Below are 55,149 nucleotides of genomic sequence, written 5' to 3' on the forward strand. Positions count from 1 at the left end.
GCGCTGCCCGCTCGACCTGCGGGTGCCTGTGCGCTGCCCGCTCGACCTGCGGGTGCCTGTGCGCTGCCCGCTCGACCTGCGGGTGCCTGTGCGCTGCCCGCTCGACCACCCGCGTCTGACTCCGACGGGCTTAACCGCTGGGTTTCGACGGGCTCAAGCAATTGGGGTTGGACGGCTGCGACGCGACCACCAGGGCTTCGGGCTCAATCGCCGGAACCCCCCTTGGCCTTCCGCCAGCCTCCGGCTCGGTTGACCGCGATGATCTCCCGGAAGAGCTCAAGCAGGGGCTCCTCCTGGACGTGATCGCCCTCGTAGTAGGAAATCATCCGGCCGGTCTTGTTGCCGTGTCCGCCGGTGATGATGTGGTGCGGGTCCGGGGTGAGGCCGCCGTCGTACAGGAAGACATTGACGTGGTCCTTTGCCGCGAGCAGGGCACAGATGTTGCCCTGCAAGATGAAGTAGGGCTGGACGGTGCGCTTGATGGTTTCCTCGACGGCGGGATCGGCCGCGTGGGCCAGGTCCCGCACCTGCCGGCAAATGGCCTGCTGCCAGGGAGGAAGGGGATCGATGTATTGGTCAACGCGGGGGTCCTTCCCATAGCTCATTGATGCAGTCCTTCGAACGTCGGCGCACTCACGGCCTATCGTTCCCCGTTCTCACGGGGAGGGGAAGAGGTGACCGACGCTGGAAGCTACGTCCCGCCGTCGTGCTTCATCGCAGGGCTAAGATGACCGCATGGGTGCCGTTGACGATTCCCTCGCCGCAATGTCGGAGCCTGACCGCCAATGCCTGGAACACGTTGTCGGAATTGCACGCGGCCTCGCTCCTGGGGCCGTCGAAGGAATGAGCTACGGCATGCCCGCGCTGAAACTGGATGGCAAACCATTGATCGGGGTCGTAGCGGCGGCCAAGCACCTCTCCATCTTTCCGTTCTCGCCCGCTGTGGTGGACGCCGTTGCCCCCAAACTCGTCGGCTACTCGCTGTCCAAAGGCACTGTCCGGTTCACCCCGGACCACCCCGTTCCTGATGACGTGGTGGAGGAAATGGTCCGGCTGCGGATGGCGGAGATCCGGAAGTAATCTTGCAACTGGGAGGACAACCATGATCATCGGACCTGAAAGCCAGCACACCACTTCCGGCGGTGAAGCGGCTGGCAGTGGCCCGCTCGCCCGACTGGTGGAAGACCCGGTCAAGGTGATGCGGATCGGAACCAGCCTCCTCCACCTTTTGGACGAAGTACACAACGGCCCGCTCGATGAGCAGGCCAGGGCACGCTTGGCGGAAATCCACCAACGGTCTGTCGAAGAACTCCAGGACAGCCTCGCGCCCGGTCCGGCGGAGGAACTCGAGCGGCTGTGGCAGCCGTTGACCAGAGAATCGCCGGGCTCGGAGGAGGAACTGCGGATTGGCCAGGCACAGCTGTCCGGGTGGATCGGCGGGCTGGTGCAGGACATCCAGACGGCTATTGCCGCGAAACAGAAGGCAACTCAGCAGATGCTTGGACCACTGCCGCCTGGTCCTTTTCCGCCTGGCGTCATTCCGGCAGCCGGGATGGATGCCGGCCCCCTGGGACACGGCGCACGGCCGGAACGAAAACCAGGCCACGACGTCGAACCTCCCGGCCAGTACCTCTGACGAGCATGACCCGGCGGCTCGCCCGGGCTGGTCCTTCTGGAACCCCCTCACCGCCTGTGAGACCATCCGGTATGGGTGAAAACAGCGAAGAGTTGGACAGCGCCATCCCCGCCAACGGCGAGAATGACCAGGCACGTGAGCCGGGAAATCCGCCGCCCGGAACCGAACAAGGGCGGTCCGTCGGCGACCGCCGGCGGGATGCGGAAGCCAAACTGGAGCAACACCTGCGGGAGGCCCGCGACAAGCCGGAACCGGAAAACGAAGAGCCGAAATGAAATCCAACGAACTGCTGCTGGATGCGTTCGGCAGGATCCGGGAAGCGGTGGAAGCAACGCTGGAAGGGCTCGACGAGGGGTTCCTCACCGTGCGGCCGGCCGGCACGGGCAACTCCATCGCGTGGCTGGTCTGGCACCTGGCGCGGGTGGAGGATGTCCAGGTTGCAGATGCGGCGGGGCTGGAACAGGTCTGGTTCAGCCAGGACTTCGTAGGCCGTTTCGGCCTGCCGCTCCGGCCCCGGGAAACCGGCTACGGGCACACCAGTGACCAAGTGGATGCCGTGCGGGCCCCGGCGGAGCTGCTGCTGGAGTATTACAGCGCGGTTCACCGGCAGACGGTTGAATATGTGCAGACGCTCGACGATGAGGACCTGGACCGCGTGGTTGATACGCGGTGGGACCCGCCGGTCACCCTGGGCGTGCGGCTGGTCAGCACAATCGCGGACTGCCTCCAGCATGTAGGGCAGGCCGCGTATGCGAAGGGCCTGCAGCAGAAGCGGGGAGATTAGGTTTGCCCTATTTCCGCAGCGGCAATTCAGTTCCATAATGGCCACATAGGCTTCGGGGACCCTCGCGCCGGGTATGGCTGGCGGGGCGTTGCAGAGTCCCAGGTAGCCGCCCACAGCAGGCGGAGTGGACGGCCACGCAGTCGTGGACAGAGACGTTCCGGGACTGCATTCGGGGGAGAGCATCGCCATCACCGCGAAAAGAATGCACAAAGGAATTCATCATGCTCAAGGATTCAGCAATCATGGCTGTCCTTCCGGCCAAGGACATCAATAGGGCACGGGACTTTTACCGGGACAAGCTGGGCATCGAACCCGACGGTTCCATGGAAGAGGACAGCCTGATGTACACCTGCGGCAAGGGGACGAGTTTCCTCGTTTACCAGACAGACAACGCGGGCTCGGCCAAGAACACCCAGATGGGTTGGGAAGTGGACGACCTCGACCGCGAAATGGAAGAACTGCGCGGCCGCGGCGTCACGTTCGAAGACTACGATTTTCCCGGCCTGAAGACGGAAAACGGCGTTGCCACCAGTGACTGGGGAAAGGCCGCCTGGTTCCTGGACAGCGAAGGCAACATCCTCAACATCACCCAGCGCACCTAGCCCTTTCTGAAGCTCGTGCGGGCATTCTGCCCGCGCGAGCTTTGCTTTGTTGGCGTGCAATTGTTAAGCCCGGGCATTGTTGTGCGACCGGCAGCATCAAGGTTGGATCAAGAGAACGTCAAAGTTGCCTCAGGTTTGTCCGAACTTCGGCTTTTACCCTCTCCCCGGCACATAGGCTCCCAGCTGTAACCAACGCGGCTTAAGCAAAAGGCCCGGCTCATTGCCGGGCCTTTTTTATGGGGGAAAACATTGTCGAAGTTTGGGAAGGTGCCGGGGTCGGCACGGAAGCCAGGGGCGATCGCCCTTGGGGTTTCGTTCGCCCTTTTTATCGCCGGTGCCCTCGCCCTGCCGCGTGTCCTTTCCGCGGACTTGGAAGTTCCCGCTTCGGCGAGCACGGCTATCGCCGCCCCAGCCCAGGCGAGTTCACCTGCAGAAGCTGCGGCCGCGCCGTCGTCCGTTCCCGTCGCCGCGGAGACTGCGGAACCGCTGGACCGCGAGACTCCCAACTCGGTGGCGCAGGCCGCCGTCGCACCGGACGCGCAGCCCGACTTCGCCGCCAAGGCAATCGACCTGCTGGCCACGCTTGCCGTGAAGGGCCGGGCGCCCAAGACGGGCTACGACCGTGTGCTGTTCGGGCAGGCGTGGGCGGACGTTGACCGGAACGGCTGCGACACCCGGAACGACATCCTCCAGCGCGACCTGACGGGCATCACCTTCACCAACAGCGTTCCCTGCAAGGTGCAGGCCGGAACGCTGGCGGACCCCTACACGGGCGCCAGCATCAGCTTCCAGCGGGGGAGCGGGACAAGCACCGCTGTCCAGATCGACCACGTGGTTGCCCTCAGCGATGCCTGGCAGAAGGGCGCACAGCAGCTGACCACTGAGCAGCGGACGGCCTTCGCCAACGACCCGCTGAACCTGCAGGCGACGGACGGCCCCATCAACCAGAAAAAGGGCGACGGCGACGCCGCCACCTGGCTGCCACCGAATAAGGCGTTCCGGTGCGAGTACGTCGCGCGGCAGATTTCGGTGAAGGCGGCGTACGGCCTGTGGGTTACCCAGGCCGAGCACGATGCAATGGCAAACATCCTTGCCGGCTGCACGGGCCAACTGGCACCCACGAACCAGGGTGGCGCCCCTGGGCCGGCACCGGCAGCCTCCTCTGTACCTGCGCCTGCGCCGGCCCTTGCCGCATCGGCTCCGGCTGCTGTGGCGCCAGCTCCGGCCCTGCCTGCCCCGGCTGCTCCCGCCCCTGCGGCGGTCTTCTACGCGAATTGCGCGGCGGCCAAAGCCGCTGGTGCCGCACCCATCCTCGAGGGCCAGGCCGGCTACCGGGCAGGGCTGGACCGCGACCTGGACGGCGTTGCCTGCGAAAGCTGACCCAAAGTCTTGGGGCCTCCACGCCTCATCTGTATCACCATCACAAACATTCCCAGGGGGAAATAGTGACAAACAATCCGTATGTTCCGGGCCGCCAACAGGGCCGCTGGAAGCCGACCGTGCTTTTCTGGATCGTGGCGGCAGTCCTGCTGCTGGTACTGATCCCCTTCGCCATAGTGGGCGGCGTGGGAATGGTGCTGTTCTTCCTTGGCCTGATTGCCTTGCTGACTGGACTTTATGCGTTGCTGTTCAAACGCCGGTCCTGGGTTGGGCTGCCTCACCGGAAATCAGGAGGACTGGTAGCTGTGGCCGGCTTCGTGGTGTTTGCCCTCGGCAGCGGCATAGTTGGCGCGACGGCAGCTCCTCGCGAGGACACCGACAAGGCAACCCTCGTCAGCCCGGTGCAGAAGTCGGCCACTGCTACGCCAACGCCCACACCCACCGCGACGAACCCCGCGAACTCGAAGTGCACCACGGCTGCAGCAACGCAGAAGTACAACAGCCAGACCTATGTCTGCACCATGGGCAGCGATCAGCGGCTGCTCTGGATGACCGAATCCGATTCAAAGCGCGTCCTCGCCGAGAAGGCTGCCGTGGAAAAGGCAGCGGCGGAGAAGGCTGCTGCTGAGCAGGCAGCAGCGGAGAAGGCTGCGGCAGAGCAGGCTGCCGCGGAAAAGGCTGCCGCGGACAAGGCGGCAGCTGACGCTGCCGCCGCACAGCAAGCTGCTGCCCAGCAGGCGGCCGCCCAGCAAGCAGCAGCACAACAAGCGGCACAGCAGGCAGCAGCACAACAAGCGGCACAGCAGGCAGCAGCTGAGCAGGCCGCAAAGCAACAAGCGCAGCAGCCGGTGCAGCAGGCTCCCGTCGCGCCGGCGGCACCGAACTACGTCACACCCGGTGCGTTCTGCAGCGGCGGCACTGGAATTAGTAAGACGGGCAAGCCGATGATTTGCGCTCCTGCCACTGACGGACGTAACCGCTGGCAGGGAGCGTAACGTACTCGTAAAGAAATGCCTGCACTGCGGTGACAAGCGCCCCGCTGAATACCTTCCGCGGGGCGCTTGCTTTTCAGCTTGAATTCTTGACTCAACCCCTCAGTGTGAAGTCATTTCACGCATCAGTCCGAGCTGCGACAGGAACTCCACCTGGTCGAAGTAGAAGTGGTGTGAGGTGATCTCGCCGTTCTCCACTGTGGCCACGTCGCAACTGCGGATCCTGAGTTCCTTGCCGGTGGGCTGCATGGTTTCGCCGGAGGGCATCCGCAGCGGCCCGGTGTTCGTTCCAATCACGATGCCCTCATCGATCGCCACGTTGCCGGACTCGTACCGTCCCGTCTGGTTGTACCGGACGTCCGGCATTGCTTCCCAAAGGTCGAAGAGATAGCTGGTGATCGCGTCACGCCCGCGGATCTCCCCCTGGTCGGGGGTGTAGGCCACGGCGTCGGCGGCGTAGCTGCTGGCGAGTGTTTCTTTGTCTTTTGATTCCATGGCCCGGTTTAAGCGATCCATGACTTCGCGTGCCTGTCCCATTGCGGACCTCCAATTTTTGGGCGGCCTCACGGAAGCGGAGGCCGCTTCGAGGGTTTGGCTTCGGCTGCTTGCTGGAGCCAATTACATTCCACGCCCGGCCCGGATGGCTGTCAACGACCCGTGCTGCCGGTTCAGAACGGCAGCGCAACCAGTGCGATCAGCGCCGGCACAGTGGCGCCCAAGGTCCCGGGGATGCTGTCGCCCCTCTTGGGATAGTGGCCCTGCATGTCCGCCAGGAACATCGCCGGAGCGGTCAGCACCATGTTCAAGCAGCAGTAGATCACCAGGGTGTAGCCAACCACCACGTAGCCCAGGTTCACGGCCACCACCCCGGCCAGGACGCCCAGACCGATCACCAGATTCCGGAACCCCGTGGGAATGGCCCACATCATCACGGCCGGAACGTTCTGCGGCGGGGTGCTGAGGAACTTCTGCGCCCCCGGCCGGTGCAACAGGAAACTCTCCAGCGGGAACACCACGATGTAGATCACGGCGGCGAGTACCGCGAAAATCTGGGATACGGCGTTCATGCAGGAAGAGTACGACGGCGGTGCTCGCCGCCTACATCCCCCGCACCGGGGTTCCGGGCTGCTCGCCGTATCCCCACTCTGGGGGATTGCGTCACCGCCCCGTGGGCAGATACTGGAGCTATGTGGGAGGAGCGCGCTGAACGCGCGCGGCGGGAGATCGCCGCCCTGGCCACCGGTGGAATGGGCCTGGCCGAGCTTTATGCCGCTGCGCTCGCCGTGGTGCAGCGGGAGGTGCCGTTCGAGCAGGGCTGCTGGGCCGGCGTCGACCCCGAGTCGCTGGTGATGACCTCTGTCACCAACTGGCGGGACTGGGGCGTCACGGAGGAGTATGCGGCACGGTTCGCCGAAACGGAGTACGCCGGTCAGGAACCCAACCGGTTCGCAGAACTGTCCCTGCGCCCTCGGCCCATCGCCCGGATTTCGGACGCGCCGCACCGGGACGTGACGGGCAGCGTCCGCATCAACGAGATCCTTAAGCCGCTGGGCCTGGAGCACGAACTCCGCGCCGCGTTCCGGGTGGACCAGGCGTGCTGGGGAGTGGGCAGCATCTTCCGGGCGTCGGGTCCTGATTTTTCCGACCGGGAGGTGGAATTCCTCGCCGCTGTCACAGCCACCCTGGCCGCCGCCAGCCGGATCGCCGTCCGTTCAGAACATGCCGGCCGCCAGGCGACGGCCGGGCCGGTGATCGTCATCGCCGGGCTGCACGGCGAGCTGAGAGCAGCCACCGCCGCAGCGGCAATCTGGCTTGCCGAGGTGGAGGAGGCCGCCCCCGGACGCTTCACCATGACCCTGCACTCGGTGGCGGCACACGCGCATGCATCGAGGTCGGGCACGGCCAGGGCAAGGATGCGCGACGCCGGAAACAACTGGGTGGTGCTCCAAGCCAGCCGCCTGATCACGGGCGATGACCCCGAACAGATGGTGGTCACGGTGGAGCCCGCCACCACCTATGACCTGGCCACCCTGCTGTTGACCGCCTACGGCGTCACTGCCCGGGAGCGGGAGGTCTGCCTCGAGGTGCTGTCCGGGAGTACGACGGCGGACATCGCCCGAAACCTGTTCATCTCCCCGCACACTGTCCACGACCACCTGAAATCGCTCTTCGGGAAGGTGGGCGTGGGCAGCCGCGGGGAGCTGGTGGCCAGGCTCGTCGCGTAGAGAAGGCGGATATCCCCGAGTTAGGGACTGACTACCTTCCCGTTCTGGACCAGGACGTCCAGGTGGTCGGCAATATCAGCCAGCACCGAGATGTCCTCGAGCGGGTCTGCGGACAGCACCAGCATGTCGGCGTCCGCCCCCGGTGCCACAACGCCGAGCTGGCCTTCGCGCTCCAGCAGCCGGGCCGCCGTCGTAGTGGCCGAACGGATGGCATCGATTGCCGGCTGGACCTTTCCGAGCAGCCGGAATTGTTCGTTCTGGTGGCGGTGCATGCCGCCGAGCAGGTCGGTTCCGAATGCCATCGTGACCCCCGCTTCATGCGCCCGGCCGATCGCTTCGAGGCCGCTGTTGAGGACGGAGTCCACCTTGGCCCACATCTCTTCGGTGAGGCCGAAGTCCCTGCCTTCTTCCTTGAGCGCCCAGTACGTCACCAGGGTGGGCACCAGGAAGGCGTCCTTTTCGAGGAACAGGCGGAGGCTTTCGTCGTCGAGCAGGTTGCCGTGCTCGATGGAACGGACGCCGGCCTCCAGCGCCCGGTTGATGGCACGGGCCGTGTAAGCGTGCGCGGCGACGTAGCGGTTCGCTGCCTCGGCCTCCTCCACGGCTGCCCGCATCTCCTCCATCGAATACTGGGTGGAGTCGATGCGGTCCGTGGGGGAGGAAACTCCACCGGAGGCCATGATCTTGATGTGGTGGGCGCCCTTGCGGATTTCATCGCGTGCGGCCGCCCGCACGGCGTCAACACCGTCGGCCACGCGGCCGATGCCGCAGCATCCCCGCCCGTTTGGATCGTGGTCTTCACCGGGCAGGCGCATGTCGCCATGGCCGCCGGTCTGGCTGAGCGCGTGCCCGCAGAAGTGGAGCTTCGGGCCTTCCAGCAGGCCTTCCTGCTGGGCCATGGCCAGGCCGAAGTCAGCGCCGGAGAGGTCGCGGACGGTGGTAAAGCCGCGGCGCAGCATCTCACCCATGATCCGGGCGGTCTGCGCGTACACGTACGACGCCGGTGTGTAGGTCAGCGACCGGAAGTCGGCGCTGGAGGCCACCACGTGGACGTGGCAGTCGATCAGCCCCGGAAGGACGAACTTTCCGGAGCCGTCAATGACGCGGGCGCCGGAGGGTGCCTCGGCGTCCGGACCGACATGGCTTACTTTCCCGTCCATGCTGACGACGTCGGCAACGGAGTAGGTGCCTGCGTCCACGTCCAGCACGCTGGCGTTGCGGATCACCAGGGCGGCGCTGCCGCCCGCTTCTTCAGCCGGGGCCTGGGTATTCGGGGTGGTGCTCATTTAGGGGGTGTCCTTCCCTGGGACTTCGTGGGGATGGGCTGCAAAGGCTTCGATGAGGTCGGTCAGGTTCGTCTTGACGACGGCGACGGCGGCTTCCACGCTTTGCTCCGTGTAGCTGCCTTCCGCGTCCAGCAGGGCGAGGACCCCCGCCACGTTGCCGCCGTCGTCGAGGACGGGAACGTTGATGACGGCACCGCAGCCGAGCCGCTGGATGAGTTCGGAATCGGCGAAGACCTCGCGGAGCGCGTCCAGGTCCGGGGCAAGGAACGGCTTTTTGTCTTCGATGACCGTTCCCCGCCAGCCGGGCGAGATTTCCACGGTCTTTTCACCGCCCACGGGGTACTCAACCGGATGGCTGGTGAAGAGCCGCCGCAGGCTGGAGCGTTCCGGGATCCATTGCAGGACGGTGAAAAGGATGACGCCTGGGTCTTGCCGCATGGCGTCGAAGACCTGCTGGAAGACTTCCGGTTTCATTGATGTTCCTGTCATTTTTGCCCCGTTCCCGCCGGCGCCGGGTCATGCTCGGCGCGGGCGTTGATGTCTTCGAGGGATTTGCCGGCGGTGGAGGCGCCGAAGATGACCACGCCCAGGACGCCGATGGTCAGGACCACCGTTGTCATGACGAACACCCCGCCGAAGCCGAGGGCCACCGAGAAGATGCCGATGATGGACGGGGCCAGGATGCTGCCGATGCGTCCCACCGCGCTGGCCAGGCCCACGCCGGTGGCCCGCATCCAGGTGGGGAACAGCTCGGGTGTGTAGGCATAGACGCCGGCGTAGGTGCCGTTCAGGAAGAAGGACAGGGTTGCCGCGGCCACCAGGATCATGCCCGAATCGTTGGACTGGCTGAGCCAGAAGGCGCTGAGCGCCGATCCCGTCAGGTACAGGGCGATGGTGTTCTTCCGGTCGATCCGGTCATTGAGCCAGGCGGCGGAGAAGTAACCGGGAATCTGTGCAAGGTAAATGATGATCGAGTATTCGAAGCTCTTGGTGACGGTGATGCCGCGGCCCACCAGCAGGGTGGGGATCCAGGAGAAGAAGCCGTAGTAGGAGAACGTGATCACAAACCAGATCAGCCAGATCACGGCGGTCCGGCGGCGCATGGCCCTGGACCACATGAACTTCAGGGCGTTCCAGATACTGATCTTCTGCTCGTGCTTGGTGATCTCCTCGGTGGCCGGCGGGAGCGTGGCGAGGTCCTTGCCGGTTGCCTTCACTACACTCTGCTCAAAACGATCCACCACCTCGGTTGCTTCCGCGATGCGGCCGCGGCTGATGAGGAATCGGGGGGATTCCGGCAGGCTGCGGCGCCACCAGAGCAGGAGGAGGATGGGGACAGCAGTGATCACCTGGGCCCAGCGCCAGCCGTCCTCGCCCATGGGGACGACGAAGCGGCCAATCAGTGCTGCACCCACGAAGCCGAAGGAGAAGAATCCGGCCAACGTTCCAATGAACCAGCCGCGGCGCTTGGGCGGGATGAATTCGGACAGGAACGGCGCGATGATCACGCTCTCAGCGCCTGCACCCAATCCTGCAAAGATCCGTGCAATCAGGAAGACCTCAAAGTTCGGAGCCATGGCGGCCACTACGGACATGACGCAGTAGAAGGCCAGTGCCCAGAGCATGACCTTCTTGCGGCCGAAGCGGTCGCCCATCCAACCGGAGAGGATGGCTCCGAAAAAGAAGCCCAGCGGGGCGGCTGACCCCACCAGGCCCAGGCTGGCGTTGCTCAGGCCCCAGAGTTCCTGGATGCGCGGGAGCAGGAATGCGACCACTGCCCCGTCCATGCCGTCGAACGAGTAACCGAGGCCTCCGATAAGGAGAAGCTTGTAGTGTGGGCGACTGAGAGCCAGGCGATCCAAGCGTGCTGTAAGTGACATGAGGGTTCCTGCCGAAGTGGGCCAAGTTGTTCATTTTGAGGAGTATGCACAAGTCTGTGCAGATGTGATGTAATCGAAATTACGCCGAAGTGTGAGGTAGGTCAATAGGTGGTGCAACAGGAATCCAACTCGTCGTCTGTCACCGAATGGCTGGACAGCCGGGTGCAGGGGAGGAAACTTGCTGCCCGGCAGATGCAGGTCATCGGCGTCCTCCGCTCGCAGCCGCGGCTTGCCTCCTACGGTTCAGTCAGCGACATCGCGGCAGCGGCGTCGTCGAACGCTTCCACGGTGACCAGGACGGCGCAGGCGCTGGATTTCAAAGGCTGGGCCGATTTCCAGTTCGAGCTCCGCTCGCGGTTTTTGGCATCCCTGAGCGCCCTCGAAGTCGCGGCCGAGCACAACGGGCACGTCAGCAGTCCGGCCCAGGCCGCCGTCTCCACCGACCGGGCCAACCTCGCCCATCTGGAGCGCACGCTTGATCCGGCCACCGTCCGTTCCATTGCGGAAGCGATGGCGGGGGCGCGGCAGACCCTGATCGTGGCCGCGGGCAGCTACGCCATCCCGGGCAAGGCCCTGGAACACAACGCTGTCATTGCCGGTTACAACGTCCGGCTGCTCGACGCCGACGTCGCCGCACTCACGAACACCCTCGCCCGGGTGACCTCGGAGGATCTGGTGATCGCGATCAGCCTGTGGCGGGTTTACGACAGCACTGTGCGGGCCATGGACATCGCCCACAATGCGGGCGCCGCCATCGCGTCGATCACGGACAGCGCGGGGTCTCCCGTGGCCGAACATGCGAAGCAGCGCATCGTTGTCCCCACCGAAGGCGCGGGCTTTTTCCCGTCACTGACCGGGGCCGTCGCCGCGGTGCAGGCAATCGCCGTCGAACTCGCTTCACTGGACCGGGAGCGGTCCAACAAGAACATCGCCGCGTCCGAACGGACCTGGGACCAGATGCGGATCATGCATCCGCGCTCAAGCTCCTAGGACGGGCCTTATTGCCCGTCCACAGGGGTGACCCGGATGCGGGCGATGCGCAGCCGGTCCATCGCGGTCACGGTCAGCACGTGGCCGTCCACCTCCACCTGGTCACCTGTCCGGGGGAGCCGGCCCAGCCGGTCGAGGACGTAACCGGCCACTGTCTCGTAATGCCCCTCGGGCAGCCGGAAGCCGGATGCCGAAGCGAACTCCTGAAGGATCAGCCCGCCGTCGACGTCCACTGAACCGTTGGCTTTGGTGACCCGGTCCTCGTGGTCTGCGCCGGCGTCGTACTCGTCGTAGATCTCGCCCACCAGCTCCTCGACGAGGTCCTCCAGCGTGACGATGCCGTCCGTGCCGCCGTATTCGTCCACCACCAGCGCGATGTGCTGGCCCTGCCTCCGCATCCGGGACAGCGACGGGACCACCTTGTTGGTTCCCGGCAACGGGAGGATCCCGCGGACGATGTCCCGCACCAGGCAGTCGTCGTACTCTCCGTCGCGGGGCATAAGGTCACGGATGTGAATAAAGCCAAGGACGTCATCGGGCGTCCGGTCCATGACGGGATAACGCGAGTACGGGCCGTCCCGGAGCATGCTGCGCGCGGCGGCGATGGTGAGGTTCCCGTTGATGAAGGTCACCTCCGTGCGGGGCCGCATCACCTCCTGCAATAAGCGGTCCCCGGCTCCGAAAACGTCGTTCAGGATGCTCCGGCTGTGTTCCTCCAGCGACTCGCTCTCGGCCACCATGTCCCACAGTTCCTCAGAGGTGACGCTTTCCTGCTTGGCGTTCGGGTCGCCGCCGAAGAGCCTCACGACGGCGTCCGTGGACACGGAGAGCAGCCAGACGGCGGGCCGCATGATCTCGGAGAGCACGTGCAGGGGCGGGCCAAGGATTTTGGTGAAGCCCACGGCGCTTTGCATGGCGAGCCGCTTGGGCACCAGTTCGCCCAGCACCAGGGAGAGGTACGCCACCAGGAGCGTCATGCCGATGAAGGAGGCGGGCTCAGCCGCGGCGCCGAATCCGATGCCCCGCAGGAGGGGTTCGACGTCGGGCGCGATGGTTGAGGCGCCATAGGCCGCTGAAAAGAAGCCGGACAGGGTCACGCCGATCTGCACTGTTGAGAGGAAACGGTTGGGGTTCCCGGCCAGCGCTGCGATCCGGGCGTCCCGTTTTCCTGATTTCTCCATCCGGCGCACCTGGCTCTCCCGGAGGGAGACCAGTGCCATTTCGGTGCCGGAGAAGACGCCGCCCAGCAGCACAAAGAAGAGGACCAACAGGAAGTTGACCAGGGTGTCGCTGTCCATGATCAGACACTACCCAATGGCCGCGGTCCCCGTGCGGTTGCTACAGCATTGGTCACGCTCCAGGTGAGGGCCGCGAAGCCGTGACGAAGCCGCCGCGGGCAGGGTGGGGTGGTGGTGGCTGCTGTCCTGACTCGATGGTGTAAGCGCGGTCAGCGCGGTCAGCGGGGCCGAGGGACAGGGTACGGCCGTACGTTTCGCAGAGTTCCTGGACCGTGTGTTGGGTGCAGCGCCAACCCGCCGCCGACAGCAGTTCGGCAGGGTCCGGCGGATCGGCTCGGGCCAGGAGCCCGCTCATGGGCAGCCCGGTCTGCAGGCTGAAGTCGCGCAGCTTGGCTTCGAAGTCGTCGGTCTTGGGCAGGGGGACTGCACGCTCAATCACAGCGCCTGAGCCTGGGGCGGACAGCTCCACTACCTCCGTCAGCACCGCCTGCTGGGCCGCGGAATCGAGGTAGGGGAGCAGGCCTTCGAGGACCCAGGTGGTGGGCTGGCGGGGGTCGAACCCGGACGCGAGGAGCAGGGCGCGCCACGGCTCGGACAGGTTGGCGGCCAGGGTGATGAGCTCGCACGACGGCGGTGCCGAAAGGCGCTCAAGCACGCCGGCTTTGAAGTCCAGGACGTTGGCATGGTCGATTTCAAAGACCCGGCTTCCCGAGGGCCAGTCCAGCCGGTGGCTGCGGGTGTCCAGCCCTGCCCCGAGCACTACTGTCTGCGCCGTGGCAGGAGCCGACTGGAGGAAGTCGTCGATGAACCTGGTCCGCACGCCGATGTAGATGGAGGCCAGGAGGAGGGGCTGCTGCAAAGGCGGCACGGCCTCGGGACCAGCAGGCCACGCCGTCGGGAATTCCACGTGCGAGTGGGCGGCTTCAACGAGGGCGGCAGCGAACGGGTCCTTCACGAGAGCATCGGGCCGGGACGTTTCGACGGCGCGGCCCGCGGCCACGGCGAGGGCGGTCAGCGACACGCCCTGGTCCTCGAACTCCGTCATCTCAAAACCCTTCCCGCGTGGTTTCCTGACTGGGAGCCTACCCCCGGGGCGCCGGCAGAAGCAGGGCCTTGGGGGTGTGGCTGCTGCCATCGCCGCGGCGTAGGCTCTGAGGGACCATGACAGAACAGCAACCCTTCGAACTCGTCCGGCGCTACCCGCACTTTGAGCTGCGCCGCTATCCCGCCTACGTCGTGGCTGAAGTCCAGGTGAGCGCCCCCTTTGACCGGGCCGGGAACACCGCGTTCCGGTACCTGTTCAACTACATCAGCGGCAACAACACGTCCCGGCAGAAGCTGGCGATGACCGCCCCTGTCCTTCGGGAACCGGGGCCGTCGCAGAAACTGGCCATGACTGCTCCCGTACTCCAGAGCGGCCCGTTGCCCGGGAGCCGCGCACCCAGCGAGTACGTGGTGGCATTTGTGCTTCCCGCCGGCATCACCATGGAGACCGCGCCTGTCCCGGCGGATCCCCTGGTAAAGATCCGCGCCGTGCCCGGTTCCCTGACTGCAGTGGTGAAGTTCTCGGGCAGCGGCTCGGAAGCTGCGTTCGCCCGGCACAACGATGGATTGCAGGCGGCGCTGAAACTTGCGAGCCTGACACCCTTGGGGGCGCCGCGGTTCGCCGGGTACGATCCGCCGTTCAAGCCGTGGTTCCTGCGGCGCAATGAGGTGCTTCAGGATGTCGCCGAGGGCTGACGGATGCCGGGGAACGTCCTCTCCTGCCGCCGTCGGACGTGCCTTGCCTATTTGGTTGCGATACGCCGTAGTACGGTGGTTGCCAGCCAGGTGACGACGCTGCACGCTGCCGCTCCCCACAGGATGTCCGTCACGGCCACCAGCAGGGTGAAGTCCTTCAGCACGGCAAACCCGGTCAGGGCCCAGGTGGCGTAGGTGAAGAAGCCGAACAACGCGGCACCGGTGACGCGTTGGCGCACTGAGGCGCTGGCGTCCAGGGGACGGACACCGAAGTGCACCATCCCCGCCACGAAGACCAGGTAGAAGGCAACGGCGCCGGCAGGGTTGGGCCGGGACGCGATGAGGTGGCCTATCTGGCTCTGGTACAGGTTGCTTGCCACGAAACTGATCCACGCGAGGTCCAGGACGGCGAAGATCACGGCGGTGACGGCGTAGGAGACGATCCATTTCTTCGTGCTGGTGTTCATGCCCGGGTCCTTTGATCGGCGGTGCTGACTCCACCCATACAACACGCTTCCCGCACCGAAGACTAAGTAACGAGGCCATGGGTCCTCGCCTGCAAAGTGCCCGGAAGGGTGCGGGGAACACGCCGTGCAGCACGTGGCGCCGCTGAAAGGACCAAACGCATGAACGGGAAGAGCCGGAAGGCACTCATCAGCATCCCCATCGCCGTGGTGGCGGGGGTGCTTATTGCCCTTGCCGGAAGCCAGGGCGGCTCCGCGATCGGCGGCGTGCCGCTGTTCGCGCTGGCTGTGGCTGCCGCCTTCGTGATCCAGTGGCTGGTGTTCGTCCCGTCCTACAAGGCGCAGACGGAAAAGTTCTACGACCTCACCGGCGCCCTGACATACATCGCCATCACGGTGTTCCTGGTGCTGGTGAGCCCGGGGGTAGATGCGCGCGGACTGCTGCTGGCGGCCATGGTGGTGGTGTGGGCAGTCCGGCTGGGCAGTTACCTGTTCCGGCGGGTGATGAAGCACGGCAGGGACGACCGCTTCGACGAGCTGAAAACGGACTTCGCCCGTTTCCTGAACACCTGGACCCTGCAGGGCCTGTGGGTGGTGCTCACCGCAGCCCTGGCGTGGGTGGCCATCACCTCGGACAAGAAGGTGGGCCTGGATGGGTTCTTCTGGGTGGGCCTGCTGGTGTGGGCGCTGGGGATCACGGTGGAGACAGTGGCGGACGTCCAGAAGACCCGGTTCAAGGCCGACCCCGCCAACAAGGGCCGCTTCATCAACACCGGCCTGTGGTCCAGGTCCCGGCACCCCAACTACTTCGGCGAGATCACGCTTTGGGTGGGCGTGGCCATCATCGCCCTGCCGGTGCTGCAGGGCTGGCAGTGGGTTGCCCTGGTGTCGCCGGTGTTCGTGGCCCTGCTGCTGATCCGGGGCAGCGGCGTACCGCCCCTCGAGGAGAAGGCGGACAGGAAGTGGGGCGGCCAGCCCGATTATGAGGCCTACAAGAAGGAGACCCCGGTTTTGGTCCCGAAGCTCACGTAGCGGGCCGGGATCAGGGCGCACGACGGCGGCACCCGGCTGGGTGCCGCCGTCGGTGTTCTGTTGTGGGCCGGGGAAAATTGGCGGCTTTACCGCGAGCCGCGCGTGCCCCACGGGTACGGTGTCCTCATGCAGAAGATATCGATTGATGCCCTGGCCCGTCAGCAACTCGAATCGGCCGTAGCTGAATCCAGCGGCCGTGCTTCAGACACAGTGTTCGGTGGCCACGAGAAGCGGCTGCGGCAGACCGTCATGGCCTTCCGTGCGGGCACCCAGCTCAGCGAACACCTGAACCCCGGCGAAGCCACGGTCTTTGTGATCAAGGGATCCGTCTGGCTCAAGTCCGGCGGCGAGGCGTGGCAGGGCAAGGCAGGAGACCTCCTGATCGTCCCGGACGGGATGCACAGCCTGGAGGCCGAGGAGGACTCGGCGGTGCTGTTCACAGCGGTGAAGCTGGACCGGTAGGCCGTCGCCTCACTCCGCCGTGATCAGCTCAACCAACACGGCTGCTTCGCTGATTCTGCACGGACGTGGGGGAATTCCGCGCTCATTTTGACGCTGGCTTTTCAGGTTCGCCAGGGCTGGTGCCGATGGTTGTCCTGCCATGGAACAGCTGGCCGGTAGGGACCCCTTGCCGGAGGAAGCACGATCTCCGATAGTTAGGGGAGATGTTTCGACCGTGAAGTGCTGTGGAAGAAGCCGGGATGGCCATCGGGGATGTCGAGAATAATGCCGGCTCCGCTGGTCCCGGAGCCGTCACCCTGATTCAGGGGACTTCATTCTGCATATCGTCCTCCAACGGGGATATGGCAGCGGGCCTCCCGCAGGGAGTGTTCTTCCAGGACACCCGCTTCATCAGTGATTGGGCCCTGAAAGTTCAGGGCCTGCCGGTTGAAGCATTATCGGCGAGTACTCCGAACCCCTTTCACGGAGTCTTCGTCGGAAGGGCCCGCAGGCCGGACCACGCCGACACTTCCCTCCTCATTGACCGGGAACGAAAGCTCGGGACAAACCTGACCGAGGTAGTTACAGTGCATAACTATTCCCGCATTCCACAGCAATGCCGCATGGAGCTGTTTGTTGACGCCGACTTTGCGAGCCTGTTCGAGGTGAAGGAAGGTAAGCGGGTTCCCCGGCGCCGCTCGCGTCGGTTTAAGCAGGACGGCGTAACGCTGGAGTCGGTGCGGGATGGCCACACCCGGCGCATCGCCGTCGCCTGCCCCGGTGCCACGGTCGAAGGGGACAGGCTGGTGATGGCCGCCACCATCGAAGCCCACGGGCACTGGTCATTCACGGTCTCGGCCACACCCCTGCTGGAAGGGGCAAGCGGGGAACCGGACGCCGGCCCCGGCGCTCCCGCGGCGGATGCTGTGCGCCGCGTTATGGAATGGCGCAAGTCCATGCCCACGGCCAACCTGCGCAACCGCTCGGTGGAGAAGATCATCAAACGCAGCCAGGAAGACCTGGGATCCCTGCGCATTTTCAACCCCGAGCATCCTGACCGCGCTGTGGTGGCCGCAGGTGCGCCGTGGTTCATGGCGCTGTTTGGCAGGGACAGCCTCCTGGCCTCCTTTATGTCCCTGCTCCTGGATCCTTCCCTGGCCAAGGGGACCCTCCTGACCCTGGCCGACTACCAAGGCACAAAAATGGATGCCGCCTCGGAGGAAGAGCCCGGGAAAATCCTCCATGAAGTACGCCTTGGCGCCACGGCCGGGCTCGCACTGGGCGGCAGCGGTGTGTACTACGGGAGCGTCGACGCTACCCCTCTGTTCGTCGTTGTCCTGGCAGAGCTCAGCAGGTGGGGGCTTGACGATGAAGCCACCCGCCGGCTGCTTCCGGCGGCAGACAGGGCCATCCGGTGGATGGAGGACTACGGTGACAGCGACGGCGACGGCTTCATTGAATACCAGCGAAAAACGGAGAAAGGGCTCCGCAACCAGGGCTGGAAGGACTCCGCTGACGGCGTGAATTTTGCGGACGGGTCCCTCGCGGAGCCACCCATCGCGCTCTGCGAGGTCCAGGGGTACGCCTATGCCGCCTACCTCGGCCGGGCACTGATGGCGATCGCCGCGGGGGACGGAGCCACGGCCGATGCGTGCCTGGCCAAAGCATCCTTGCTCAAACGAAAGTTCAACGACCAGTTCTGGCTGCCGGACCGCGGGTACTACGCGATTGCCCTGGACCGGGACAAGGAACCCGTTGACGCCCTCGCCTCGAACATGGCCCATTGCCTGTGGACCGGGATTGTTGATGACTCCAAGGCGCCGAAGGTGGTGGAACACCTGATGTCCCCCGAAATGTTTACCGGGTGGGGGATCCGGACCCTGGCAGCGAACATGGGAGCCTACAACCCTGCCAGCTACCACAACGGGTCAGTGTGGCCGCACGACAATGCGATCGCCGCGGCCGGGCTCATGCGGCACGGCTTCGTAAAGGAGGCCCGGAAGGTGGCGTACTCCCTCTTGGAAGCGGCCGACCGTTTCGGCGGGCGGCTGCCCGAACTCTTCTGCGGGCTGGACCGGGCAGCCTACCCCGAGCCCGTCCCGTACCCTGCCTCGTGTTCCCCGCAGGCCTGGGCGTCAGCCGCCCCTGTCCAGCTCATCCGGACGCTGCTGCGATTCGATCCCGGGCTGCCCTGGGACGAGGTATGGCTTGCCCCCACGCTGCCTCCGCACAACACCTACTTCCACTTCGACAATGTCCCCTTCTCCGGGGACGACAACCGGCTCTCGATCCACATCGAGGGTGAATCGGTCGATGTCCGGGGCCTGCCGGAAAACATCAGGCTGCGCCGCGAGCCGCGCCCGCCGTTGAACGAACTGGTCAAGATGCGCACGGTCCTGGCCGCCGATTGAGATGAGTGGAAGAGGAGCGGTCATGATCCTTGTTGTGGGTGCCACGGGTGACCTTGGCAGCCGGGTTACCCGCCGGCTGCGCGCGGAGGGGCAGCCGGTCCGCTGCCTGGTACGGGCCGGCAGCAACGACGCAGCGCTGCGCGGGATCGGTGCCGAGGTGGTACGCGGCGACCTCACGGCACCGGCCAGTCTCGGCGCCGCCTGTGAGGGCATCGATACCGTGGTCGCCACCGCGACGGCGATCGGCCGGCGCCTGGGCGGGGCCAGCTCCGCGTCCATCCGGGAGGTGGACGAGAGAGGCATGCTTGCACTGGTCGCGGCCGCGGAGGCCGCCGGGGTGCAGCGCTTCGTCTATCTTTCCTTCACCGGTGTTGACGCTCCCACCGGTTCTCCGCTGGAACACGCCAAGCTCGCCGTCGAAAAACGCCTGGGGAACTCCGCCATGCAAGCCGTGATCGCCCGTGCCGACGCCTTCCAGGAAGTCCACCTGAGCCCGATGGCACGCTTTGACATGGCCGGCGGAAAAGCCGCCATCGTCGGCAAAGGCAACACCAAAAGGCGCTGGGTGGCCACGGAGGACGTCGCCGCCCTGCTGTGCGCGGTGGCACTCGAAGCTGCCCCGCCGGCACTGATAGAGTTCGGCGGCCCGGAGCCGCTGACGAAGAACGACATTGTGGCGATAGCCCAGGACCTCACCCACCGCAGGATGAAGGTGCAGCGGATGCCCCGTCCCGTAGCCCGGCTTATGGTGCGCCTGCTCAAGCGCCGCAACGACGCGCTGGCCTCAGTTTTCGGTGCAGGACTGCACCAGGACCTGAACGAGGCCACCTGGGACGATCAGCCCCTGCGCCAGCGGGGCATCGACCCCAGGAAGGCGACGGACTTCCTCAGGGAGCAGGCGGCCCACCTTACGTAACGCCTAGGGAGGCGAACACAAGGTTGTTAAGGCAACCGCCGTATACTCCCAGCATGCTGATTACGCGTCTCGACCGAGCACTCCACGCCCAGCCGTCCGCCCTTAAACAGCCCGAGGGCGCGCGATGAGCGGCGGCCTCGTTGCCCTGCTGGACGACATTGCAGCGCTGGCCCGGATAGCGGCTGCCTCTGTGGATGACGTCGCTGCCGGAGCGGCCAAGGCGAGTGCCAAAGCCGCCGGTGTGGTCATTGACGACGCGGCCGTCACCCCGCAGTACGTGTCCGGGGCGGACCCGTCCCGCGAGCTGCCGATGATCAAAAAAATCTTCTGGGGCTCGCTCCGCAACAAACTGCTGATCATCCTGCCGGCGCTCCTGCTGGTGAGCACCTTCATCCCCTGGATCATCCCGTTCATCCTGATGCTGGGCGGCACCTACCTGTGCTTCGAAGGCGCCGAGAAGGTCTGGCACAAGCTCCGTGGAGACCACTCGGACGAGAAGGCCCCGGCCGTTGAACGTGGTGCTGACGCCGAGGACAAGGTGGTCAAGGGCGCCATCACCACCGACTTCATCCTGTCCTGCGAGATCATGGTCATCTCGATGAACGAGGTGGGCGGCGAGTCCTTGTGGGTCCGGGCGCTGATCCTGGTGGCCGTAGCCATCGTGATCACCGTGGCCGTTTACGGTGCCGTGGGACTCATCGTCAAGATGGACGACGTCGGCCTGCACCTGACCACGAAGGACTCCGCCGGTTCCAAGCGCTTCGGCGAACTGCTCGTGAAGGGGATGCCCGCCGTACTGGCGGCGATCACCCTGATCGGCACCATCGCCATGCTGTGGGTGGGCGGCCACATCATGCTCCAGGGTGCACACGACCTCGGCTGGCACGCCCCCTATGACCTGGTCCATGCCCTCGAGCACCCCTTCGCCGGGATCCCGGTGCTGGGCGGCTTCCTGGCCTGGCTCGTGAACACCCTGTGCTCGGCCGTGATCGGCATCATCTGGGGCCTCGCCGTCATGGCCGTGCTGCACCCCCTGCTGAAGGCACTGCCGTTCGGTAAAGAAAAGGGCGGACACGAGGAGGGCGACGTCCGCGCCGCACTGGGCGGCCACCATGAGGCAAAGCACGACGGCGGCCCCGCCTCTTAGCCCCTCCCTGCGGCGGGTCTCAAACGAGTGGGCCTGCCGCGGGGCCGGGTCCGTCGAACACGGCAGCGGTGCTGCTTTGGGGCACCACAACGTGGATGGCGTTGCGCTGGACGGTGAAGTCGGTGGGCGTGTGCGTGGCGATCTCGCCGTCGAGGTTCATTGGCAGGGGAGGCTCGGTGACCAGCCGCACACTCCGGCTGGTCAGGTGGTGCACCCGCTCGTGTTCAACGAAGCTGCCGTCCTTCAGTAACCGGGCGATATTCACGTGCTCCCGCAGCGGCCCCGCCGGTATGGCGTAGATGTCAAGGATGTGGTCATCGATCCCTGCGGTGGGGGAGACCGTGTTGCCTCCGCCGTAGTGCCGGCCGTTGCCTACGGCCACCTGCAGCAGTTCCTCGAGCTCAAGGGTCTCGTGGTCGCCGTCCGGAAACTCGAGGCGGGCCCGGAACGACTTGTGCCGGGCATAAGCCCGGAGTGTTGCGACACTGTACGCCAGGGGCCCGATGTACCGCTTCAGGCGGGGGCTGAGCGCTTTTGTCACCGCTACCGACAGGCCCACCGACGCCACATTGAGGAACGGCTCACCGTTGGCCCGGCCGAGGTCGATGTCCACCACCTTGCCGTCTGCCACCACAGCGCACGCCGCAGCAAGATCGCCTGGGATCTCCAGCGTGCGGGCAAAGTCGTTGGCCGTGCCCATTGGGAGAACGGCGAGCATCACATTCGTGCCGGCCAGGCGGCCGGCGGCGGCGGTCACCGTCCCGTCGCCGCCACCGACCACCACCAGGTCGTGTCCATCGGCAATCACCCGGTCAAGCGTCACTGCCAGGTCTGCCCCGGCCAGCACGCGGTGCACAGCCGAGACAGGGACGCCTGCCTTCCGCATGGTGTCCACCGCCAGTTCGTGTGACGCACCCCGGCGTGATCCGGCATTGATCACAACGGCTGCGGAACGGGCCTCCCGGGCAAGCTTCATGGGGGCCATGTTAGGTGGTTGACCTGTGAATTCCGCGAGCCGGGCCCGAGCCGAAGCCAGCCCGGCCCGGTGGACTAGTGCGTGCCCTCGGATTCGTTGACGGGCCGCGGGCTCTTCCACGTGGACTCGCGCGGGCCCGGCGGGTAGGCCGCCGTCTTCCCGGCCCAGGCAATGACCAGGGCTGCGATCACCGGAACGGCAGCCGCCACCGGAACCAGCAGGGGGCCGGCCGCCACCAGGGCGGCGGAGCCGTAGAGGGCGCCGATGGTGATGCCCAGCTGGATGGTGAGGACGGTCAGCCCGTTCGCGGCGTCCTTGTTCTCGCGGCCGGCGCGGAGGATGGCGGACTGGTTGTAGATGCCAATGGCCCCCAGCCCGGCGCCCCACACCGTCATCAAAGCCAGCGCGAAGACCAGGCTGCCGCCCACAAAAGGCAACGCGAGCATCGAAACCGCAATTGCCGCCGTCGTCATCAACAGCGAACGGCGCGGGTGGGTATCAACGGTCATGCCGGCGATCCAGATTCCCAGCAGGCCGGAGACGCCCAGGACGGTGAGGGAGAGGCTGATGGCGTAGTCGGGCAGGCCGGCCTCGCGGATGTACGGGGCGATGTAGGTGAACAGCGCGAAGTGGGCCAGGACCAGCAGCGGCCAGGCGATGGCCACGGACTTCACGCCCGGCTGGGCGATGGCCGCGCGCATGGAGGGGCGGGCCTCGCCGGCGCCGCGCCGGACGGGCGGGAGGAAGAAGAAGCCCAGGACGGCCAGGAGCACGCCGAACCCGGCGAGGGCCAGGAACGCCGAGCGCCAGCCCAGAAGCGTGCCCAGCGCTGTGCCCACCGGGGCACCGACGGCCAGGCCCAGGCTGTTGCCGCTGAAGACGATCGCGAGCGCCTTGCCCACCTTGTCCGCCGGGACCACGCGGGCGACGTAGGGTGCCATGGTGGTCCAGAGCAGGCCGTGCGCCAGGCCGCCCACCAGCCGTGCCACCATCGCAAACGTGAAGTCCGGGGCCAGGCCCACCAGGGCGTTGCTGAGCGCGAAGGTCAGGACCAGCGCCACGAGCAAAGGCCGCTTCGGTATGTTGGCCAGCAGCCGGGCCGCGGGCACCACGGTGACCACAATGACGGCGGCGTAGGCGGCGGCGAGATAGCCGGCCACCGGTTCGGACACGTTCAGGCCGCTGCTGATTTGGGGGAGCAGGCCGGACGGGAGCAGTTCGGTGGTGATGGCCGTGAAGGCGATGGTGGCCAGGACCATCATGGCGGCCAGCGGGAAACGCTGGGGCGCCGGCGCGGAAATCGCGGAGGACATTAAAGGGTGTTCCATTCAAGGGGGAGGGAGAGCGGAACCGGGCGCTTCTGGCCTAACAGTTCCTTCACCAAGTTTACCCGGTGAACTAACGGCTTCCGTGCAGGTCTTGGTCCAACGTCACAGTCCCCGCGTCGCCATCCACGGTGACCTGCCGGCCGGTGGAAAGCCGCTGCGTGGCCACCCCGGTACCGAGCACGGCGGGGATGCCGTACTCGCGGGCCACGATGGAGCTGTGGCTGAGCGGTCCGCCCACATCGGTGACCACGGCGGAGGCCATTGCGAACAGCGACGTCCAGGCCGGGGTGGTGATCCGGGCCACCAGAACGTCGCCCGGCTGCATGCTGCCGAAGTCCTGGGGACCGGTCAGGACGCGGGCGGGAGCGGTGACCCGGCCTGCGCTGGCTCCCACGCCCTTGATCACACCGCCGGGCTTTTGCTGGGGGCCGGCCGGCATCATCGATCCGAAGGCCTTGTCCATCCAGCGGCTCTCCGGAAGCATTTGTGGGGCGGCGGCCTTCACCTGGCCCCGCCACAGCATCCTGCGTTCCTCCACGGCGGCGGCGCGGACGGGCCGCCCGGCGCCGGCAATAACGACGGCGGCCCGCTCCCCGGCGGCAAGGCCGGCCCCGGGCGCGGCAAGGCCGAACTCCACCGCGCTCCGCAGCTCCTGGTACCGGAGCCAGAACACGTCGTCCGGCGCCGCGATGACGCCGGAGCCCACCAGCCTTTGCCCGAGTTCCAGCAGCATCTGCCGCAGGAGCGGCCAGGCCAGGCCGACGTCGGCCAGTGCGTCCTCGCGGATCGGCGCAGTGTCCTGCGCCCACCGCAGCAGCCGGAGGAACGCGGCGCGGCGGCGCGGACCCAGCCGCCCGGCCATCTGCTCGGTCAGCTCCTCGCGGCGCTCGGTGGAGAGCCGCTGCCGCTCATGCGGGTCGGTGCCCTGCCCGCGCAGGTAGAACTTCACCGTGTCCAGCAGGGCGGACGGATCGTCGGCAGGGACCGGGCTGGCGAAATCCAGGTTGTAGACAGCGTGGCCGTAGAGGGCCAGATGCTCCCTGAAGGCGAAGCGCCATTCCTGCCACAGGGCGTCGTTCACACCTGCGGGCGGGGTGCCGGTGCGCTGGAACCCGGCGAGCGCCGCCGTCGGCTCATTCAAGAGGGCAGAGGTCAGTCCGGGATCGCTGCGGGCCCAGCCGGCGAGGTCGTACAGGGACTTTTCTGCGCGGATGGGTTGGCTGTCGTAGCCCAGGAGGAACGTCTGGGCCGGGGGATCGCCGTCGCGCCTGACCAGCTTGTCGTAGAACGCCCGGAAGGACATTTCGCTGGTGGCGGCGAGCGGAATGATGGACTGCACTGCGGTGTAGTAGACGGTGCCGGCGTCCAGGAGGGCCTGCACTCCCGCTATCAGTTCCTCCCCGGTGAGCTCAGCGGGGGCCTTGGCGGACCAGTCCTTGATCACCTGTTTGTACCGGGGGTGCGAGAACCCGCGCCAGCCGGCCACTCCCATATGCGCCTTGCCGCGGGCCAGGGCCAGCAGCGCGGCCGGAGTTTTGGCCAGCATCCGCCGCATGCCTGAGTTGCGGTAATGGTAGTAGGCGTAGCCGTTGATGGTGGGCAGCCCCACGTCGCCGTCGCGGATGACGTTCCTGCCCAGGGCTTCGGCCATCAGGGCAGTCAGCGACCGCGCCACGGAACCATCAATCATGTCGGCGAACAGCGGAGAGAGCGGGTCCGGCAGCTGTTCCACGATGCTCGCCCGGAAGTAGAGGCCGTCCGGATAGGGCAGGGGCCAGGTGTCCGGGGTATCAGCCGCCGGTTCCGGCAGTGCCGTGATGGGACGGGACTGCAGCAGGTAGAACCGGCCCCCGGCCCGCGCCCACTCGATGTCCTGCGGTGCCCCGAAATGGGCTGCGATCTGCTGCCCGTAGCGGGCCAGCCGGGCGGCTGCCGGGTCATCAAGTACCGGCGTACGACGGCGGGCTTCCGCCACCGGCTGCTCCTGCGTCCCGTTCTCCGCGTACACCGTCATGGCGTCCTTGTCGGCTGTCTGCCGCGACAGTACCGTGCCGCTTCCGGCGTCGACCACCAGGTCATCGGTGGTGACCGTCCCGCCCACCACCGATTCGCCCAGGCCCCACGCGGCACTGATCACCGTCTGGTCCCGCCGCCCGTTCGTGGGGTTGGCCGTGAACATCACCCCGGCCGCGTCCGCCTCCACCATCAGCTGGATGACGACGGCGAGCCGTACCTCTTCCGGTGCCACGCCTTCGCGGGCACGGTAGGCCATGGCGCGCGCGGTCCAGAGAGAGGCCCAGCAATCAATGACGGCCCGCATCAGCGCATCCAGGCCGAGGACGTTCAGGTAGGTTTCCTGCTGCCCGGCAAAACTGGCCGAGGCCAGATCCTCGGCGGTGGCCGAGGAACGGACCGCCACTGAAGCCTCACCGCCGCCGAGGCGCCCGTAGGCTTCGGCCAGTTCGGCTTCGATGGAAACCGGCAGGGTGCCGCTCCTGAACAGCTCCGTGATCCGCTGCGAAGCGTCCTCATAGTCCTGGGGCGACGCATCCTGGGGCAGCGCGGCCAGTTCCTGGATAGCCGCCTCGAGCTGGTTCTCCTCGACGAAGTGCGAGTAGGCAGCGGTGGTGAGGACGAACCCCGGCGGGACTGGCAGGCCGGCCCAGATGAGGCCCCCGAGACCCACGGCCTTGCCGCCGGCTCCGGCGACATCGCCCCGCCCAACATTTGCCAGATCACTGATAAAGCTCATGAACGCTTCCTTGCTGCCCGCATGAGGGCGCCTGCAGTGCAGATCATTCTCCACATACTGGCACTGCCGCGGGCGGGTGGCCATCACTTCCGGCATGGCCGGTTCCGCGGGGTCCGCCGGTACGACGGCACGGCCGGTCCCAGGCCTCGGCTGGACTTAACCGCAGCAGCGCCTGAAGGATGGGCACCATGGCTGATGACCTGGCGCCTGCCGCCCCCTTCGACCGCTTAGTCCTGATCTTCAATCCAGGCAGGCCGGGAATGACCCAGCGCATAGAAACGCTGCAGCGGGATTTGGCCCTGGATCTGCAGGATTTGCCCGTTGAGCTGCTGCCGACAGAATTTGCGGGGCACGCCCGCGATTTGGCAAGGTCCGAGGCCGGGCGAGGGGCCCCGCTCATCGTGTCCATCAGCGGCGATGGCGGATACAACGAGGTGGTCAACGGGGTGATGGACGTCCCCGCCAGCAGGGCGGTTTGCACCGTGCTCCCAGCGGGTAACGCCAACGACCATCATCGGAGTTTGCCCGCAAGGCCGCTGACGGACGCCATTCGTGAGCGCCGGATCCGGCACATCGACCTGCTGCGCATCACGTTCCGCCGGGCAGGCGGAGAACAGGTCCAGTACGCCCACTCCTACGTGGGGTTCGGGCTCACGCCGTTGATGGCGATCGGCATCGAAAAAGGCGGAAAAGGAAAGGTCCTTGAACTCATCTCCGTTGCCCGGACCCTCTCCAACCTGCGGCCGTTCGAGCTTGTGCGGGACGACGGGGCCACGGCGCAGTTCGACAGCCTGATCCTCGCCAACATCTCGCGGATGGCGAAGTACGGGACAGTCAGCGAGGCGCACCACCCGGACGATGGCCGGTTCGAAGTAGTCACGCTGCCCCATGCCGGGCGGTGGAAGATGGCACTGATGACCCTGCGCGCCGTCACGCTGGGTTTGGGCCACCAACCCGCCGTCAGCGGTTACGCCTTCACCACCCGCAACGCCGTTCCCTGCCAGATCGACGGCGAAGTGGTGCATATCCAGGCGGGCACGCACGTGCTGGTGGAAAGCGCCCAGGGCGCCCTCACCACTATCTGACGGATCTCCGCCGGGCCGCCTTCCTGGCGCTATCTACGGAACGCGCCTACGGTTGCACGGAGTCGAAGAACGTGAACCCATCCGGCCCCGCAGTCTCGGCTTCACGCGACTTCATGCGGATGAAATCCACGTCCTCCTGGCAGAGCGTGGTCTCGCCGTGCGGGTCCTGGTTGAGCGAGTGGCCGGTGGCTGCACTGATTTCTGCAGACAAGGTCCGCGGAAGGATCATGCAGCCGGGGTTATCCGTCAGCCACTGCGTAACCGTTGCGGGAAGCCGGTGCCACTGGTCTTGGATAAGGGTGTCGGTCATTGCGTGCCAACGATCTTGTGGGTGCACTGTCCGTCCGCAGGAAAGGAACGGCTGTGGCTGGGGGTCAGCGACCCGGGGCCGGGCCGCTGCAGGGAGGGCAGCGGTTGATGCCCGTTCCGGCCTGCGGTTCCGTCATGGCCGTCCTCAATAATCGTAAAACCGGATGTCCAGTCACGGCGTCCCGACGTACAAGCGAGTCTACGCTCCAACAGCGCACATTCAGCGGGTGAAGCCGGGGCAATCTACGCCAATCTGGAGGACCGCCGGGGCCAGCCTCATCGACGGGGCGGAAGTGCCGAAGGAGGGACGCCGGCCGGAGCGGTAAGCCGACTCGATGACCGGTTCCAGCTCGTCCAGAACGGTGTGGTTCCCGGGGAGGACCACATGGGCCAGAAACTCGGATTCAAGGGTGGCCACGCCTGCCGCCACGGCTGCGAGTTTGGCGTCTATTGACAGGGCCAGGGCATGCCAAAACCTGCGGTTGGCGCGTTCGAGCGCCTTTGCCTTCGCTTCGCGGATGGGCCCCTGTGCTGTGTCCCCCTGGATCATCACGCTCCCGTCAGAGTCAGGCAAGGAAACGACGATGCGGAATTGCCTTCCGCCGCCCCTGAAGGCGATGGCGCTCTGATTACCGCGCTGGCTGAAAACAACGTCCGTGGCGCCGTATTCCACGAGCGCTTGTCTGATGTGTTCCCGGGAAGCACTGCCGCTCAAGGAGTCACCCCGGGTGTAAGGACTGGTCATCGTCCAACTATGCGCCCTTCGTCCACTCCTTCGTGCCCCGGGCCACCGCGGGTCGGGTAGCCGGCGGCATCCAGCGGCAGGCCATAGACTCGGAGCCATGTCAGCTTCTGGGGGAGTGCCGGCACGGCGCGCAAGAGTTTTGTTCGGTGTGGCCTTTCTGGCCATGGTCCTTGCAGGGTGTGAGTACAGCGGCCCGGATGAACAGGCGGCTCCGGCTTCCCCGCCGGCAGCAACACCGCAGCCCCTGTCCTTCGAGGAGAACGCGGACGAGGTGGCCCGCCGGCTCGAGGCGTCCCCAACGGACCCCGGCATGCCGTCCGAGGCGGAGCCCGCCGGGAAGCTGTCGCTGGTTCTGTCACCCGGCGACTATCTGGTGTCCGGCGCCTGCGCCGGGACATACGGGGCCAAACTGACCATCGTGAAGGGTGACGGGCAACCGGAGGCGACCGGCTTTGAGTGCGGTTCCGCGCTGGACCGCTTTGTCAGGCACCCCGGCGGGCCCATCACCATCAGCGCGGTCCCGCCGTCGGGCAAGCCTGCCGCAACAGGGGTCAAAGTCCAGACCAATCCGGACCGCAGGGCTTCGGAGCTGGAGGACTTGTCGGAGTGGTCGGCAAAGCAGCTGCAGCCCCGGCTGCCCGGCGAGCTTCGCGGCAGCAGCAGCGGGAACACCACCAGCACAGCAACATTGATGGCAGAACCGGGCCGGTACGAGCTGCAGTTCGTCTGCGAATGGGTTCCCGGGGCCGAACTGTCCGTGTCCACGGCGGCAGGTGTCGAAGTCCTGGCTCCCGTGCAAGTGCCCTGTACGGGGACGATGTTCAAGGTACCCGTGCTGCTGCCCACCGAGGGAGCGGATCTCACAATGATCCCGGACGGTGGGCTGGAGGGCCGCTTCGCCTTCCGGCTTGTTCCCACCGGCCAGCCCTGAGGAGTACTACCTAAGCCTGTTTCGTAGGGGCAGTCCCTGGATCCCGCTGTATCCTTTCCTAAGCATGCTTACCATCGGCATTTCGCGGATGCCGGGCACGGACGGGCATTATTAAGCTCTGCGTTTGCCCTGATGGGTACATTGCCGCATGCACGCAGGACGGACGAACAGGGGCTTGAATTGGCAGGGAATGCAACCTTCCGGCACAGCAACACCGCGCTGCTCTCGGTGAGCAGTGTCGAAGCTCCGAGGATCGTGAGCTCTACGGATTTTGACCGCCGGTTGGCTTCCACCCTGCAGCGGCTGAAGTTCCCGCCCCGGCTGCTGGAGCGCGTTGCCGGCGTCACGCACCGCCGCTGGTGGGCGGCCGGTACCTCGTTTGATGATGCTGCCGCGGAAGCGGGCGCGAAGGCGCTGGCGGAAGCCGGCGTCGAAGCGTCGGACGTGGGCCTGCTGATCAACACCTCCGTCACGCGACGCAACCTGGAGCCGTCCGTCGCGGTGAAGATCCATCACGGACTCGGCCTGCCGTCGTCGGCCATGAACTTCGACCTGGCCAACGCCTGCCTGGGGTTCGTGAACGGCCTGACCCTGGCGGCCAGCATGATCGACTCCGGCCAGATCAAGTACGCGGTGATCGTCAACGCCGAGGATGCCCAGGCCACGCAGGAGGCCACGCTGGCCCGTCTCCAGCGGCCTGAGACCACCCGCGAGGACTTCAACCGCGAATTCGCCACGCTCACCTTGGGCTCCGGGGCTGCTGCCGCCGTCCTGGGCCCGGCAGACGAGAACCCCAGTGCGCACCGGATCGTGGGCGGTGTGATGCGCGCCGGCACCGAACACCACGAGTTGTGCGTGGGCGGCATTGACGGCATGAACACCGACACCAAGGGCCTGCTCGACGGCGGCCTGCAGCTCGTCGTCGACGCCTGGCATGAGGCGCGGCCGGAGTGGGACTGGAGCACCATGGACCGGTACGTCACCCACCAGGTGAGCAACGCCTACACGCAGGCCATCATTGACGCCATTGACCTGGACCCGGCCAAGGTGCCCATCACGTTCCCGCACTGGGGCAACGTGGGACCGGCATCTCTCCCCATGACCCTCGCGGCTGAGGCGCAGTCCTTGGAAGCGGGGGACCGGGTCCTTTGCATGGGCGTCGGATCCGGCCTGAACACCGCCATGATGGAAATCGTTTGGTAGCCGCCGCCTGGCCCGGCGTGGACCCGGAATGGCCGCGCGAGGTCTCTGTGGCGTCCACTTCCGCCGCCGATGCCCCGGGTACAACGCGCCGCTGGCATCTCCTGGACAACGGCCCGCAGTTCTCCCGCCTCGGACTGACTCCCGTGGGCACCCTGTTGTGCGTGCACGGCAACCCCACGTGGTCCTACCTGTGGCGGACGCTGCTGGCTGCCGGCTCCGATCCGGCGCACCCGTGGCGCGTGGTCGCCGTGGACCAGCTGGACATGGGCTACTCGGAGCGGACCGGGACCTTCCGGCGGCTGGCGGACCGGATCAACGACCTCGGTGACCTCACGGACGCCCTCGGCCTGGACGGGCCGGTGGTCACCGTGGGCCACGACTGGGGCGGCGTGATCAGCCTGGGCTGGGCCCTCGCGCATCCGCAGCAGCTGGCCGGGGTGGTCCTGACGAACACCGCCGTCCACCAGCCCTCCGGGTCGGACATCCCGCCGGCACTGCGGCTTGCCCTGCACCCCGCCGTGCACAAGTGGGGAACCACGACGTCGGACGCTTTCCTGCGGGTGACGCACTCGCTGGCGCACCCGCCGCTTCCCGCCGGTATCCGCGGCGCCTACATGGCGCCGTACCGGGGGGCCGACCGCCGGGCAGGGGTAGGGAACTTTGTCGCGGACATTCCGGTGGATGCCTCCCACCCGAGCTTCCCGGCGCTCACCGGCGTGGCTGAGGGGCTGCACGGCTTGAAGGTCCCGGCGCTGATGCTCTGGGGCCCGAGGGATCCCATCTTTTCGGACCGGTACCTCAAAGACCTCATCAACCGGCTGCCGCATTCCGAGGTGCACCGCTTCGAAGGCGCCGGCCATCTGGTGGCGGAAGACCGGAACATTGCTGCCCCGATCTTCCAATGGCTCGCCGGGAACGTCAGCGAAAGCGGATCGGGTAACGCCGCAGCAACAGCTGCCGAAGAACAGGACTCTGCCCCGCCCGCTCCAGCGGAATTCCGGCCTTTGTGGGACCTGCTCGGGCAGCACGCAGCAGGACCTGCCGGAGGGGATACAGCCGTCGTCGAAATGGCCCCGGACGGCACCGCCTCCCGCTCGCTCAGCTGGCGGCAGCTGGACCGGCGCATCCTTGACCTCGCCGCAGGGTTGCAGGAAACGGGGGTGGAGAGGGGCAGCCGGGTGAGCTTGATGGTTCCGCCCGGGGTGGACCTGACCGTAGCCCTTTACGCCTGCCTGCGGCTGGGCGCCGTGGTGGTGGTGGCCGACGCCGGACTGGGAACCAGGGGCTTGAGCCGCGCCGTCAAAGGCGCCACCCCTGACTTCATCATCGGCATCGACAAAGCGCTCGCGGCTGCCTCGGTGCTCGGCTGGCCGGGGCGACGGATCAGCGTGCATGGCCTCCCGGCCGCCCGCCGTCGGCTGTTGGGAGCCGAAACGTCCCTCGAGGTGCTGGCCCGTTCCGGGGCCGGCCGCGGATCGGGGCATCCCACAGACATGGTGGATCCGGATGCCCCGGCCGCCGTGCTGTTCACGTCCGGCTCCACCGGCCCCGCCAAAGGCGTCCTCTACACGCACCGGCAACTGGCCGCGATGCGGGACACGGTGGCCGAAACCTTCGGGATCCGGCCCGGCGCCCGGCTGGTGGCCGGCTTCGCCCCGTTCGCCCTTCTGGGGCCCGCGCTCGGGACGGTATCGGTCACACCGGCGATGGACGTCACTGCGCCCCGCACCCTGACCGCCAGTGCGCTCGCCGACGCCGCCGCTGCCATCGACGCCACAGTGGTCTTCGCCTCGCCGGCCGCGCTGCGCAATGTCCTCGCCACCCGGGACGGCGTGAGCGCCGCCGGGCATAAGGCGTTGGACGGTATCGGGCTGCTGCTCTCCGCCGGGGCCCCTGTCCCGGAACCGCTCCTGGCCGAGGTCCAGCGGCTGCTGCCCCATGCCTCGCTGCACACCCCGTACGGGATGACTGAGGCGCTGCCCGTCACCGACACCAGCCTTGAACAAATCCAGGCGGCCGACGCCGATGCTGCCGCCGGCACTGTGCCTGGAGCTGGCAACGGTGTGTGCGTGGGGTGGCCGGTGCACGGTGCTCGGGTGGCCGTGGTTCCGTTGGCGGCGGACGGAACGGCGCCCGGGTCCCAAGCCGTGACGGACCCCGGCGTGACCGGCGAGATCCTGGTCAGCGCCCCGCACGTCAAGGAAGCCTACGACAGGCTCTGGCTGATCCAGCGGGAGAGCGCCAGCCTGCCCGGCTGGCACCGCACGGGCGATGTGGGCCACTTCGACGCCGCCGGCAGGCTGTGGGTGGAAGGCCGCCTTGCCCATGTGGTTAAGGCGCCCGATGGCGTGGTGACGCCCGTGGGTGCCGAGCAGGCCATTGAACGCCTGGACGATGTCCGGCTGGCGGCGATCACCGGCGTCGGACCGGCCGGCACGCAGGCCGTGGCCGCCGTCGTCGAGACCGTCCCGCCCGCCCGGAAGGCTGGCCCTGCGGGGACCGGACTGGCAGGGAGGGTACGCACAGCAGCACTGGAGGCAGGCGTTGAAGTGTCCGCGGTGCTCGTGGTCCCCGCCCAGCCCACCGACATCCGGCACAACGCCAAGATCGACCGGACCCGCCTGTCCCGCTGGGCTTCACGGGTGCTCGCCGGCGGCCGGCCGGGCAAGCCGTGAGGGTCCTGGTCACCGGGGCCAGCGGGCTGCTCGGGGGAGAAGTGGCCCGGCTGCTGGTGCGCCAGGGCCACGAGGTGGCGACGTTCCAGCGCCGTCCGTCAGGGGTCGACGGCGCCACGGACTTCTGCGGATCCGTCACGGACGGCGAGGCATTGCGGGGGGCAGTGGCAGGCGTCGAAGGCATCATCCACCTGGCCGCGAAAGTGTCTTTCACGGGGCGGGCCGCGGAGTTTGATGAGGTGAACGTCGAAGGGACCCGCCGCCTGCTCCGCTGCGCCCGGGAGGCCGGGGTACGGGACGTGGTGTTTGTGTCCTCCCCGTCGGTGGCCAATTCCGGCGCCGCCATTGCCGGGCTGGGCGCAGAGCCGGCTGACCCGGAACATGCGCACGGAGACTACTCCCGCACGAAAGCCGAGGCCGAATTGCTGGCGCTCGCAGCCAATGCCCCGGACTTCCGGGTGGCGGCGGTGCGCCCGCACATCGTCTGGGGCCCGGGCGACACCCAACTCGTGGAACGGGTCCTGGCCCGCGCCAGCCAGGGACGCCTGCCGCTGCTCGACGCCGGCGCGGCCTTGATCGACACCACGTATGTGGACAATGCCGCCGCGGCCATCGTCGCCGCGCTGCACCGGATGGACCACATCCATGGCAGGGCGCTGGTGGTGAGCAACGGCGAGCCCCGCCCGGTGGGTGAGCTGCTGGCAGGCATCTGTGCCGCGGGAGGCGTCCGCCCGCCGTCGTGGTCCGTGCCTGGTGCGGTGGCACGGGCGGCGGGGGCCGTGGTGGAGAAGCTGTGGACGTGGGCGGGGCGGGACGAGGAGCCGCCGATGACCCGGTTCCTCGCCGAACAACTTTCCACTGCGCACTGGTTCGACCAGCGCGAGACCCGGGAACTCCTCGACTGGACCCCCGCCGTCTCGATTGACGAGGGGCTGGCGAGGCTCGCCGGGCACTATGGTCCGCGGCCGGCGTCGGGGGTTCACGAAGCCTGAACCAGGCTGGGGCGTAGGGTGGAAGAGGACGAAAAGGAGCACTTCATGAAGAAAATCCTCATGGTACTGACCAGCGTTTCCGAGCTCGGCGATACAGGAGAGAAGACCGGCTACAACGTGGCCGAGGCTGCACATCCCTGGAAAGTGTTCAAGGACTCCGGGCATTTCGTTGACTTTGCGTCCATCCAGGGCGGCCAGCCCCCGCGCGATGAGGTGGACTCGAAGGATCCCATCCAGGTGGCCTTCACGGAGGATGAAACCACCCGCGCCGGCCTCTACAACACCGCCCGCGTGGACGTGGTTGATCCGGCCCAGTACGACGCCGTCTACCTGGTGGGCGGCCACGGCACCATGTGGGACTTCCCGGACAGCGAAGGCTTGCAGAATCTGGTGGCCAGGGTCTACAACGCCGGCGGCCTGGTAGGCGCGGTCTGCCACGGACCGGCCGGCCTGCTGAACGTGGAACTGGAGAACGGGCTCCGCCTCGTCGAGGGCCGGAAGGTGGCTGCCTTCACCAACGACGAAGAGGTTGCCGCAGGGAAGGACAAGGTCATCCCGTTCTTCCTCGCGGACCGGCTTGAGGAACAGGGCGCCACCCACGTCTCCGCTGATGTTTTCGAGGAGATGGTGGTGGTTGACGACCGGCTGGTGACAGGCCAAAACCCCGCGTCGGCGGCCGGCGTGGCCAAGGAGATGGAGAAGCTCTTCGCAAAGGTCATCCACCAGGAAAAGGCCGAGGAGCAGCACGAAACGGAGGCCCTGCGCGCCGAGAAGGACGCAGAGAAGAGCGCCAAGAAGGCCGCCGCGGAAGCTGAGCACTGACCTGCTGCACTTGCTTCCGGTAAGCGATGGGCCAACGGTCGCTGCCGGGTAGCCACCCTCCCTGCGGGTGCTCAGGTGGGAGACGTGGTCCGCCATTAACCCATTGCACGGGTGCGGGCGCCGGGTCCACTATTAAGGCTCGGGACGGCTGGGGCCTCTTCACAGTGCTCACCGCCTGAGGGTCAAGGATTCGTTATGGACAATGCTCCCGTTCTCCCGGACCGACGCACGCTGCTGAAGACCGCAGGGATTGGAGCCGCCGGTTTACCGTTCCTGACCGCTTGCAGCGGCACCGCGGCACAGGCTGTCGCCGCATCAGCGCCGGCGTCTCTGCTTCCTGCCCCACCGGGGCAGGTTCCACCGCTGCTGGACCGGGCGAAGGTCGATCGTGCCCTTGCAAGGCTGGACGGATTCGTCCAGGACGCCATGGCCAGTACCGGACTGCCGGGGATGGCCGTCGCCGTGGTGTACCGGGACGAGGTGCTGTACTCCAAGGGTTTCGGAGTCCGGGAGGTCGGCAAGGCCGGGAAGATCACTCCGGACACGGTGTTCCAGGTGGCTTCGGTGTCCAAGCCGCTGGCGTCCACTGTGGTGGCAGGGGTGGTGGGACAACAGGTCATAAAGTGGACCGATCCGGTCATCGAATACAACAGCAACTTCGCGCTCAACGATGACTACGTCACCCGGAACGCGACCTTCGCTGACCTGTTGTCCCACCGCACCGGGCTTCGAACCGCTTCGGGTGACCTGCTGGAGGATCTCGGCTTCGACCGCGACTACATCCTGTCCCACCTCAACCAGCAACCCCTGGACACCTTCCGGGCCAGCTACAACTACAGCAACTTCGGCTTCACCGAGGCCGGGCAGGCAGCGGCCGATGCGATGAACATGGAGTGGGAGGACCTGGCGGACGAGCTCCTGTTCCGCAAACTGGGCATGTCATCATCCAGTTACCGCCTCGCCGACTACGAGAAGGCCGCAGACAAGGCTGTCCTGCATGTGCCGGTCGGGAACAAGGAGTGGGCGGCGAAATACCGCCGCGACCCCGATGCCGAAGCCCCGGCCGGAGGAGCCAGTTCCACAGTTCGCGACCTCGCGCAATGGCTCCGGCTCCAGCTCGGGAACGGCAGCTACGAGGGGAAGCCGGTCATTGACCCCGCTGCCCTGCAAACAACCCATGTTCCCCACATAGTCTCCCGGCCGGCGTCGGCCCCCGCTGCCCGCTCTGGCTTTTACGGGCTGGGCTGGAACGTCTCCTACGACGACCAGGGCCGTGTCTCGCTGGGCCATTCTGGGGCGTTCAACCTCGGCGCCGCAACTGCCGTTTCCATGCTTCCCGGTGAACAACTGGCGATCGTTGCCCTGACCAACGGCCGCCCGCAGGGAATTCCTGAAGCAATCAACGCGGACTTTATGGACACAGCCCAGCACGGATCACCCACCGTGGACTGGCTGGCTTTCACGGCCGCCATTTTCAAGCAGCAGGATGAGGCCGATAAACCCGAGGTGGACTACACCAACGTTCCGGCCAGCCCCGCCCCTGCCAGCCCGAACAGTGCGTACACGGGCACCTATGACAACCCGTACTACGGCCCGCTGGTTGTCTTCGAGCAGGACGGGAAGCTGGCCATGCGCATGGGGCCGGCCGACAAACCCACCACGTTCCCGCTCACCCACTTCGATGGCGATACCTTCAGCTTCGAGACCACCGGCGAGAACGCCAATGGCCTCGCCGGCGCGATCTTTGCTGCACCAGGGAACGGTGGCTCGTCCAGCGTCATCCTTGATTTCTATGACAGGACCGGGCTGGGAACCTTCACCCGGGACTCGTAACCGGCGCAGCTAAGGAAAGGGCCGTAGACGTCCGCCATGGCGCGGGTGGGAAGAAAAACAGGAAAGGGAAAGGTCATGCCGAAGTATCTGTTTGAAGCGACGTACGTGGGCAAAGGCATCCAGGGACTGATGCAGGAAGGCGGCACCAAGCGGCGTGACGCCCTGACGGAGGCCCTCAAGTCGGTGGGCGGAACGTTGGAGAGTTTCTACTACGCCTTTGGGTACTACGACGTCCTGGGTGTCTTTGAGGTGCCGGACGATGCAAGCGCCGCAGCCTTGTCGCTGCTGATCAATTCCACGGGTAACGTCAACGTCCGCCTGAAGCCGCTCCTCACTGTCGAGGACCTGGATGAAGCTGCCAAGAAGACGCCGACTTACCGGGCCCCGGGACAATAAGGCCCGAGGTAGGGGAGCGTGGCACCATGGCGGGCGGCCGCCGTTGTGATGTACGACGGCGGTCTGCCGAGCCTGAAGACTGAAGCGGCGGTGAGCGGAACATGACAGAGCGCAGCGGACAACAGCGGCGGCTGAAGGTATCCGACGTCAACGTGGTGAACCAGCGGACACTGCGGAAGGCGCTCGGCGGCACCATCGTGGGCAACACGATGGAGTGGTACGACGTCGGTGTGTTCGGCTACCTGATCACCACCATGGGGCCGGTGTTCCTGCCCGAGGCGGACAAGGCGGTGCAGAACCTGTTCCTGCTGGGGACGTTCGCTGCCACGTTCATCGCCCGGCCCCTGGGCGGGATCTTCTTTGGCTGGTTGGGGGACAAGATCGGCCGCCAGAAGGTCCTGGCCATGACGCTGATGCTGATGGCAGCCGCAACGTTCGCCGTCGGCCTGCTCCCGGGGTACGACGTCCTGGGTATTTGGGCGGCGGTGCTGCTGGTGGCCACCAAGCTGGTGCAGGGCTTTTCCACCGGCGGCGAGTACTCGGGAGCCACCACCTTTGTGTGCGAGCATGCCCCGGACCGGCGCCGCGGCTTCTACGTCAGCTTCCTGGACATGGGCAGCTACCTGGGTTTTGCCGCGGGCGGGGCGGTGGTGTCCGCCCTTCAGCTGACCCTGGGACAGGAGCAGATGGGGGAGTGGGGCTGGCGGATTCCGTTCCTGGTGGCCGGTCCGCTGGGTATCGTTGCCGTCTACTTCCGGATGAAGATCGAGGAGTCGTCCGCTTTCAAGGCCACGCAGGAGGCTGAAGCTGTGGCGGCCAAGCGTCCCGGCGCCGAAGAGCTCCGCCCCGTGGGCCCGGTGGGCATTGTGAAGGCGCACTGGCGGCCCCTCGTGCTGGCGATGATCCTGGCGGCGGCCGCCAATACGGTGGCCTACGCCCTGACGTCCTACATGCCCACGTACCTGACCAGCAACAAGGGGTACGACGAGGTCCAGGGGACGCTGCTGACCCTCCCGGTCCTGGTGGCCATGGCGTTGTGCATCCCGTTCACCGGGCTTCTCTCCGACCGGATCGGCCGCCGCCCCGTGCTGTGGATCGGGGCGTTCAGCACGGTGGTGTTCGCGGTCCCTGCGTTCCTGGCGATAGCGGTGGGCAACCTTCCGATGACGTTGCTGGGCCTGGCCCTGATCGCATTCCCGGTGGCGTTTTCGGTGCCGAACCTTGCGTCCGCGTTGCCCGCGCTGTTTCCCACCGAGCACCGCTATTCCGCCATGGGCATCGCCTACAACCTGGCCGTGGCGATCTTCGGCGGGACGGCTCCGTTCATCATCGCGGCCCTGATCGAGGTGACCGGCGACGACATGGCGATTGCGTACTACCTGATGGCGGTGGCCGTGATTGCGGCCGTGGCCATCCGGTTCCTGCCCGAATCGGCCGGGCGGCACCTGCCCGGGTCCATGCCCAGCGTGGAGTCGGAGGAAGCGGCCCGGAAGCTGGTGGAGACGCAGGACACCAACCCGCTGCTGGACCTGGACTCGCTGCCGTTCGAAGGCAGCTTTGAGACCGCGCGGGCGGAGCACAAGGGGCGGCCCGGGAAGCCGAAGGTGATGTAACGCAGGGACGGACGACCAGGAACCCGCAGCGTGGGCAGGCAGTCAGGATGGGGTTACGTGTCCGATGCGCGCAGGGTTAGAACCGCGCGGGCAGCGAAGGCGGCGCCGGCAAGAAGAAGGACGATGGCCGACACGATGGAGTACCAGGCTCCGTTGGAGTTCAGTGCGATGTATACGCCGATGAGAGAGAAAATAACTGCCCCCAGCGACCAAATGAGCGTTGCTCTTCTGGTGTTATTCATAGCCCAAGCCTAAAGGACCAGATGCGGACGCATGTCCGCAAGCTCGTACGTGAGCACTCGCCTTGAGTGCACGTGAGTCTTCCCACGTTATTATGAGCTGTTCAATATAAGCCGGTAGACTGGGGTACAGGCCACCGTAGCCCTTGAGTACCGCACCGGTGAAGATACCCGGGCCAGCGGGGCACGCGGCACAACGCGCATCCGCCCTCCTGCTTGAGCGGCACAAGAACCTTTACGGCCCCCATTTCCCAGACTTCACGGAGAACCCATGACTGTACTTAACGAACGTCCATCCACCGCCGGAACCACCCTTAAAGCCGCTACCACCTTCGCTGACACCGCGGTGCGCGGGGGCAGCTATGTGACTCTCCCGGGCGGCCGCGTCACCGCCGGCGTCGAGGGCAGCTATGTCACCGTCGCCGGTGCCGCAAACCTGGCGCCCGTCACCCGTGGCAGCTATGTCACAGTGGACGGCATGCCTGTTGTTGCCGCCAGCGCCATCGAGGGCAGCTACGTAACGCTTCCCGCGGCGGCCTAAGCTTCCACCGCTCTGCGGGGATAGCTCCACCGCACCGGCATAAAAGGAGGCCGACGGCGACACACTCAGTGTCGTCGTCGGCCTCCTTTTGCGTGCTCGGAGAGGCGCCGGCATGCGGCTTGGAATAGGTCCGGGCTGCCGGGGCCTCCGGCTGCACCCGCCCGCCGAAACCCTGGTTCAGCCGCGGTGACGCCTATGTGGACAGTCGCGATCACCGCCGCCTACGCAGAAGCTATTCGGAGCGCGGCAGTCAGCGCGGGAGACCACCCCGGATCTGGATGAGGGTGAGGTCCAGCAGCGGGGTGGGAACGTTGAGCTCCCGGGCCCTGCGTGCGAGGTCGCCGAGTATGTGTTCAGCTTCGGACGGCAGTCCTGCGCTGAGGTCCCGGTAGAGGGAAGAAGTGAATGCAGAGCCCGGCTCGGTGAGTATGCCGACGGCCTGTGCATGAGCGGCACCGGAAACGGGATGTCCAGCCGCTGCCGCCACCGCTTCGGTTTCACTGATGGCCTCCAGGATCCTGGACTGCCCGCCGGCCTCGAGGATCCGTCCCACCGGCGCCCGGAACAGGCAATTCACTATTCCCGCGGCTGCGATGAAGGCCCATTTGTCCCACAGCGCGCCCCTTACGTCGTCCACTACCGAGAAGTCGACGGCGGGCACGTTCAGAGCTTCGGAAACCTCCGGCGGGACAGGGTCTCCGTTCAGCCCGCCAATCATGAGCGAAGTGAGGGGCACCTGCTGGCGGACTACATCGCCGTCGAGGGTGGCGACAATCCGCGCCAGGCCGCCGAGCACCTGCCCCGGGTGCTGCTGCTCCAGCCGGTCCAGGTGGGCCATGCCGTTGAGGATGGGAATGATGCTGGTCCCAGGCCCGACGAAAGCGCCGATCTCGCCGAGTACGCCCTCGAACGCTGTGGCTTTGACCGTGACGAGGATCAGATCGAAGGCCGCTGAAGCGTCCGGGGCGGTGATGGTTTTCACCTGGTGCGTCCGGTCAGCGGTGGGCGAGACGAAGCGCAGCCCGTCGCGGCGGAGGGCCTCCTGCTTGCGCGGCCGCACCAGGTACGTGACATCCCGTCCCGCTTCCTGCAGGAGCGTACCGAACGCCCCGCCTGTTGCTCCGGCTCCGACGACGAGTATCCGCATGTGCGCATGCCTTTCCGGGGTTTGTCGAAAATGTTGACCGGTTTCAGGGTATGCCCGGAGGGTGTTGGCTTACGTGTTCAGCTCGGCGGCGGCGAAGGACACCGCGAAACGCGCGCACCAGATGCTGACGGAGCTGTAGTCGCCAAGCTCCGCGGCGGCCGGGATCTCGTAGTTCTGGTCGCCCTTGTTGGCTTTGAGACCGCCCAGGTCGAGGTAAGCCCCGTCATCGAAGACGTACCAGCCGGCGACTCCCTCGATCACCGGGGCGTCGGTGAGCCATACGTGGAGGTCGGGCCCGTCGGATGTATCAAGGCCTTCGAGCCTGAGGATCCGGCTCCCGTCCGGGAGTTCCAGGATCTTCACGGTTCCCGAGCTGGCATGTTCATGGCTGATGAGTTGGCCTGTTGCCAGCTCACGCGGAGCGGTGACGGGCGCGACGGCGGACGGCGCTGCCGAGGGTCCCGAGGGCTCCGTCGGCTCGTTCGAAGGTTCGACCGCAGGCTCGCCGGCTGGCGTGGCAGCAACCGGAAGATCCTCGATCACCGTTGAGCTGGTGAAAATGCGCCAGGGCTGGAACAGGTAAAGCCCAACGCTAACCGCGATGACAGCCACGAGCAGCAGGGCCGGGATGACAGCGCGTTTTCTCATACCCCGTCAACGTCCGGATCGAGGGCGCCGTTCCGGTCTGAAAACCGGCCAACCTTGCTTACCGCGCCACCGCAGCCTTCGCCGCCTGCTTGGCGTTCATCCGGGTCCATGCCCAGCGTGGACTGGGAGGAAGCAGCCCGGAAGCTGATGGAAACGCAGGACGACAACCCGCTGCTGGACCTTGACTCCCTGCCGTTCGAGAGCGGCCTTGCGATGGCGCGGGCGGAGCACAAGGGATAGCCCGGGAAACCGAAAGTAATGTGACGCGGGAATGTACGACGGCGCCGCTTGGGTGGGTGCCGAAGCCGCCTGAACCCGCGTGCCGGGGTTGCGCGGAATCTATTCCGCAAGGCGTCCTCGGCCCCAGCGCTGAGTGCCATCGTGGTCGACGCTCTGGCTGGATAGCGCCGCGTAGTCACACGCGGAGGCAGCGGCAACCATTTCCGCAGCGTTCCGCAGGGGCGACAAGATGGGCAAGTACTGGGCCATGCAGTCCGTCATGCTGCACCGCCCCGACCTCCGGCCGGCCCAGGCCCGCTTCACAGTCCCCACGCTCGTGCCGGGGAGAAGCACGCAGCGACGGTGCGGCCCACGAGTATAGGGGCTTCCTGAGCGGGCGCTGGATCATCGCACATCCTGCCGCTGCCCGCCATTAGTCACTTCGGTAGTCTGGCCGTGTGCGGCTGCTATAAGGAGTCCGACGAGTGCTTCCCGGCCAGAATATATGAGCCGCGCAGCTAGATCTCTAAAAGGCGAGGTGCCGCCTGGCGGCAGAACCACTTTTAGCAGCCCTGCCGCCCTTACATCTGGTATCTGCGCTACTTCAGTGCAGCGCAGACGTCAATGACGTTGCCCAAACCCTCAGTATCAAATTCAATAAACACGTTCTCCTTAGCAAGGAAAGTGAATGAGAAATTGCCCGAGGTCAGGAAAATTCCGTTGCTACGGGTGAGGAGATTCCTGCCTCTGGCCTTGAAAGTGATGTTGTCATCTTCGTCTGTTGTGATAAAGAAGACTCCGGTAACGACATAATTGACCGATTTCCCGGTCTTCAGGTTCGTTACGGTGGCTGTCTGCTTGGGGGCAGTAACGATGGACCCGCCGCTGGGCAGGATGATTTCCTTGGTCTTACCCGATATCGTCGCCTCTACATCGAAGCTGCATCCTGAGAGCGGCTGAGTGAATATGGTGCTGTCGGGGGGCCCCGACGGCGCAGTGTCAGGCGGAGCGGCTACGGCTGGAGCGGCCAAGAGCGTGATACTTCCGGCTAGAGCTGTAGCGATTAGCCAATTTTTCATTTTCAAGCCTCTTTGCTCTATTTGGCGAAGCGGAGTGTCAGGTGCAGATCATCGATAGAAGCCAACTTCTCATTGACTCCGGTATCACATTCCAGTTAAGAATAAGAATTGCTGGATGATCGCACTGCATCAGTGACGATGCGGCTTGCCCATGCCCAATATGGTCGGGGCCAACCTTTTGAAAAAGCTGAGCCGTGCTGTTCGCAAAAACCGTGCTACACGGGCTTCCTTTGACACGCTCACGGGACCAGCATATTCGGGACGAGTCCCTGACCGCGGCCTTCTGTATCCGCCTAAATTGTCCGGTCTGGGCCGGTGTGCCAATTATATTTGCGGCTACAGGAGCGGAGACTACCTAATCTCACGGTGTCGGGTAAAAAGGGGGTATCAAGCCTGAATGGTAGGAGACGGTCAATGCAGGGGCCTGTTCCTAGACGAATAAGGGATAGTTCAATTGCATTTATGGATTTGATCGGCCCTGCCCCTGTGCTCCTGAAGGCTCTGTGCCATTCTCTTATACTCATCCCAGTGGGGCCTACCCCGGCGTCAGCTGGATACGACCGCCGCCTTCGCCGCCTGCTTGGCGTCTATCCACTCGCTTAGCCGCGGCGCCCGCACGCTTGAGGTGATCCGGCAGTCGGCCACGAAGGTGCCCTTAGCGCCTGCGTCGATCCAGTCCGTGAGCGCCGAAAGGTCCGCCAGGGAACGGATCACAGCCGACTCGGCGCCCAACGCCCGGGCGATGCCGCTGAAGTCCACCTCGGGGATCAGCATGGGCTTTTCGGTCAAGCCCTGGGAACCGTACTGGTGGATCTCGCCTCCGTTCGCGGCATCGCTGTAGATCACCACGATCGCGCTGCGCGCCGCACCAATGAGCGATTCGAGGTCGGCCAGGCCCATCAGGAAACCGCCGTCGCCGGAAGCCAGCACCAGGGTGCGGCCGTCCCGGCTCGAAGGCCAACATCGATCACATCGCCATCACTTGCGGCGGTATCTGGGTGATCGATGCCAAGCGGTACAGGGGGCGGCCTGAACTGAAGGTCGAGGGATGCATCCTTCGCCCACGCGTCGCACGCCCTCGATCTGTTACCCACAACAGTCGTGCCTGCCGTTCAGCTGTGCTGGACACGGTCAGGCATAGCCGTCGGGTACACGGCGTCCCCGACGTTGCGCAGCCGCTCAGGTCCTGGGGCAGGGGCTAAAAGCCGAACAGTGTGGCGGCCAGCGAGTAGATCCCCAACAACCCGGCCGCAAACAGGATGCCCAGGTAGGCCAGAACCAGCCTGGTATCGCGGAGCAAGCAGTTCGACCTCGTCAGGCCCCGCCGTCGTGCCTTCCAATAACCTGCGAATCCGACGGCGGCGAACACGGCCAGGGTCACGGGACCGGCTGCCCAGCCCAGCAGGGCAATGGTCGCGAAAATGCAGAGCCGCAGCGGGTCGAAGGGCGGTGCCTGCGGATCCGTTGCAGGGTCAGGCCGGTGTCCGTGCCGGGCCGTGTGCTTCGAGCGTACGAGTTCTGACGGCGATGGCCCGGCTGCGATCCGCCGGGCATCATCAGAAGCGGAGCCCATCATTTCCTCCTCATCGCCGGTTCAGACCTGGCGGACCGGGAGGAGGCCGCGGCCCGTCGCCGTGCTCATGCGTTGCCTGGCAAGGGCTGGCCAGGCCTGGACGGCGCAGAAGGGAGCACACTGGTGATCACCGGCGTCGCTCTTTGTGCCCACGTGGACGCAGCATTGGGTGAGCCGTTCCTCGATCATGGTGGAGATGTCCATGAACGGCTTGACCATAATCCGCGTGATCCGTTCAGCGAGGAGCCGGCGGAGCCGCTGTTGCTGGCCCGGAAGCTTGCCGGCTGCGAGTGTGGTGAGTGTGCCGATGCCGAGGTCGCACTGGGTGCAGATGTTCTTCCAAAGGTCCGTGGTCCGCGGGTGGGACAGCGAGGACTGTTCACTGAGCAGGTCCAGCAGGGAGGTCTTCATGAGGTCACGCAGCTCAACCGGTATCGCGCTGTCGGCGATGCGGTTGGCGATGCTGTCGGGATTGAGTTCCAGCCAGGCGAGCAGTTGGTCGTGCCCGATGAGGGCTGTCAGCGAACGCCAGACCCCCGAGTCGTCCTTTAGCATGTAGCCCACGGATGCGCAGTGCGGATGCGAGCAGGGGAGTGCTGTCAGGTCGTGCCAGGAGACCACCCCTCCGGTCTGCTCCGCGAGCCGTTCCAGCACGCCGGTGTGGGTGAGCCTGTTGATGGGGTCGATGCCGTGGCCGCGTCCCGAACCGAACACCGGCTGAAGCGCCACCCCGCCAACAAACGGGGTTTCCAGGGCCCTCATAACGACGGCGCCGACCTCACCGTCGTTGACACCGAGCGCCGCCGTCATGGTCAGGGTGGTGAATACGCCTGCCTCGGACAGGCGGGCGATGGCCATGTCCTTGAAGCGGGTGAGGTCGCCGCCCCGGTGGTGGATGGAGGCTTCTTTGGACGGGCCGTCGTATTGCAGGTACACCTCCACCCGGTCCCGGTGCCGTTCCAGCAGTGCGAGGAGTTCGTCATCGGTGGCTATGAGCATCCCGTTGCTGTTCACCATGATCCTGACAATCGGCCGGGCGACGAGCTCATCCAGGAGTTCGGGCAGGTGGGGATAAAGCGTGGGCTCGCCGCCGGAGAGCATCAGCACATCCAGCCGCCCGTTTTCGCGGGTAAGACGGGTATCAATATTCGCGAGGACCTCGCTGAGCGGTGCCACGCCCTGCAGCTGCGGGCCGGACGCGGTGAAGCAGGTGGGGCAACGGAGATTGCAGTGCTCGATGACGTCCTGCAGCAGGAGGCATGTGTGCTGCGTCTGCATGGCGGGCAGTCCGTAAGCGTAGGCCTCCGGTATCTGGCGGTAGTTGCCGGCCTGGTCCGGGATGTGTTGCTTGGTGGGCGCCTGCCACTTCTCCAGATAGCGCAGGATTTCCGGTGACTCGTCGTACAGGGTGCGGACGAGGCCGTGATCCGGGCAGCCGCGTTCGAGCCAGACACGGTCATCGCGGATCAGCAGTACGCCGGAGAGACGGCGCACCTGCGCGAGCGGCGGGTCTGTCTCATGGCAGCGGGGACAGAAAGCCGTGACGTACCGGTGGATCCGGTCTCCGCGCAGCGGCTGGCCGGGGCCTGGCAGCGCCCGCCGGGAATTGATCGAGGACGCGTTCATATCTGACGGCTCATCTGGGAGAGGGAAATGACGCAGACCCCGCCGCCCATCAGGGTGAAGATCCCCAAGCCAATGAGCAGCCCCGCGCCCAACCGGGAAGTGCGCGGCCAGACAGCCAATGCACCAGCTATCGCAAGATACACGCCGATGGGGATAAAGACTGCAGGCCCGGCGAGTGGCGTCTTGTACCCTTCATCCGGGGCGATACCGGCTGTTGTCCCGAAGTAGAGGGCATAAAGGGCAATGGCGCCCACCACGACTCCAAGCAGCATGAAGAAGCCGCCCCCGCCCCCGCCCTTATACGGCGGTTCCTCGTCCCGTGGCTCTGGGTTGTCATCGCTCATGCTGTTGCTCCTTCCGGGATTTATATCCGTCCACTCGTTTGCGCGGCTAGGGCTCCGACGCAGATCCCACCGCCCAGCAGGGTGAAGATCCCCAGTCCAATCAGCAGCCCGGCACCCCACCGGGACGTGTGGGGACGGACAGCCAGCACAATTGCCACCGCCAGGAAAACGCCGATTGGAATGAACGCGGACGGACCTGTCAGGAAAGGCATGAAGGCCGGCCCGCCGAAAGCAATTGGTATCCCGACATATATGGCGTACAGGGCAGTAGTTCCAACCAGGACTCCGTATCCTAGGGAGCCGAGTGCTGGTTCAGGGGGTTCCTCCTCCTGGGGCGATAGGCGGTCTTCCCTCATGCCACAGCCCCTTCCGCTTTCGGACGGAGTGGTCTCCCGAAGACCTGCAGCGTCCGCCAGAACAGCAGCGGGAGTACCACGAGAAGGAACCATTGGGGACGGCTCATCCCCAGCCACAGCACGTCGTTGCCACGGACAAATTCGACGCCGAACCGGAACAAGGCGTAAGAGGTGACGTAGCAGATGAAGAGGTCGCCGGCGTGGGGCAGGCGGTCCCGGAACCGCCACATCACCGCGAAGGCGGCGAGATGGAACAGGATTTCGTAGGCAAAGGAAGGGTGGAGCCCTACACCGGGGACTCCACCCAACATCGCAGCCTGCTCCGGCGTGAGCGATATCCCCCATGCTCCGCCGGTCGGGGTGCCGGGCAGTTCTGTGAGAAGACAACCTACCCGCCCGACGACCAGCGCCAGGGCGACCGCGGGGGCCAGCAGATCCCCGGTGGACTCGCGGTAGCCCGTCAGGCGTTTGCCCAGATGGACGCCGAACCATGCCCCGACCAGGCCGGCGAGGATGCTGCGGTCGCCGTTGCCCCACCAGTCCGCCAAGGAGACCTGTCGGGAGACATCCCAGGTGAGGACCCTTGAACCAATGGCTCCGAAGGCAATCGCGAAACCGGCAATGGGCCACAACCGCGGATCCGAGAGGCCGCGCCGGCGCTTCTCATGGGCGTAAAACATCAGGGCTGCGAGGATTCCCAGCCCCAATAGGCCGGCGTGCACCAGCCCGTTCCCCGCGAAGGGAAGCCCGATCATGAGCAGAGTGTAGCAGCGAGAATTTCCTGCCCTTCGTTTTTCCGACCGGGCGATCCTGATGTTGTGGCTCCGCGCCGCAGCAGGGTTTCAGCGTGGCAGGCCGGACGTGATCTGTACGAGGGTGAGCTCTGAATACCCTGGAGTTCGCGCTCGCACGTTCACTGCGCTCAGAAAACTAGAGCAAACATCCCGGCTCCAAGGCTTACCTAATCGTCTGAGCTTGGTGGCCCCCAAGGTCCAGGTGCTGCCGCCCTCAAAATGCCTATCGGCCCAACGTGACGGCGGCAGCCCGCGCAGGATGAATTTCCCAGGGCAAGCTCATGCGGCTGATGTCAGCCAGTATCGGTGGCGGGGCGCACTCGAGATGGTATTGATCCTCCGACAAGTCTGGGCCATTGCGAGCCCCCGACGGATCTCTTACCCCGCCACCGCTGCCTTCGCGGCCTGCTTGGCGTTCATCCACTCGCTGAGCCACGGCGCCCGCACGGTTGAGGTGATCCGGCAGTCGGCCACGAAGGTGCCCTTGGCGCCGGCATCGATCCAGTCCGTAAGCGCCGAAAGGTCCGCCAGCGAACGGATCACAGCCGACTCGGCACCCAACGCACGGCCAATGCCGCTGAAGTCTACCTCGGGGATCAGCATGGGCTTTTCGGTCAAGCCCTGGGAGCCGTACTGGTGGATTTCGGCTCCGTAGGCGGCATCGTTGTAGATCACCACAATCGCGCTCTTCGCCGCACCGATCAGCGATTCGAGGTCGGCCAGGCCCATCAGGAAACCGCCATCGCCGGAGGCCAGCACCAGGGTGCGGCCGTCCTCCACTGCGCGGGCCGCCCCCACGGCGCTGGCAAGGCCCAGCCCGATGGCCTGGAACGCGGTCCCCACCATCACCAGGTCCTGCGGCCGCGGAATGTTCCAGTACATCGGCGCCCAGCCCACGAAGTGCCCGCCGTCCTGGACCACCGTGCGGCGCTCCGGCAGCACGGCGTCGAGCGCCGTGGCGAGGGAGCGCGGGTCCAGCCGGCCATCCGGCGTCTCGTCCGAGCCCGGGTGGTGCCCCGGTCCCGAGGCCAGGCGCTTAGAAGCTTCCGCCCGCCAACCCTGAGCCGAAGCCGCGCCATCAAGCAACGACAGAAGACGTCCCGCGGCGGACTTCGCGTCCGCGCTGACGAACAGGTCCACCCGGGGGTTCGTCGGCTGCAGGGCGCTGTCGATCTGGATCACCGTGCTGTCCGGGCCGAGCAGGTGCCCGAACCGCATGGTGAACGGGCTCAGGCTCGCCCCGGCCACCAGCACCACGTCGGCCTCGCCCATAAGCCCGGCCGCGGTGTCCGTGCCGAAACCGCCCGCGACGCCCAGATACCCCTCGCCATTGAGGAGGTTGAGCGCCAGCGCGGTTCCGGCGGTCAGGGCGCCGAGGCGGTCGGCGAGTTCCCGGAGCTCCGGGCCAGCTCCGGCGAGGTGCGCACCTCGGCCGGCGAGGATCAGCGGGCGCTTCGCCCCGGCGAGCAGGCGGGCTGCCTGCACAAGGCCGCGGTCGACGTCGTCCGTCACCTGAGCCGCGAGAGGCGCCGGAAGTTCCTCGTCCCCAGCCTCGAGTGACGCGAGGTCGTAGGGGATGGCAACCACGACGGCGGTGCGCTTGGTGAGTGCGTACTCCACCGCCTGCTGGGTGATGGCGCCCGCGGAGTCGCGGGTGACGGTGAAGGTGGCCGCGCCCAGGCCGGCGGCGATGGCCGCCTGGTCCACGTCCTGCGGCCGGGCGCCGCTGCTCGGCGCGTCCCCGGTGACCAGCACAACCGGGATCTGCGCCTGGACCGCCTCGGCCAGGGCGGTGAGCGCGTTGGTATAGCCGGGGCCGTAGGTGGTGGTGCCGGCCGCGAGCCGTCCGGAGGTCCGGTAGTAGGCGTCGGCCGCGGCGATGGCGGCGCCCTCGTGACGGACGGGGGAGAAGCGCAGCCCCACCTTTTCGGCCGCGTCCAGGAAGTAGACGTTGCCGTTGCCCATAACGCCGAAGACGTCGCTGAGGTAGCTGCTGAGAACCTGTGCCACGCGGCCCGAGACGGTGAGAGTAGTCATGCAGGAATCCTGCGGGCCAGCTTGCGGATAAGCAATAGAACCGGATCTGGCTGGGATTATTGGCAGTCTGAAGTAGGAGTAATTGAAAATATGCCTACTTGTGGCCTGCGTCACCAGTAGTTTCATCCGCAGGGCGGGAGTCCTGCTGGGACAGCCGGTTCAGGAGGCCGTCGTACCGGGGCGGCATTAGTTCGACGACGGAAATGGCGGTGCTGGTCCGCTGGATCCCGTCGATGGCCAGGATCTGGTTGGTGATGCGGTACAGATCGGCCGTGCTCCGTGCCACCACCTTGGCCATCAGGTCCGCGTCCCCGGTGGTGGCGTGCACCTCAATCACCTCGGGGATGGCCGCGAGCCCGTTCTCCACCGCGCCCGCCCGCGTCTGGCTGATGGCCAAGGAGAGGAAGGCCATCAGGTCGTAGCCGAGGGCGGCAGGGTCCAGCCTGCGGCTGAAGGAGCGGAGGGCGCCGCTGCGCTCCAGCCGTGACAGCCGGGCATGGACGGTGTTACGTGCGACGCCGAGTGTCCGGGAGAGTGCCAGGGCGCTGGCTTCGGGATCCTTGTCCAGGGCAAGGATGATCCTGCCGTCTAGGGAATCCAGGGTGGGGGCGTTAGTGATAGTCATATTTTCACCATATGCAGTAGAAGTTGAGCAGAAGTCCCAATGCCTTGAGCGTATCTTGCAATGTGCGCCGGGTCACAATCATGATCGGTCCTCATGACCCTCACTCAGCTTCAATCGGCACCGGCCACCGCGCGCCCCACCCTTCGTGCCGCGGTGACCGGCCTCCCGTCCTACGTCCCGGGCCGGCGCAGCGCCGGTATGGACATCGCAGCCCTCGCCAGCAACGAAAGCCACTACGAGCCCCTGCCCGCGGCAATCGCTGCGGTGGCCGGAGCGGCAGGTGCCATGAACCGCTACCCGGACATGGCCGCCGTCGAACTCCGCGAACGGCTTGCCCGACAGCTCGGCGTCACAGCCGAGGAGATCGGGGTGGGACCCGGCAGCGTCGGCGTCCTCCAGCAGATCATCACCGGACTGTGCGACGCCGGGGATGAAGTGATCTTCGCGTGGCGCTCCTTCGAGGCCTACCCCATCCTGGTGGAGTTGGCGGGCGCCCGGCCGGTCCGCATCCCGCTGGACCACTTGGAGGGCCACGACCTCGATGCCATGGCCGCGGCCGTCACCGAGCGCACCAGGGTCATCCTGCTGTGCACCCCCAACAACCCCACCGGCGTCCCGATCAGCCATGACCGCATCGAGGCCTTCCTGCGCGCCGTCCGCTCCGACATCCTCGTGGTGATCGACGAGGCCTACGTGGAGTATGCCGAGGCCGGGAGCGGCCCCGATTCCCTGGCGCTCTACCGCGAGTACCCGAACGTCTGCATCCTCCGCACCTTCTCGAAGGCCTACGGACTGGCCGGCCTGCGGGTGGGATACGCCGTGGCGGCGCCGGAGATCGCCGAGGGACTGCGCCGGACTGCCCTTCCCTTCTCGGTGAGCGCGCTGGCCCAGAAGGCGGCCGTCGCATCGCTGGACGCGGGGGAGGAGATGGAGGCGCGGGTCGCCGTCGTCAAGCAGGAGCGTGCACGGATGTCTCGGGAGCTGGCAGCCCGGGGCTGGAAGCTGGAGCCGAGCCAGGGCAATTTCCTGTGGATCCGTGCCGACGACGAGCTCCGGACCAGGCTGATGGAGGCGTTCGACGGCGCCGGCATCATGGTCCGGGCGTATCAGGGCGACGGCGTGCGCATCACCGTTGCTGACGCCGCCGCCAACGACCGCGTGCTCCGGATCCTGGCAGCCCACGCAGCCTGAACCTTAATCCCAAAATCCGTTCCACCTACTAACTAGAGGAATCCCATGGAACAACAGACAAAGACGTCTGCCCGCGCGCTCGGCGCGGCCCTCAAACCCCGCCAGCTCACCATGATGGGGCTTGGAAGCGCCATCGGTGCGGGCCTGTTTATCGGCTCCGGTGCCGGCATCCAAGCTGCCGGCCCGGCGGTGCTGATCTCCTACCTCGTAGCGGGCACCCTCATCATCCTGGTGATGTGGGCCCTCGGCGAGATGGCCGCGGCCAATCCGGACAGCGGCGCCTTCTCCGTCTACACCGCCAAGGCTTACGGGCCGGTGGCCGGCGCCACGGTGGGCTGGCTCTGGTGGCTGCAGCTCGTGGTGGTCATCGCGGCGGAAGCGCTTGGCGCCGCAGGGCTCCTGGCCACCATCTTCCCGGCCCTGCCGGTGTGGCTGATGGCTTTCGTGTTCATCGTGGTGCTCACCGCCGTGAACCTGACGAGCGTGAAGAACTTTGGCGAGTTCGAGTTCTGGTTTGCGCTGCTCAAGGTGGCGGCGATCGTCGGCTTCCTCCTGGTGGGCGCTGCGCTGCTGTTCGGCTGGCTGCCGGGCGTCCAGTCGCCGGGGCTGTCCAACTTCACCGGCGAGGGCTTCGCGCCGAGCGGTTTCGCCGGCATTGCGACGGCGCTGTTCGTGGTGGCGTTCGCGTTCGGCGGCACCGAGATTGTGTCCGTGGCCGCAGCTGAGACCGCCGAGCCGGCACGCAGCGTGAAGAAGGCTGTCCGGACGGTGCTGTGGCGCATACTTGTGTTCTACATCGGCGCCATCTTCGTGATCGCTGCGGTGGTTCCCGTGGGTTCGGCAGGTTTGAAGAGCCCGTTCGCCGCGGTGCTGGACGCCGCCGGCATGCCCGGCGCAGCCACCGCCATTACCTTGGTGGCCGTCGCAGCACTCCTCTCGGCCCTCAACGCCAACCTCTACGGTGCCTCCCGGATGGCGTACTCGCTTGCCGAGCGCGGTGAAGCGCCGCGCTTGCTCGCTTCCGTGTCCAAGGCCAGGGTTCCGGTGGTTGCAGTCCTGGCCAGCGTCGCGTTCGGCGTTGTCACTGTGGTGCTGGAGCTGGCGTTCCCGGAGATGGTCCTTCCCGTCCTGCTCAACATCGTGGGCTCCACCTGCCTGCTGGTGTGGACGTCGGCGCTCCTGGCCCAGCTCGCCCTGCGCCTCCGCGCCGACCGCGAGGGAACGGAGCTTCCCTTGCGGATGCCCGGCTTCCCGTGGCTCACGGTGGTTGGGTTGGTCATCCTCGCGGCGATCTTCACGGTGGGCTTCATCGGCGAGGATTCCCGTCCGCAGCTGCTGAGCACTTTCGGGCTTGTGGCGGTTCTGGCTGTGGCGAACTGGCTGAACCACCGTGGCGGCCGGAAGGTTGCGGGACGCATTGAAGCGTCGGACGGTGAAAAGCAGCCGGTGCTCATCGACTGAATCAGGTGATTTGAATCCTGCGAGGGGTTCATGACAAACGACGGGCGCGTTCGGTCTGACCGGGCGCGCCCTTCTCCAAACACGACAGTTGGCCATGAGGGACGACTGGCGGCGGTGCGGCCGCGCAGCTGCTCTGGGTGCCGTTCGCTTGCCGTGGAGTCGACTTGTGTCGGCGCTGTAGCGCGAGACTAGTACAGCTGTCGCGGCTTTAACTATCTGGTGGATATTCGTGATGACGTCCGGCTGATCACTGACTCGCGGAAGCAACTCCCAAGTTCGGGCAAACAAACGCGACGGTTCCAAGGCTGCCTTGCGTTGGCGATGTGTCTCACGCCCGAGGTGTCACAGAATCCATGACTTGCAAGACGTCCTTCTATTGGTCCTCGGCAGGCTAGTGCCCGGTATTCCCCTGGATGTGAGTCGGAATGTACGATGAGGGCTCATCTCGGATGTGGCGAAAATATCTTTGGGGGCGGGACTTGGAAATACCTAGCGACTTGATTTCGGCTGTGGCCGAAAGGCGCGTAATTCCATTTGTTGGTGCTGGTTTTTCCTCGACAGTGGGACTCCCCGACTGGGACCAGCTGTTAGCGAAGCTGGCCAATGAGACCGAGGGGTCTCTGCCCTATGACGAGTTAAAGCGCCATACGCGCGGTGACAATCTCCAGATAGCTGAGTACCTCTACTTGAAATCGGACCAGCGAATCGGGCCCTTGCGGCACGTGATCGAACGCGGAATGCCTGGGGGCGTTGACGCAACTTTGTCGACTGCTCACATCGAGCTCCTAAATCTCAACGCCCCCCAGATCTACACAACAAACTACGACGATCTGTTGGAATCCACTTACCGCGCGCTTGGTGTCCCGGTTAACGTCGTTGCGCTAGGTAGAGATGTGGCTGTTGCTGGCCAGCAGGCAACCCAGGTCGTCAAGTATCATGGCGACCTGCGGCATGAAGAAACGTTGGTCCTGACGGAGTCGTCTTACTTCAAGCGTCTTGACTTCGAGTCCGCGATGGATGTGAAGTTTCGGGCCGATCTACTTGGCCGCTCGGTACTGTTCATGGGTTACAGCTTTCGGGACATCAACATCCGGCTCATTTGGTTTAAATTGAACCAAATGATGGAAGACATTCCCACCGCCGACCGGCGGCAGTCTTACATCGTGCGCCTAGAACGAAATCCTGTTCTTGAGGAGCTTTACGAAGCAGTTGGGCTAAAGACCTTGGTCCTGGATTCACCGAACAAGGAGGCGAGGCGACGCATTCCAGAAAGGTGGCGCCCGAACGCGATAGGAATGGAAGCAGAAATTTCTTCGATCGGTGCTTTTCTTTCTGCACTGTCCTCTATAGCAGCTTCGAGGCGACACGACAGTGATGCTGCCGGGCAGCTGTTTGCAAGCCTGGACTTGGTAGAGCAAGCCGAGAAGGAATTCGAGGCGGCCGAGCACGAGAGCGATCCAGATTCGATGGCAAGGTTCTTCGGCTTGAGGGTGTGCGAGCGCCTGCTCGAACGTCGGGTGCCCCCCTCCTTGAAAGGACGCCTCGAAGCAATTACGGCGAAAATGGTCCGAGTGACAACTGGCAGATGGTCGTTGGCCGCCAAAGTTATTGAGATGGAGCAGGCCAAGGGCGCGAGCCCGGAACTTTCCTGGTATGTTGCGCAAATTTTGATAAGGACAGTCCCAACAGAAGTCCGTGATGAAATGCTGAAGTCCGGAATCGTGCAGTGGCCCTTGATCTGGGAAGCATCCATCGGTGAAGAGAATGCGTCTAAAATACTAGACCGGTTGGAAAAAGAGATCGACTATACCCAAGACGAGAATGGAGCCGATGCCGATCTCGCCTACGCGGCCGACCTCGCCCGGCGTCTAATCCATGGATGGCTTGAGACGCCAAGTGATGTCTTTGTCGAGCGGGCTAAGGAACTTCTTGGCTTGGCTGCCGAAATATACCCGGCCGTGGCTGATATACCTATCACAGAAGACAGTCCGGAGCTTGACGCGGTTTTGCTCCAAGTGGAAGAACGGCGTGCGGTTGTTGAAAGGCCTGCCGAAGAGGAAGCCTCCTAGCAAGGGAGGGGAGTACTATCCTTTGCTACTATCTAGGCTTCCGCGGTCTGCATAACGCCTCCGGTCCCGAATGGGTTGCAATGCTTTAGGCGTCCCTGCCCTCGGGCGAAAACAATGACTACTTCAACCGGCATAACGTCTACCGTTAATGCTCGTTGTGAGCAGTGGGTACTCCATCTGTGCTTGCAAGCCCTCGCGGAGAACTTGCCTGGCAGGTAATTCTTCTTGCCTGCGTTGAGAACAGTTCACCATCGCTTGTGAAGAAGTCCCGGCGGTGTGTGATCCATACGTTCTGCGCAGCATCCCCAATTCCTATTCAAGTACCGTCAGCGGGCTTTATCCGCTGACAATTTGAAGTTTGGCACGACCGTATTAG

The 55,149-nt window shown here is 65.7% G+C and carries 54 protein-coding genes and 1 pseudogene; 30 read left to right on the forward strand and 25 right to left on the reverse strand.

The window, feature by feature from the left end:
• Window positions 1–203 precede the first annotated feature (203 nt).
• The gene (locus AC3A4Z_RS08260; RefSeq protein ID WP_498711145.1) at window positions 204–605 is read right to left on the reverse strand and encodes a DUF1801 domain-containing protein; all 402 of its coding nucleotides are present in this window, start codon (window positions 603–605) and stop codon (window positions 204–206) included.
• A 130-nt stretch (window positions 606–735) separates the two neighbouring features.
• Here AC3A4Z_RS08260 and AC3A4Z_RS08265 point away from each other — a divergent pair, with 130 nt between their 5' ends.
• The 7 genes from AC3A4Z_RS08265 (at window position 736) to AC3A4Z_RS08295 (ending at window position 5,397) form a co-directional block, all read left to right on the forward strand.
• Window positions 736–1,080, forward strand: coding sequence for an iron chaperone (locus AC3A4Z_RS08265; protein WP_498711146.1), 345 nt, complete (start codon window positions 736–738; stop codon window positions 1,078–1,080).
• 22 nt (window positions 1,081–1,102) lie between these two features.
• Window positions 1,103–1,636 carry a proteasome activator gene (locus tag AC3A4Z_RS08270; RefSeq protein ID WP_498711147.1) on the forward strand — a complete coding sequence of 178 codons (534 nt, stop codon included), beginning with the start codon at window positions 1,103–1,105 and terminating at the stop codon, window positions 1,634–1,636.
• A 71-nt stretch (window positions 1,637–1,707) separates the two neighbouring features.
• On the forward strand, window positions 1,708–1,911 hold the full coding sequence (locus tag AC3A4Z_RS08275; protein WP_498711148.1) for a hypothetical protein: 204 nt from the start codon (window positions 1,708–1,710) through the stop codon (window positions 1,909–1,911).
• Window positions 1,908–2,420, forward strand: coding sequence for a mycothiol transferase (locus AC3A4Z_RS08280; RefSeq protein WP_498711149.1), 513 nt, complete (start codon window positions 1,908–1,910; stop codon window positions 2,418–2,420). Before AC3A4Z_RS08275 ends, AC3A4Z_RS08280 begins: the two co-directional genes overlap by 4 nt.
• Before the next feature lie 221 nt (window positions 2,421–2,641).
• Window positions 2,642–3,022 (forward strand): VOC family protein, encoded by a 381-nt coding sequence (locus AC3A4Z_RS08285; RefSeq protein WP_498711150.1) that lies wholly within the window; start codon window positions 2,642–2,644, stop codon window positions 3,020–3,022.
• A gap of 267 nt (window positions 3,023–3,289) precedes the next feature.
• Window positions 3,290–4,402 (forward strand): GmrSD restriction endonuclease domain-containing protein, encoded by a 1,113-nt coding sequence (locus AC3A4Z_RS08290; RefSeq protein ID WP_498711151.1) that lies wholly within the window; start codon window positions 3,290–3,292, stop codon window positions 4,400–4,402.
• Window positions 4,403–4,467: 65 nt separating this feature from the next.
• Entirely contained in the window at window positions 4,468–5,397 is a 930-nt protein-coding gene (locus tag AC3A4Z_RS08295; RefSeq protein WP_498711152.1) for a hypothetical protein, read from the forward strand.
• 99 nt (window positions 5,398–5,496) lie between these two features.
• On the opposite strand, the gene AC3A4Z_RS08300 is transcribed toward AC3A4Z_RS08295, so the two are convergent.
• A complete protein-coding gene (locus AC3A4Z_RS08300) occupies window positions 5,497–5,931 on the reverse strand; it encodes a nuclear transport factor 2 family protein (protein WP_493972356.1) in 435 nt (144 codons plus the stop codon).
• Between the two features lie 131 nt (window positions 5,932–6,062).
• Window positions 6,063–6,461 (reverse strand): DUF1304 domain-containing protein, encoded by a 399-nt coding sequence (locus AC3A4Z_RS08305; RefSeq protein WP_498711153.1) that lies wholly within the window; start codon window positions 6,459–6,461, stop codon window positions 6,063–6,065.
• Window positions 6,462–6,581: 120 nt separating this feature from the next.
• Between AC3A4Z_RS08305 and AC3A4Z_RS08310 the strand changes: the two genes are divergently transcribed.
• A complete protein-coding gene (locus AC3A4Z_RS08310) occupies window positions 6,582–7,619 on the forward strand; it encodes a helix-turn-helix transcriptional regulator (protein ID WP_498711154.1) in 1,038 nt (345 codons plus the stop codon).
• A gap of 20 nt (window positions 7,620–7,639) precedes the next feature.
• Here AC3A4Z_RS08310 and AC3A4Z_RS08315 read toward each other — a convergent pair whose 3' ends face one another.
• Genes AC3A4Z_RS08315 through AC3A4Z_RS08325 form a run of 3 tightly spaced genes read right to left on the reverse strand, consistent with a single transcriptional unit; the run spans window position 7,640 to window position 10,785 of the window.
• On the reverse strand, window positions 7,640–8,905 hold the full coding sequence (locus tag AC3A4Z_RS08315; RefSeq protein WP_498711155.1) for a metal-dependent hydrolase family protein: 1,266 nt from the start codon (window positions 8,903–8,905) through the stop codon (window positions 7,640–7,642).
• Complete coding sequence (locus AC3A4Z_RS08320) at window positions 8,906–9,379, reverse strand: GAF domain-containing protein (protein ID WP_498711156.1); 474 nt, start codon at window positions 9,377–9,379, stop codon at window positions 8,906–8,908.
• 11 nt (window positions 9,380–9,390) lie between these two features.
• Entirely contained in the window at window positions 9,391–10,785 is a 1,395-nt protein-coding gene (locus AC3A4Z_RS08325) for an MFS transporter (protein ID WP_498711157.1), read from the reverse strand.
• A gap of 108 nt (window positions 10,786–10,893) precedes the next feature.
• Between AC3A4Z_RS08325 and AC3A4Z_RS08330 the strand changes: the two genes are divergently transcribed.
• Window positions 10,894–11,775: a MurR/RpiR family transcriptional regulator gene (locus AC3A4Z_RS08330; RefSeq protein ID WP_498711158.1), complete on the forward strand. Its 882-nt coding sequence runs from the start codon at window positions 10,894–10,896 to the stop codon at window positions 11,773–11,775.
• An 8-nt stretch (window positions 11,776–11,783) separates the two neighbouring features.
• Here AC3A4Z_RS08330 and AC3A4Z_RS08335 read toward each other — a convergent pair whose 3' ends face one another.
• The gene (locus tag AC3A4Z_RS08335) at window positions 11,784–13,073 is read right to left on the reverse strand and encodes a hemolysin family protein (RefSeq protein WP_498711159.1); all 1,290 of its coding nucleotides are present in this window, start codon (window positions 13,071–13,073) and stop codon (window positions 11,784–11,786) included.
• Between the two features lie 52 nt (window positions 13,074–13,125).
• The gene (locus AC3A4Z_RS08340; RefSeq protein WP_498711160.1) at window positions 13,126–14,058 is read right to left on the reverse strand and encodes an SAM-dependent methyltransferase; all 933 of its coding nucleotides are present in this window, start codon (window positions 14,056–14,058) and stop codon (window positions 13,126–13,128) included.
• Between the two features lie 116 nt (window positions 14,059–14,174).
• On the opposite strand from AC3A4Z_RS08340, the gene AC3A4Z_RS08345 reads away from it, so the two are divergent.
• The gene (locus tag AC3A4Z_RS08345) at window positions 14,175–14,753 is read left to right on the forward strand and encodes an SOUL family heme-binding protein (protein WP_498711161.1); all 579 of its coding nucleotides are present in this window, start codon (window positions 14,175–14,177) and stop codon (window positions 14,751–14,753) included.
• 47 nt (window positions 14,754–14,800) lie between these two features.
• On the opposite strand, the gene AC3A4Z_RS08350 is transcribed toward AC3A4Z_RS08345, so the two are convergent.
• Complete coding sequence (locus tag AC3A4Z_RS08350; RefSeq protein WP_498711162.1) at window positions 14,801–15,220, reverse strand: DUF2177 family protein; 420 nt, start codon at window positions 15,218–15,220, stop codon at window positions 14,801–14,803.
• A gap of 159 nt (window positions 15,221–15,379) precedes the next feature.
• Here AC3A4Z_RS08350 and AC3A4Z_RS08355 point away from each other — a divergent pair, with 159 nt between their 5' ends.
• The 5 genes from AC3A4Z_RS08355 to AC3A4Z_RS08375 all read left to right on the forward strand — a co-directional run bounded on the left by AC3A4Z_RS08355 (window position 15,380) and on the right by AC3A4Z_RS08375 (window position 21,164).
• Window positions 15,380–16,249 carry a DUF1295 domain-containing protein gene (locus AC3A4Z_RS08355; protein ID WP_498711163.1) on the forward strand — a complete coding sequence of 290 codons (870 nt, stop codon included), beginning with the start codon at window positions 15,380–15,382 and terminating at the stop codon, window positions 16,247–16,249.
• 126 nt (window positions 16,250–16,375) lie between these two features.
• On the forward strand, window positions 16,376–16,711 hold the full coding sequence (locus tag AC3A4Z_RS08360) for a cupin domain-containing protein (protein ID WP_493972345.1): 336 nt from the start codon (window positions 16,376–16,378) through the stop codon (window positions 16,709–16,711).
• A gap of 239 nt (window positions 16,712–16,950) precedes the next feature.
• A complete protein-coding gene (locus AC3A4Z_RS08365; protein ID WP_498711164.1) occupies window positions 16,951–19,101 on the forward strand; it encodes an amylo-alpha-1,6-glucosidase in 2,151 nt (716 codons plus the stop codon).
• Window positions 19,102–19,123: 22 nt separating this feature from the next.
• A complete protein-coding gene (locus AC3A4Z_RS08370; protein ID WP_498711165.1) occupies window positions 19,124–20,017 on the forward strand; it encodes an SDR family oxidoreductase in 894 nt (297 codons plus the stop codon).
• Between the two features lie 124 nt (window positions 20,018–20,141).
• Complete coding sequence (locus AC3A4Z_RS08375; protein ID WP_498711166.1) at window positions 20,142–21,164, forward strand: DUF808 domain-containing protein; 1,023 nt, start codon at window positions 20,142–20,144, stop codon at window positions 21,162–21,164.
• A gap of 19 nt (window positions 21,165–21,183) precedes the next feature.
• On the opposite strand, the gene AC3A4Z_RS08380 is transcribed toward AC3A4Z_RS08375, so the two are convergent.
• From AC3A4Z_RS08380 to AC3A4Z_RS08390, 3 genes are all read right to left on the reverse strand, one after another.
• Entirely contained in the window at window positions 21,184–22,140 is a 957-nt protein-coding gene (locus AC3A4Z_RS08380) for a lipid kinase (protein WP_498711167.1), read from the reverse strand.
• Between the two features lie 74 nt (window positions 22,141–22,214).
• Window positions 22,215–23,453 (reverse strand): MFS transporter, encoded by a 1,239-nt coding sequence (locus AC3A4Z_RS08385; protein ID WP_498711168.1) that lies wholly within the window; start codon window positions 23,451–23,453, stop codon window positions 22,215–22,217.
• An 85-nt stretch (window positions 23,454–23,538) separates the two neighbouring features.
• A complete protein-coding gene (locus AC3A4Z_RS08390; RefSeq protein WP_498711169.1) occupies window positions 23,539–26,220 on the reverse strand; it encodes a PEP/pyruvate-binding domain-containing protein in 2,682 nt (893 codons plus the stop codon).
• Between the two features lie 188 nt (window positions 26,221–26,408).
• Here AC3A4Z_RS08390 and AC3A4Z_RS08395 point away from each other — a divergent pair, with 188 nt between their 5' ends.
• Complete coding sequence (locus tag AC3A4Z_RS08395; protein WP_498711170.1) at window positions 26,409–27,305, forward strand: diacylglycerol/lipid kinase family protein; 897 nt, start codon at window positions 26,409–26,411, stop codon at window positions 27,303–27,305.
• A 46-nt stretch (window positions 27,306–27,351) separates the two neighbouring features.
• On the opposite strand, the gene AC3A4Z_RS08400 is transcribed toward AC3A4Z_RS08395, so the two are convergent.
• Together AC3A4Z_RS08400 and AC3A4Z_RS08405 are read right to left on the reverse strand one after the other, a co-directional pair.
• Window positions 27,352–27,615, reverse strand: coding sequence for a hypothetical protein (locus tag AC3A4Z_RS08400; protein WP_498711171.1), 264 nt, complete (start codon window positions 27,613–27,615; stop codon window positions 27,352–27,354).
• A gap of 219 nt (window positions 27,616–27,834) precedes the next feature.
• Window positions 27,835–28,359: a hypothetical protein gene (locus AC3A4Z_RS08405; RefSeq protein ID WP_498711172.1), complete on the reverse strand. Its 525-nt coding sequence runs from the start codon at window positions 28,357–28,359 to the stop codon at window positions 27,835–27,837.
• A 97-nt stretch (window positions 28,360–28,456) separates the two neighbouring features.
• Here AC3A4Z_RS08405 and AC3A4Z_RS08410 point away from each other — a divergent pair, with 97 nt between their 5' ends.
• From AC3A4Z_RS08410 to AC3A4Z_RS08445, 8 genes are all read left to right on the forward strand, one after another.
• Window positions 28,457–29,290 carry a hypothetical protein gene (locus AC3A4Z_RS08410; RefSeq protein ID WP_498711173.1) on the forward strand — a complete coding sequence of 278 codons (834 nt, stop codon included), beginning with the start codon at window positions 28,457–28,459 and terminating at the stop codon, window positions 29,288–29,290.
• 180 nt (window positions 29,291–29,470) lie between these two features.
• Window positions 29,471–30,493 carry a 3-oxoacyl-ACP synthase III gene (locus AC3A4Z_RS08415; RefSeq protein ID WP_498711174.1) on the forward strand — a complete coding sequence of 341 codons (1,023 nt, stop codon included), beginning with the start codon at window positions 29,471–29,473 and terminating at the stop codon, window positions 30,491–30,493.
• Complete coding sequence (locus AC3A4Z_RS08420; protein WP_498711175.1) at window positions 30,487–33,168, forward strand: alpha/beta fold hydrolase; 2,682 nt, start codon at window positions 30,487–30,489, stop codon at window positions 33,166–33,168. The genes AC3A4Z_RS08415 and AC3A4Z_RS08420 overlap by 7 nt, the downstream gene beginning before the upstream one ends.
• Window positions 33,165–34,160 carry an NAD-dependent epimerase/dehydratase family protein gene (locus tag AC3A4Z_RS08425; protein WP_498711176.1) on the forward strand — a complete coding sequence of 332 codons (996 nt, stop codon included), beginning with the start codon at window positions 33,165–33,167 and terminating at the stop codon, window positions 34,158–34,160. Before AC3A4Z_RS08420 ends, AC3A4Z_RS08425 begins: the two co-directional genes overlap by 4 nt.
• Before the next feature lie 45 nt (window positions 34,161–34,205).
• Window positions 34,206–34,982 carry a type 1 glutamine amidotransferase domain-containing protein gene (locus AC3A4Z_RS08430; protein WP_498711177.1) on the forward strand — a complete coding sequence of 259 codons (777 nt, stop codon included), beginning with the start codon at window positions 34,206–34,208 and terminating at the stop codon, window positions 34,980–34,982.
• A 195-nt stretch (window positions 34,983–35,177) separates the two neighbouring features.
• Entirely contained in the window at window positions 35,178–36,815 is a 1,638-nt protein-coding gene (locus AC3A4Z_RS08435; RefSeq protein WP_498711178.1) for a serine hydrolase, read from the forward strand.
• Window positions 36,816–36,890: 75 nt separating this feature from the next.
• A complete protein-coding gene (locus tag AC3A4Z_RS08440; protein ID WP_498711179.1) occupies window positions 36,891–37,211 on the forward strand; it encodes a GYD domain-containing protein in 321 nt (106 codons plus the stop codon).
• Between the two features lie 101 nt (window positions 37,212–37,312).
• Window positions 37,313–38,824: an MFS transporter gene (locus AC3A4Z_RS08445; protein ID WP_498711180.1), complete on the forward strand. Its 1,512-nt coding sequence runs from the start codon at window positions 37,313–37,315 to the stop codon at window positions 38,822–38,824.
• A 53-nt stretch (window positions 38,825–38,877) separates the two neighbouring features.
• Here AC3A4Z_RS08445 and AC3A4Z_RS08450 read toward each other — a convergent pair whose 3' ends face one another.
• A complete protein-coding gene (locus tag AC3A4Z_RS08450) occupies window positions 38,878–39,066 on the reverse strand; it encodes a hypothetical protein (protein ID WP_498711181.1) in 189 nt (62 codons plus the stop codon).
• A 268-nt stretch (window positions 39,067–39,334) separates the two neighbouring features.
• Here AC3A4Z_RS08450 and AC3A4Z_RS08455 point away from each other — a divergent pair, with 268 nt between their 5' ends.
• A complete protein-coding gene (locus AC3A4Z_RS08455; RefSeq protein ID WP_498711182.1) occupies window positions 39,335–39,604 on the forward strand; it encodes a hypothetical protein in 270 nt (89 codons plus the stop codon).
• Between the two features lie 250 nt (window positions 39,605–39,854).
• On the opposite strand, the gene AC3A4Z_RS08460 is transcribed toward AC3A4Z_RS08455, so the two are convergent.
• Both AC3A4Z_RS08460 and AC3A4Z_RS08465 read right to left on the reverse strand, forming a co-directional pair.
• The gene (locus tag AC3A4Z_RS08460) at window positions 39,855–40,751 is read right to left on the reverse strand and encodes a ketopantoate reductase family protein (RefSeq protein WP_498711183.1); all 897 of its coding nucleotides are present in this window, start codon (window positions 40,749–40,751) and stop codon (window positions 39,855–39,857) included.
• A gap of 69 nt (window positions 40,752–40,820) precedes the next feature.
• Window positions 40,821–41,399 carry a DM13 domain-containing protein gene (locus AC3A4Z_RS08465; protein ID WP_498711184.1) on the reverse strand — a complete coding sequence of 193 codons (579 nt, stop codon included), beginning with the start codon at window positions 41,397–41,399 and terminating at the stop codon, window positions 40,821–40,823.
• Window positions 41,400–41,507: 108 nt separating this feature from the next.
• Between AC3A4Z_RS08465 and AC3A4Z_RS08470 the strand changes: the two genes are divergently transcribed.
• Window positions 41,508–41,639, forward strand: a complete 132-nt coding sequence (locus AC3A4Z_RS08470; protein WP_498711185.1) for a hypothetical protein — start codon at window positions 41,508–41,510, stop codon at window positions 41,637–41,639.
• Window positions 41,640–42,217: 578 nt separating this feature from the next.
• Here AC3A4Z_RS08470 and AC3A4Z_RS08475 read toward each other — a convergent pair.
• Together AC3A4Z_RS08475 and AC3A4Z_RS08480 are read right to left on the reverse strand one after the other, a co-directional pair.
• The gene (locus tag AC3A4Z_RS08475; RefSeq protein WP_498711186.1) at window positions 42,218–42,697 is read right to left on the reverse strand and encodes a hypothetical protein; all 480 of its coding nucleotides are present in this window, start codon (window positions 42,695–42,697) and stop codon (window positions 42,218–42,220) included.
• Between the two features lie 546 nt (window positions 42,698–43,243).
• Window positions 43,244–43,642, reverse strand: a pseudogene (locus tag AC3A4Z_RS08480) (thiamine pyrophosphate-dependent enzyme); the annotation flags it as partial.
• A gap of 32 nt (window positions 43,643–43,674) precedes the next feature.
• On the opposite strand from AC3A4Z_RS08480, the gene AC3A4Z_RS08485 reads away from it, so the two are divergent.
• Window positions 43,675–43,899: a hypothetical protein gene (locus AC3A4Z_RS08485; protein WP_498711426.1), complete on the forward strand. Its 225-nt coding sequence runs from the start codon at window positions 43,675–43,677 to the stop codon at window positions 43,897–43,899.
• Here AC3A4Z_RS08485 and AC3A4Z_RS08490 read toward each other — a convergent pair.
• The 6 genes from AC3A4Z_RS08490 to AC3A4Z_RS08515 all read right to left on the reverse strand — a co-directional run bounded on the left by AC3A4Z_RS08490 (window position 43,896) and on the right by AC3A4Z_RS08515 (window position 50,052).
• Window positions 43,896–44,270 carry a hypothetical protein gene (locus tag AC3A4Z_RS08490; RefSeq protein ID WP_498711187.1) on the reverse strand — a complete coding sequence of 125 codons (375 nt, stop codon included), beginning with the start codon at window positions 44,268–44,270 and terminating at the stop codon, window positions 43,896–43,898. The genes AC3A4Z_RS08485 and AC3A4Z_RS08490 overlap by 4 nt on opposite strands.
• A gap of 21 nt (window positions 44,271–44,291) precedes the next feature.
• Complete coding sequence (locus AC3A4Z_RS08495; protein ID WP_498711188.1) at window positions 44,292–45,896, reverse strand: radical SAM protein; 1,605 nt, start codon at window positions 45,894–45,896, stop codon at window positions 44,292–44,294.
• Window positions 45,893–46,240 (reverse strand): hypothetical protein, encoded by a 348-nt coding sequence (locus AC3A4Z_RS08500; RefSeq protein ID WP_498711189.1) that lies wholly within the window; start codon window positions 46,238–46,240, stop codon window positions 45,893–45,895. Before AC3A4Z_RS08500 ends, AC3A4Z_RS08495 begins: the two co-directional genes overlap by 4 nt.
• A gap of 352 nt (window positions 46,241–46,592) precedes the next feature.
• Window positions 46,593–47,351 carry a prolipoprotein diacylglyceryl transferase gene (locus tag AC3A4Z_RS08505; protein ID WP_498711190.1) on the reverse strand — a complete coding sequence of 253 codons (759 nt, stop codon included), beginning with the start codon at window positions 47,349–47,351 and terminating at the stop codon, window positions 46,593–46,595.
• A 417-nt stretch (window positions 47,352–47,768) separates the two neighbouring features.
• A complete protein-coding gene (locus AC3A4Z_RS08510; protein WP_498711191.1) occupies window positions 47,769–49,427 on the reverse strand; it encodes a thiamine pyrophosphate-binding protein in 1,659 nt (552 codons plus the stop codon).
• Between the two features lie 94 nt (window positions 49,428–49,521).
• On the reverse strand, window positions 49,522–50,052 hold the full coding sequence (locus tag AC3A4Z_RS08515; RefSeq protein WP_498711192.1) for an Lrp/AsnC family transcriptional regulator: 531 nt from the start codon (window positions 50,050–50,052) through the stop codon (window positions 49,522–49,524).
• 93 nt (window positions 50,053–50,145) lie between these two features.
• Between AC3A4Z_RS08515 and hisC the strand changes: the two genes are divergently transcribed.
• The 3 genes from hisC to AC3A4Z_RS08530 all read left to right on the forward strand — a co-directional run bounded on the left by hisC (window position 50,146) and on the right by AC3A4Z_RS08530 (window position 54,773).
• The gene (gene hisC, locus AC3A4Z_RS08520; RefSeq protein ID WP_498711193.1) at window positions 50,146–51,243 is read left to right on the forward strand and encodes a histidinol-phosphate transaminase; all 1,098 of its coding nucleotides are present in this window, start codon (window positions 50,146–50,148) and stop codon (window positions 51,241–51,243) included.
• Between the two features lie 45 nt (window positions 51,244–51,288).
• Window positions 51,289–52,704 carry an amino acid permease gene (locus AC3A4Z_RS08525; protein WP_498711194.1) on the forward strand — a complete coding sequence of 472 codons (1,416 nt, stop codon included), beginning with the start codon at window positions 51,289–51,291 and terminating at the stop codon, window positions 52,702–52,704.
• Window positions 52,705–53,213: 509 nt separating this feature from the next.
• Window positions 53,214–54,773: an SIR2 family protein gene (locus AC3A4Z_RS08530; RefSeq protein WP_498711195.1), complete on the forward strand. Its 1,560-nt coding sequence runs from the start codon at window positions 53,214–53,216 to the stop codon at window positions 54,771–54,773.
• The last annotated feature ends 376 nt before the right edge of the window (window positions 54,774–55,149 follow it).

The sequence above is a fragment of the Arthrobacter sp. Soil_C_49 genome (genome assembly GCF_057656635.1).

Coding starts and splice junctions, on each gene's coding strand:
- AC3A4Z_RS08260 (WP_498711145.1), bottom strand. CDS start 605: ATGAGCTATGGGAAGGACCCCCGCGTTGACCAATACATCGATCCCCTT.
- AC3A4Z_RS08265 (WP_498711146.1), top strand. CDS start 736: ATGGGTGCCGTTGACGATTCCCTCGCCGCAATGTCGGAGCCTGACCGC.
- AC3A4Z_RS08270 (WP_498711147.1), top strand. CDS start 1,103: ATGATCATCGGACCTGAAAGCCAGCACACCACTTCCGGCGGTGAAGCG.
- AC3A4Z_RS08275 (WP_498711148.1), top strand. CDS start 1,708: ATGGGTGAAAACAGCGAAGAGTTGGACAGCGCCATCCCCGCCAACGGC.
- AC3A4Z_RS08280 (WP_498711149.1), top strand. CDS start 1,908: ATGAAATCCAACGAACTGCTGCTGGATGCGTTCGGCAGGATCCGGGAA.
- AC3A4Z_RS08285 (WP_498711150.1), top strand. CDS start 2,642: ATGCTCAAGGATTCAGCAATCATGGCTGTCCTTCCGGCCAAGGACATC.
- AC3A4Z_RS08300 (WP_493972356.1), bottom strand. CDS start 5,931: ATGGGACAGGCACGCGAAGTCATGGATCGCTTAAACCGGGCCATGGAA.
- AC3A4Z_RS08305 (WP_498711153.1), bottom strand. CDS start 6,461: ATGAACGCCGTATCCCAGATTTTCGCGGTACTCGCCGCCGTGATCTAC.
- AC3A4Z_RS08310 (WP_498711154.1), top strand. CDS start 6,582: ATGTGGGAGGAGCGCGCTGAACGCGCGCGGCGGGAGATCGCCGCCCTG.
- AC3A4Z_RS08315 (WP_498711155.1), bottom strand. CDS start 8,905: ATGAGCACCACCCCGAATACCCAGGCCCCGGCTGAAGAAGCGGGCGGC.
- AC3A4Z_RS08320 (WP_498711156.1), bottom strand. CDS start 9,379: ATGAAACCGGAAGTCTTCCAGCAGGTCTTCGACGCCATGCGGCAAGAC.
- AC3A4Z_RS08325 (WP_498711157.1), bottom strand. CDS start 10,785: ATGTCACTTACAGCACGCTTGGATCGCCTGGCTCTCAGTCGCCCACAC.
- AC3A4Z_RS08335 (WP_498711159.1), bottom strand. CDS start 13,073: ATGGACAGCGACACCCTGGTCAACTTCCTGTTGGTCCTCTTCTTTGTG.
- AC3A4Z_RS08340 (WP_498711160.1), bottom strand. CDS start 14,058: ATGACGGAGTTCGAGGACCAGGGCGTGTCGCTGACCGCCCTCGCCGTG.
- AC3A4Z_RS08345 (WP_498711161.1), top strand. CDS start 14,175: ATGACAGAACAGCAACCCTTCGAACTCGTCCGGCGCTACCCGCACTTT.
- AC3A4Z_RS08350 (WP_498711162.1), bottom strand. CDS start 15,220: ATGAACACCAGCACGAAGAAATGGATCGTCTCCTACGCCGTCACCGCC.
- AC3A4Z_RS08355 (WP_498711163.1), top strand. CDS start 15,380: ATGAACGGGAAGAGCCGGAAGGCACTCATCAGCATCCCCATCGCCGTG.
- AC3A4Z_RS08360 (WP_493972345.1), top strand. CDS start 16,376: ATGCAGAAGATATCGATTGATGCCCTGGCCCGTCAGCAACTCGAATCG.
- AC3A4Z_RS08365 (WP_498711164.1), top strand. CDS start 16,951: ATGGCCATCGGGGATGTCGAGAATAATGCCGGCTCCGCTGGTCCCGGA.
- AC3A4Z_RS08370 (WP_498711165.1), top strand. CDS start 19,124: ATGATCCTTGTTGTGGGTGCCACGGGTGACCTTGGCAGCCGGGTTACC.
- AC3A4Z_RS08375 (WP_498711166.1), top strand. CDS start 20,142: ATGAGCGGCGGCCTCGTTGCCCTGCTGGACGACATTGCAGCGCTGGCC.
- AC3A4Z_RS08380 (WP_498711167.1), bottom strand. CDS start 22,140: ATGAAGCTTGCCCGGGAGGCCCGTTCCGCAGCCGTTGTGATCAATGCC.
- AC3A4Z_RS08385 (WP_498711168.1), bottom strand. CDS start 23,453: ATGTCCTCCGCGATTTCCGCGCCGGCGCCCCAGCGTTTCCCGCTGGCC.
- AC3A4Z_RS08390 (WP_498711169.1), bottom strand. CDS start 26,220: ATGAGCTTTATCAGTGATCTGGCAAATGTTGGGCGGGGCGATGTCGCC.
- AC3A4Z_RS08395 (WP_498711170.1), top strand. CDS start 26,409: ATGGCTGATGACCTGGCGCCTGCCGCCCCCTTCGACCGCTTAGTCCTG.
- AC3A4Z_RS08400 (WP_498711171.1), bottom strand. CDS start 27,615: ATGACCGACACCCTTATCCAAGACCAGTGGCACCGGCTTCCCGCAACG.
- AC3A4Z_RS08405 (WP_498711172.1), bottom strand. CDS start 28,359: ATGACCAGTCCTTACACCCGGGGTGACTCCTTGAGCGGCAGTGCTTCC.
- AC3A4Z_RS08410 (WP_498711173.1), top strand. CDS start 28,457: ATGTCAGCTTCTGGGGGAGTGCCGGCACGGCGCGCAAGAGTTTTGTTC.
- AC3A4Z_RS08430 (WP_498711177.1), top strand. CDS start 34,206: ATGAAGAAAATCCTCATGGTACTGACCAGCGTTTCCGAGCTCGGCGAT.
- AC3A4Z_RS08435 (WP_498711178.1), top strand. CDS start 35,178: ATGGACAATGCTCCCGTTCTCCCGGACCGACGCACGCTGCTGAAGACC.
- AC3A4Z_RS08440 (WP_498711179.1), top strand. CDS start 36,891: ATGCCGAAGTATCTGTTTGAAGCGACGTACGTGGGCAAAGGCATCCAG.
- AC3A4Z_RS08445 (WP_498711180.1), top strand. CDS start 37,313: ATGACAGAGCGCAGCGGACAACAGCGGCGGCTGAAGGTATCCGACGTC.
- AC3A4Z_RS08450 (WP_498711181.1), bottom strand. CDS start 39,066: ATGAATAACACCAGAAGAGCAACGCTCATTTGGTCGCTGGGGGCAGTT.
- AC3A4Z_RS08455 (WP_498711182.1), top strand. CDS start 39,335: ATGACTGTACTTAACGAACGTCCATCCACCGCCGGAACCACCCTTAAA.
- AC3A4Z_RS08460 (WP_498711183.1), bottom strand. CDS start 40,751: ATGCGGATACTCGTCGTCGGAGCCGGAGCAACAGGCGGGGCGTTCGGT.
- AC3A4Z_RS08465 (WP_498711184.1), bottom strand. CDS start 41,399: ATGAGAAAACGCGCTGTCATCCCGGCCCTGCTGCTCGTGGCTGTCATC.
- AC3A4Z_RS08470 (WP_498711185.1), top strand. CDS start 41,508: ATGCCCAGCGTGGACTGGGAGGAAGCAGCCCGGAAGCTGATGGAAACG.
- AC3A4Z_RS08475 (WP_498711186.1), bottom strand. CDS start 42,697: ATGAAAAATTGGCTAATCGCTACAGCTCTAGCCGGAAGTATCACGCTC.
- AC3A4Z_RS08490 (WP_498711187.1), bottom strand. CDS start 44,270: ATGGGCTCCGCTTCTGATGATGCCCGGCGGATCGCAGCCGGGCCATCG.
- AC3A4Z_RS08495 (WP_498711188.1), bottom strand. CDS start 45,896: ATGAACGCGTCCTCGATCAATTCCCGGCGGGCGCTGCCAGGCCCCGGC.
- AC3A4Z_RS08500 (WP_498711189.1), bottom strand. CDS start 46,240: ATGAGCGATGACAACCCAGAGCCACGGGACGAGGAACCGCCGTATAAG.
- AC3A4Z_RS08505 (WP_498711190.1), bottom strand. CDS start 47,351: ATGATCGGGCTTCCCTTCGCGGGGAACGGGCTGGTGCACGCCGGCCTA.
- AC3A4Z_RS08510 (WP_498711191.1), bottom strand. CDS start 49,427: ATGACTACTCTCACCGTCTCGGGCCGCGTGGCACAGGTTCTCAGCAGC.
- AC3A4Z_RS08515 (WP_498711192.1), bottom strand. CDS start 50,052: ATGACTATCACTAACGCCCCCACCCTGGATTCCCTAGACGGCAGGATC.
- hisC (WP_498711193.1), top strand. CDS start 50,146: ATGACCCTCACTCAGCTTCAATCGGCACCGGCCACCGCGCGCCCCACC.
- AC3A4Z_RS08525 (WP_498711194.1), top strand. CDS start 51,289: ATGGAACAACAGACAAAGACGTCTGCCCGCGCGCTCGGCGCGGCCCTC.